29 protein-coding genes, 1 pseudogene and 1 riboswitch (1 of these 31 running past the window's edge) are annotated in these 41,524 nt (G+C 27.9%); of the genes and pseudogenes, 23 read left to right on the top strand and 7 right to left on the bottom strand.

Annotated elements, in window-relative coordinates; translation table 11 throughout:
- Nucleotides 1–395 precede the first annotated feature (395 nt).
- The 5 genes from N4A48_RS06885 to N4A48_RS06865 all read left to right on the top strand — a co-directional run bounded on the left by N4A48_RS06885 (nt 396) and on the right by N4A48_RS06865 (nt 5,140).
- Nucleotides 396–569 carry a hypothetical protein gene (locus N4A48_RS06885; RefSeq protein WP_293665118.1) on the top strand — a complete coding sequence of 58 codons (174 nt, stop codon included), beginning with the start codon at nt 396–398 and terminating at the stop codon, nt 567–569.
- Nucleotides 569–2,146, top strand: coding sequence for a recombinase family protein (locus tag N4A48_RS06880; RefSeq protein WP_293665117.1), 1,578 nt, complete (start codon nt 569–571; stop codon nt 2,144–2,146). Before N4A48_RS06885 ends, N4A48_RS06880 begins: the two co-directional genes overlap by 1 nt.
- Nucleotides 2,147–2,523: 377 nt before the next feature.
- A complete protein-coding gene (locus N4A48_RS06875; RefSeq protein WP_293665116.1) occupies nt 2,524–3,882 on the top strand; it encodes a hypothetical protein in 1,359 nt (452 codons plus the stop codon).
- A gap of 209 nt (nt 3,883–4,091) precedes the next feature.
- Nucleotides 4,092–4,451 (top strand): hypothetical protein, encoded by a 360-nt coding sequence (locus tag N4A48_RS06870; RefSeq protein ID WP_293665115.1) that lies wholly within the window; start codon nt 4,092–4,094, stop codon nt 4,449–4,451.
- A gap of 131 nt (nt 4,452–4,582) precedes the next feature.
- Complete coding sequence (locus N4A48_RS06865) at nt 4,583–5,140, top strand: nucleotidyltransferase domain-containing protein (protein WP_293665114.1); 558 nt, start codon at nt 4,583–4,585, stop codon at nt 5,138–5,140.
- 67 nt (nt 5,141–5,207) lie between these two features.
- On the opposite strand, the gene N4A48_RS06860 is transcribed toward N4A48_RS06865, so the two are convergent.
- On the bottom strand, nt 5,208–6,227 hold the full coding sequence (locus N4A48_RS06860; protein ID WP_293665112.1) for a 3-oxoacyl-[acyl-carrier-protein] synthase III C-terminal domain-containing protein: 1,020 nt from the start codon (nt 6,225–6,227) through the stop codon (nt 5,208–5,210).
- A gap of 411 nt (nt 6,228–6,638) precedes the next feature.
- On the opposite strand from N4A48_RS06860, the gene N4A48_RS06855 reads away from it, so the two are divergent.
- Nucleotides 6,639–8,852 (top strand): diguanylate cyclase, encoded by a 2,214-nt coding sequence (locus N4A48_RS06855; protein ID WP_293665111.1) that lies wholly within the window; start codon nt 6,639–6,641, stop codon nt 8,850–8,852.
- Nucleotides 8,853–8,867: 15 nt separating this feature from the next.
- Here the strand turns inward: N4A48_RS06855 and N4A48_RS06850 are convergent, their stop codons facing one another.
- Nucleotides 8,868–9,950, bottom strand: coding sequence for a GerAB/ArcD/ProY family transporter (locus tag N4A48_RS06850; protein ID WP_293665110.1), 1,083 nt, complete (start codon nt 9,948–9,950; stop codon nt 8,868–8,870).
- Nucleotides 9,951–10,267: 317 nt separating this feature from the next.
- On the opposite strand from N4A48_RS06850, the pseudogene N4A48_RS06845 reads away from it, so the two are divergent.
- From N4A48_RS06845 to N4A48_RS06800, 10 genes and pseudogenes are all read left to right on the top strand, one after another.
- Nucleotides 10,268–10,468, top strand: a pseudogene (locus N4A48_RS06845) (cyclic nucleotide-binding domain-containing protein); the annotation flags it as partial.
- A gap of 87 nt (nt 10,469–10,555) precedes the next feature.
- On the top strand, nt 10,556–10,849 hold the full coding sequence (locus tag N4A48_RS06840; protein WP_330665065.1) for a helix-turn-helix domain-containing protein: 294 nt from the start codon (nt 10,556–10,558) through the stop codon (nt 10,847–10,849).
- Between the two features lie 115 nt (nt 10,850–10,964).
- Nucleotides 10,965–12,308: a M20 family metallopeptidase gene (locus tag N4A48_RS06835; RefSeq protein WP_293665109.1), complete on the top strand. Its 1,344-nt coding sequence runs from the start codon at nt 10,965–10,967 to the stop codon at nt 12,306–12,308.
- An 18-nt stretch (nt 12,309–12,326) separates the two neighbouring features.
- Entirely contained in the window at nt 12,327–13,835 is a 1,509-nt protein-coding gene (locus N4A48_RS06830; protein WP_293665108.1) for a YfcC family protein, read from the top strand.
- A gap of 201 nt (nt 13,836–14,036) precedes the next feature.
- Nucleotides 14,037–15,314 (top strand): sugar ABC transporter substrate-binding protein, encoded by a 1,278-nt coding sequence (locus tag N4A48_RS06825; protein WP_293665107.1) that lies wholly within the window; start codon nt 14,037–14,039, stop codon nt 15,312–15,314.
- Between the two features lie 184 nt (nt 15,315–15,498).
- Nucleotides 15,499–16,440 carry a carbohydrate ABC transporter permease gene (locus N4A48_RS06820; RefSeq protein WP_293665106.1) on the top strand — a complete coding sequence of 314 codons (942 nt, stop codon included), beginning with the start codon at nt 15,499–15,501 and terminating at the stop codon, nt 16,438–16,440.
- 15 nt (nt 16,441–16,455) lie between these two features.
- Complete coding sequence (locus tag N4A48_RS06815) at nt 16,456–17,265, top strand: carbohydrate ABC transporter permease (protein WP_293665105.1); 810 nt, start codon at nt 16,456–16,458, stop codon at nt 17,263–17,265.
- 13 nt (nt 17,266–17,278) lie between these two features.
- Nucleotides 17,279–19,012 (top strand): DUF4091 domain-containing protein, encoded by a 1,734-nt coding sequence (locus tag N4A48_RS06810; protein ID WP_293665103.1) that lies wholly within the window; start codon nt 17,279–17,281, stop codon nt 19,010–19,012.
- 11 nt (nt 19,013–19,023) lie between these two features.
- The gene (locus tag N4A48_RS06805; RefSeq protein WP_293665122.1) at nt 19,024–20,151 is read left to right on the top strand and encodes a GNAT family N-acetyltransferase; all 1,128 of its coding nucleotides are present in this window, start codon (nt 19,024–19,026) and stop codon (nt 20,149–20,151) included.
- A 349-nt stretch (nt 20,152–20,500) separates the two neighbouring features.
- On the top strand, nt 20,501–22,492 hold the full coding sequence (locus N4A48_RS06800; protein WP_293665102.1) for a methyl-accepting chemotaxis protein: 1,992 nt from the start codon (nt 20,501–20,503) through the stop codon (nt 22,490–22,492).
- Nucleotides 22,493–22,612: 120 nt separating this feature from the next.
- Here N4A48_RS06800 and N4A48_RS06795 read toward each other — a convergent pair whose 3' ends face one another.
- Complete coding sequence (locus N4A48_RS06795) at nt 22,613–22,804, bottom strand: EscE/YscE/SsaE family type III secretion system needle protein co-chaperone (RefSeq protein WP_293665101.1); 192 nt, start codon at nt 22,802–22,804, stop codon at nt 22,613–22,615.
- Nucleotides 22,805–22,887: 83 nt separating this feature from the next.
- Nucleotides 22,888–23,478: a 3'-5' exonuclease gene (locus N4A48_RS06790; protein WP_293665100.1), complete on the bottom strand. Its 591-nt coding sequence runs from the start codon at nt 23,476–23,478 to the stop codon at nt 22,888–22,890.
- A gap of 204 nt (nt 23,479–23,682) precedes the next feature.
- On the opposite strand from N4A48_RS06790, the gene N4A48_RS06785 reads away from it, so the two are divergent.
- Nucleotides 23,683–24,717, top strand: coding sequence for an FAD:protein FMN transferase (locus N4A48_RS06785; protein WP_293665099.1), 1,035 nt, complete (start codon nt 23,683–23,685; stop codon nt 24,715–24,717).
- A gap of 257 nt (nt 24,718–24,974) precedes the next feature.
- On the opposite strand, the gene N4A48_RS06780 is transcribed toward N4A48_RS06785, so the two are convergent.
- From N4A48_RS06780 to N4A48_RS06770, 3 genes are read right to left on the bottom strand one after another with little or no spacing between them, the layout of a single operon-like run.
- A complete protein-coding gene (locus N4A48_RS06780) occupies nt 24,975–26,021 on the bottom strand; it encodes a flavodoxin family protein (RefSeq protein ID WP_293665098.1) in 1,047 nt (348 codons plus the stop codon).
- A gap of 24 nt (nt 26,022–26,045) precedes the next feature.
- Entirely contained in the window at nt 26,046–27,299 is a 1,254-nt protein-coding gene (locus N4A48_RS06775; protein ID WP_293665097.1) for a lactate/malate family dehydrogenase, read from the bottom strand.
- Nucleotides 27,300–27,315: 16 nt separating this feature from the next.
- Entirely contained in the window at nt 27,316–32,172 is a 4,857-nt protein-coding gene (locus tag N4A48_RS06770) for a nicotinate-nicotinamide nucleotide adenylyltransferase (protein ID WP_293665095.1), read from the bottom strand.
- Between the two features lie 182 nt (nt 32,173–32,354).
- Here N4A48_RS06770 and N4A48_RS06765 point away from each other — a divergent pair, with 182 nt between their 5' ends.
- The 6 genes from N4A48_RS06765 to N4A48_RS06740 all read left to right on the top strand — a co-directional run.
- Nucleotides 32,355–34,325 carry a DNA gyrase/topoisomerase IV subunit B gene (locus N4A48_RS06765; RefSeq protein ID WP_293665094.1) on the top strand — a complete coding sequence of 657 codons (1,971 nt, stop codon included), beginning with the start codon at nt 32,355–32,357 and terminating at the stop codon, nt 34,323–34,325.
- A gap of 15 nt (nt 34,326–34,340) precedes the next feature.
- Nucleotides 34,341–36,413 (top strand): DNA topoisomerase (ATP-hydrolyzing) subunit A, encoded by a 2,073-nt coding sequence (locus tag N4A48_RS06760; protein WP_330665062.1) that lies wholly within the window; start codon nt 34,341–34,343, stop codon nt 36,411–36,413.
- 166 nt (nt 36,414–36,579) lie between these two features.
- A riboswitch (glycine riboswitch) is annotated at nt 36,580–36,672 on the top strand.
- Between the two features lie 127 nt (nt 36,673–36,799).
- The gene (locus N4A48_RS06755; protein ID WP_293665093.1) at nt 36,800–38,245 is read left to right on the top strand and encodes an alanine/glycine:cation symporter family protein; all 1,446 of its coding nucleotides are present in this window, start codon (nt 36,800–36,802) and stop codon (nt 38,243–38,245) included.
- Between the two features lie 213 nt (nt 38,246–38,458).
- On the top strand, nt 38,459–39,706 hold the full coding sequence (locus N4A48_RS06750; protein WP_293665092.1) for an HlyC/CorC family transporter: 1,248 nt from the start codon (nt 38,459–38,461) through the stop codon (nt 39,704–39,706).
- 189 nt (nt 39,707–39,895) lie between these two features.
- On the top strand, nt 39,896–41,032 hold the full coding sequence (locus N4A48_RS06745) for a leucine-rich repeat protein (RefSeq protein ID WP_293665091.1): 1,137 nt from the start codon (nt 39,896–39,898) through the stop codon (nt 41,030–41,032).
- 216 nt (nt 41,033–41,248) lie between these two features.
- On the top strand, nt 41,249–41,524 hold the start of the coding sequence (locus N4A48_RS06740) for a leucine-rich repeat protein (protein ID WP_293665090.1). The gene runs 3,330 nt beyond the window's last position; 276 of the gene's 3,606 nt are visible here — the first part of the coding sequence; its start codon is at nt 41,249–41,251; its stop codon lies beyond the right edge, outside the window.

The raw sequence follows: 41,524 nt of genomic DNA, 5'->3' as shown, positions 1-41,524 counted from the left end.
GCTTATATATGCAAGTAAATTAGTTGAAGAAATTACAGAAGAGTTTGAATTAGATTTTAGTGATAGAACATCCATTACATTTCATGATGTTGAGTATATTGATGAAGAAAATATTTGTATAGCTATAATAAAGATAAAAAAATAAATAAAAAAACAAGGTATCCAAAGATGTGAAATCATCTTTGGATACTAAAAATTTAAAATTTGAAGATAGGGGTCATATTCGAGTATCCACAACAAAACAGTAAAAGTCAGAAAGAATATAAGTACATAGTTAAAATTTCATAGGTAATTAGGGTATCGTAATATCTATAGCTTAAATTTGAAGACTCAACACTGTATCTAAATATCCTTAAAACATATATTATAAATTTGAATCATTTGGAGGAATTAATATGCTAGAAAAAAGATTAATTTTAAAAAGAGAAAGTTTATATAAGAAGAATTATATTCCAGATAAAATGGAAGTTTTTAAAATAGATTTAGATTATAAAAAGGAAAAATTTTATGATGAATTAGCGTTATTATTAGGAAAAATTTATATAACTAAAGAAGGAGATGTTTTATAATGAGAGGAGTTATTTATGCTAGATTTTCATCAGACAATCAAAGAGAGGAGTCAATAGATGCTCAAATAAGAGCTATAGAAGAATATGCTAAAAGAAATGATATTAAAATAGTAAAACAATATATAGATAGAGCTAAATCAGCAACTACTGATAAAAGACCACAATTTCAACAAATGATAAAAGATAGTGCATTAGGAATATTTGATGTAGTAATAGTTCATAAGTTAGATAGGTTTTCTAGAGATAGGTATGATTCAGCTGTAAATAAAAGAAAGTTGAGAATGAATGGGGTAAGATTAATCAGTGTTATTGAAAATTTAGATGGGAGTCCTGAATCTATAATGCTTGAATCTCTTCTTGAAGGAATGGCAGAATATTATTCTAAAAACTTAGCAAGAGAAGTTATGAAAGGTATGAATGAAACAGCATTAAAATGTAAACATACAGGAGGGACACCTCCTTTAGGATATGATGTAGCTTTTGATAAAACATATATGATAAATGAAAAAGAAGCTATAGTTGTAAGAGAGATATTTGATATGTATGTAAATGGGTATAGCTATAAAGAAATTATTGAAAATTTAAATGAAAAAGGATATAAAACAAAGTTAGGAAGAACATTTGGTAAAAATAGTATATATAACATACTAGAAAATGAAAAGTATAGTGGAGTATATGTATTTAATAAAGCTTCAAAAAAAGATATTTTCGGTAGAAGAAATAGTCATTCACATAAAGAAAATAAAAATATTATAAGAATAGAAGGAGGAATGCCTGCTATAGTATCTAAAGAAATTTTTCAGAAATCAAAAGCAATGATGTTAAGTAGAAAAAAAGCTCCAGGAGCTAATAAAGCAAAAGAATTATACTTACTAAGTGGTTTGATATTTTGTGGGGAATGCGGCAGAAGAATGCATGGAAACAGAAGGACTCAAAAAAATAAACAAAAGTACAGCTCCTACAGATGTAGCTGTAGAATGAAAAGTGAAAAATGCAAAAATAAAGAAATAAGGAAAGAGTATATTGAAGAATTTGTACTATCTGAATTGGAAAAAAATATATTAAATGATGAAGCTATTCCTTACATTGTAAAAAAGATTAATGAGTATTTAAAAAAGCAATCAAGTACTAATGAAACTAATCTTAATAGCTTTAAAGAAGAATTAAGAAAAGTAAATAAACAGATAGAAAACATAATTAATGCTATATCAAATGGTTTTTTTCAAGAATCATTTAAGATTAAGATGGATGATTTAGAAGTTGAAAAAGCTAATTTAGAAATGCGAATAAAAGATATAGAGTTAGAATCAAATGATATGAAAGTAGATGAAGCAAAGGTTAAAGAATTGTTTACCATGTTTAAAACTTTTATTATGGAAAAGAATTTACCAGAATGCAAAAAATTCATCCATAATTATGTGAAAAAAGTAGAAGTATATAGAGACCACGTTGAAGTTATATTCAACGTGGTTTTTGAGTTTTTAAAGGATATAGAAGATTTAAATATAAGAGTTAAAATAAATAAAATAGAGTTAATAGAAAGATATAGTAATAGCTTTTATATAAATGTAGATTAAATATAAAATTATATATTCAATATTAAATAGGTTAGTTACTCCGAACGTGGATATATATAAATAAAATTGTAGCTGTAACTACAGCTACAGCCGTAGCCGTTAAGTATATCATATACAGTGGGGTAGTCTTTAAGGTGCTTTCTGATTTATAAAATATTGACTAGTGAAGATGGTGTTTCTATATATTTACAATTATATAGAGTAATGCTAAAATTAGTTTAAACGTTAATAGTATTTAATAAAATTTATTATTAGGACTAATATACGCATTATACAAAGTAGATAAATATAGAAAAGATAGACACGTATTTTGTATAAACTCTATAAATATATTAAGTATAATATTTTATAGAGTTAAGGAAGGTGAGGTATTTTTAATGAGACTAAAATTCCAAGAATGGTATAAAGAAAGAAAATTTTCAGATTTAACTGAAGATTTATTCGATGAAGCAGTTGTTTGTTATAAAGTATCAGCATATAGATCGGCATTTTTAATGTCGTACTTAGGATTTCAAAATATAATTAGAGAAAGAATATTAAATGACGATAGAAAAGAAGATGTTTTTACAGAGGATACTATAAATATTTTAAATAGTAACGAACGTTGGGAGTTTAAGATTACTACTATAATTCAAAGTAATAATAAAAAAGAAAAAGAAAAAAAAGCAATATTTGAAGATAATTATATAAATAAAAATATTAAGAACATAAACCCTTTTAAATTAAGCAAAGATGTGGAGCAGGAATATAATTATTGGCATTTAATTAGAAATAATAGTGCTCATGCAAAAGGCGGGGTTATTACTTATTCTACTATAGAATGTTTTTGGGATTTCATAGAAAATAATTTATCAAATTTTATAATTAATGGCGGAAAAGATGGTTTGATAACAAGAGTAAAAGAATGCTATAAATATAAAAATGAAAAAAATGCTAATGATATAGAAGATATAGAAGTTATAGTAGATGATTTAGTATCCATAGGTGAAGAAAAAGAAATTTATGAATTTTTAAAAGAAGTTTCTACGATATTAAAAATACAATATTATAATAAATATAATATTGTAAATAAATTTTGGGATAAAATAATTAAATTTGATAATAAAATAGTTAAGAGGTGTTTATTAAAATTATTAAAAGAGGATATAGATTTATTATTAAAATTTATACAAATATACAGAATTATATTTAAGGAATTAGAATGCGATTATAGATTTATGGTAGATTTAAGAGAAAAAGAGATAGGGAAATTTCTTAAATATGCAGATAGTTATGAAGAAAGAAAGTCTATTTGGACATTAATAAATCTAATATTAAAAGAGAATAATTTAGTAGAAGAGGAACAGGAATCATTTATACAAAAAATAGCTAGAAATAGTAAGATGCCTCCAATTTTAGATAATATAGATATTTTAAGGAATACATGTTATTTTGAAGAATTAAGGGAACATTTATTTTCTTATAAATGTGATCCTTATAAGAGCGGTGGAAAAAAACATGTTGACAACAATTCTGAAATTATAGAATTTTATTTATTAGAATCAGGATTGGATACAGACGTAGTTGAAAAAGTAAATAAAATGTATGAATGGTGTAAGGGATGGAATTATAATGAATATGACAATAGGTATTATTATGATAGAGAAGGAAGATTCTCCAAAATGATAGATAAGTTATTAGAAGATGAAGAATTTAAGTCTAAGTATGAAGAGATACTTAAAAAAATAAATACATAAGTAAAACGATAATATAATAAATATCTAACTAATTTAATTAATATTTTTAAAATACAGACTAATAAATTATTTTTCATTGGTGGATTTTAAAGGCTGTGATTCGCCTCCACCAATTGAGAATATGACCGTATAGAGAAATCTATACGGTTTTTTAGTGCAAAGATTTAGCTAATAACATATAAAAAGTAAATCAAAGAAAGGGAGGTTTTATGATTAAGAAAAGAGTTGTATTATTAATGTGTTCTGTATTTATATTAACAGGGTGCAATAATATAAGTGAATCTTCAGTTTATAATAAATTTTCTAAAGAATTAAATGATGTTTACTATTTTGATGTAGAAGAAGGTTTTAAAGAAGTTAAATTAGAAATTGATTTAAATGTAGAAAAAGGTAGCGTTAAGTTTGAATTAAAAAATCCAAATGAAGATGTTGGATGGAGTGAAGTAGTAAAAGGAGATTTTCATGAAATAAAAGATTTAGATAAAATTGAAGGAAAGTGGGAATTAAGATTTGAATCTTTAGATAGTGATACAAATGGAGAATTGAATATTAAATTTAGTGGGAAATAAAATGATTTTTATAATGAGTAGGGAATTATATTCCTATTTAAATTGTGGATAAGTATAATTTACATTACGAATTTCAAAAAAGTATACATTTAGAAATTTTTAAAAGAAAGATTTTTTTATAGGAGGGCAATATGAATCAAAAGGTACTGAAAAAAATAGCAAAGGGATTGAATGAGCTAAATTGTACTTGGGCAATAGGAGGATCGGTAGTATTAAATCACTATGGTTTAGTAGAAAAACCAAATGACATAGATATATTAATAGATGCAAATCATGCAGATAAAATAAAAAAATTTATGGATACGATAGGTACGTATATAGAGTTGCCTTCAAAAGAACCCTATAAAACAAAAGAATTTTTTGGTTATAGAGTAGAAGATACTATGGTTGAGTTTCTTGGAAATTTTAAAATAGATTTAGGAGAAGATAAAATTTATGAGTTTATTTTAGATGATGATTCTATTAAAGATTATATGATAATAGATAATATAAAAGTAAATTTGACCACTTTAGAAGATTGGTATGTAGCATATAGTGTTATGAAAGACCCAAAGAAAAGAATCCCTTTATTAAGAGAATACTTAAAAAAATCAGGAATAAAGTATAAAAGCTTATTAGAAAGAAATCTAAATCAGAATTTGCCAGATTGTGTTAAATTAGATATAGAAAATATATTATTGCTAAAATAGAAATACTTTTAATCGTAGGTAAAAACCGTATAAAGAAATCTATACGGTTTTTTAATATACTAAGGGATTATAAGTATTTAACTAAACTTGCACCAAGGAAAAATCCTGAACCAAACCCTAGAACTATACCTAAATCTCCTGAATTCTTAACATATTTATTCTCTTTTGATAATGTATATAATCTATTTAATCCTGCAGGTACGCTTGCACAGGATATATTTCCATATTCTTTATATATTTGAACTGAAGGTTGCATTTGATTATCAGTTAAGTCGAATAATTTTTTTACTCCTGCTAAAATTTTCTTTCCTCCAGAATGCATAACCCAATGCTTAATATCTTCTTTTTTTAAGTTATGCTTTTCAAGTAATGAAGAAACTAATTCGTATATATGTGGTGAAATGTTTTCAAGAAGCTTTTCATCAAGATGTACTATCTCATTTTTCATGGACATACTATTACTATAATGAGTTGAGACTTTAGTGTCTATAACTTGAAGGTTACTATTGTCAAATGAACTATCTTTAGTAATTAATGTAGCACAAGCTCCATCACCAAATAGTGTTAACATCATTAGCTGGCCATTATTATCAGAATCTAAGTTATTAAGATATTTAATAGTTTGAGCTTCACAACATACAACTAATATATTATTTATATTATCATCTTTTAATAATGTATTTGACAAGTTTATTGCTGAAATGAATGCACCACAACCTAAACCGAATATAGGATAGTTATGAATATCTTTATTGAAAGCTATTTCTGAGAATATTCTACTGCTTAATCCTGGAAGTTGTTGGTCAACTGAATTAGAACAAGTTATTATACAGTCTATATCCTTAGCTGTAATCTTATTTTTTATAAATAATTTTTCTATTGCTTTAAAGCACATTTTCGTCATATCTTCATTGGACTTATTTTCTTTGAAATTGTATGTAGAAAATTTTGAGTCTATACCACCTTTTCTAAATAAAATTTTTAATTTTCGAGAGTCTTGTAAGCCTAAAAACTTCATCATCTCCTCGTTATTTTGAATTTCTAATTCAGGAAATCCTAATTCTGGTTTGCTTATATAAGTTTTCATATGTTTTATCCCCCTATTTGTTTTAATTGTATGCTAAGTTATGATAATGTCATTTTGGTAATATTCTACTATTAAATTCATAAAATGACAATATATTACATGAAAATAATTTATTACATATAAGGGTATATATATATATAAATGTAAAGAATTACTTCGAATATATTTTGAATTAGCAGGCATTGAGAAGTAAATAGAGAATATGTAAAAATATTGTAAATGCTCTCCTAATATTCAAATTATAGATAATATTTGCTATAATATTTTTATAACGAGTAGGAAATTATAATCATCTTCAAATTGTGGATAAGTATAATTTTCGTTATGAGTTTCAAAAAAGTCTAAATTGAAAATCTTCAGAAGGAAGACTTTTTTATTATTTTCAGGTTGGAGGGGGGTAGATAAATCAAAATGTTCAAAACAGACATCAAGAGTGTATTAAACAACTTAGGGTTTAAAGTGGGCATTTATATGCTACTGGTTGCAATTGTACCATTAAGCATTTACTTAATATTGAATAATATAGTTGTTTCTAAATATTTTTTAAAAGTAGAGCAAGAAAGTGTAATATCTAAAGTAGAGAATGCTAATAAAATTTTCAGGTCAGAGGCATTAAACCTACAAGAATTAGCAGAGGATAATGGAATATGGGACGATTTTTACAAAAAAATAGAGGAAAAAGATATTGAGTGGTTTAAAGAGAATTATTCTGAATGGGTTCCAGATAATTTTTCTATAGACTTGATAGTTATAGCGAATAAAAATAGAGAAATTATTGATCAATATGGATTAAAATATACGAACGATACAGAATTATTTGATGATGATAAGATTAATGCTGTATTAAGTGGGAAATATGATAAAAAGAAAAATTATCCAAGTGGTATCAAGATTTATAATGGAAATTTGTATATTATAGGAATATCACCTATTCTTTTATCAGATTATGAAGGTCCTTCAAGAGGCATAATTATTTTTGGCAAGGAAGTTAATACGGAATTTCTTCAAAATATAAAAGATAAATTTGGATACGATATTCTCTTTTCATATAGAAATAAGCTTGTTATGAATATGGATATAAGCAAAGAGATTAAGGAACTTTCTGATATAATCAAGGAAGTTAAAAATCAAGAAACATTTGAATTAGGAAAATCAAAGATTGTTGGAAGCATATCAATTAAAGATCTTTCTGACGAAAATATAGGAAAACTCTATATTGCTGAATCTAGATATATATTTCTACATACACTTGGCTTAATACATAGGAATGCTTTTTTCATTTTTATTTTATCTTGTATTTTAAGTCTAATATTAAGTGCTAAATTAAAAAATATAATTCTTAACCCAATGAAAGGGCTTGAAAATGAAATTAGTAAAATAAGAGAAAATAACTCATCGATACGATTTAAAATTAATGGACCAAACGAATTTATTAAGTTTTCCAGTAGTATTGTTGAATCCTTGAATCAAATGAATCATATTATCTATCGATATAAAAAAGAAAACAAAAATTTAAGGTTGATTTCTAATACAGATGGATTAACTTCATTATATAATCATAGATATTTTTATGAGTGTTTTAATGAAAAAATAAACTCTGGACTGAAATCAATAACAGTGTTATTTTGTGATATTGATAAATTTAAATTGATAAATGATATTCACGGACATATCGTTGGTGATATGATTTTGAAAGAAATCGGAAATATTATAAAGGAATCAGTGGAAGAAAATGGGTTGATTTTTAGATATGGTGGAGAAGAGTTTGTTGTCATGATGGATAACTATACTGCGGAAAAATCTTTTGATATAGCAGAAAATATTAGAATTAATATCATAAAATCTAAACAAATTCAGAAGTATTCTGGAGATTTACCAGTTACCATTAGTATTGGATTATCATCTTATCCTAATGATTCGGTAGATGCAAAGGATTTAATAGAAAAAGCTGACAAAGCTATGTATTTTGCAAAACAAAATGGTCGCAATCAGTGCTGTATATATAAGGAAGAAATAGAAAAAATAATAATGCAAAATTGTACAGAATTTGCAAAGAAAGAAATATTGATAGACTCTGCGTTTGCTATAAGTGCAGCTATTGATGCTAAGGATGTATATACGGGTAAACATTCCGAATTGGTAACAAGATATTCACTTTTATTGGCTGAAGAACTCGAGTTGTCAGTGCAGGACAAGTATGCATTAAGGATAGGTGCTCTATTACATGACTGCGGGAAAATAGGAATTCCTGATAACATTATTAACAAACCAACTAGACTAACGGATGAAGAATTTAATATAATAAAAAACCACACTATGTTAGGGCATAATATTGCAAAACATATTGTAAAAAATCCAGTAATTATTGCTTGTGTTAGAAACCATCATGAAAGATGGGACGGAGAGGGGTATCCAGATGGACTATCAGACAAGTTTATTCCTATACATGCTAGAATCGTATGTATAGCAGATGCATATCATGCTATGATATCTGATAGACCATATAGGAAATCCTTGTCTCAATATGAAGCTTTTGAGCAGTTAAGAAAAAATAAAGGAACTCAATTTGACCCCTATTTAGTGGAATTATTTATTAAAACAGTTAAGGAAGATTCAGGGGTTTAACAAAAGATACTCTTATTAAGGGTATCTTTTGTTTTTTATTTTAGCAGCAATAATTACAATAATAGGTAAAATCACTTCAAATGTAAAAGCATAATAAGGCCAAACTGAGTAACTCCAATCAGCAAAATGCATCCTACTGTCAAATTGAATAAATGAAAAATTAAGAACGATTAAGCAAATTGGTATTACTATAAAACGATAGTCACTAAAATTAAATAGTTTGCAAACTCCAAGACAGGTAGCAAGTAAAAGCATATTTAATTTAACAAAACCTCCTATTACAAAAACAAGTGATGATATTATTTCAAGTCTTTGGATAAAATCGCCTATATTTATTCTCGAAATAGTACTGTATGCAGAGTAATATTTTTGTAAAGCTTCTGTTGGAATTACAACTAAAACAGTTGATAAAGAAAGAAGTAGAGCACATATTCCTCCTATTAATAAACCAAATATATATACATTGTAATATGATTTTTTTGTTTTAAACCGTGAAAAAATCATTGCAAGCATCACTGCTTCTCCAAAAGGAAATGTAAAGCATGAGAAAGCCCCTTTGAGAACGGGGCTTATTCCTTTATCTAATACAGGAAGAATATTATTTATATCCATTTTAGGTATTAATAACAATACTGCAATAAATACAAATAGTATAAATGGTATAATAAAAAAACTTGACCATCTACCTATGACTTCAAGTCCTTCCTTAACAGACCAAAGGCATAAAAACAGAAGAATTATTCTAGACATAATCATAGGAGTCTCAGGAAGAGCAGTATCTCTAATAAATTGGCTGGTGTTTATTAAAATTTGAGAACTTTCTTCGAAAGCAAACCAAGTGAATAGTAATATAAATATCTTACTTATAAATTTTCCGAAGCAGATTTCACAAATATCAAATAAGTTTTTATCAGGAAAAATAAGGTGGAGCTTAATAAATATAAGTGACACAATAATACCCATGAATACAGCTAATATAATAGATAACCATACATCTTTCTCACCTTCAAGTCCAAGGGAAAGTATAGAAGATGTTCCCGCTATAAAAATAGCAATCATAGATATACCTTGTTTATCAGAAATAATTTCTCTATTCAATATAAGAGCCTCCAAATTATATATTCTAAATTATATTTTTAGCAAAAATATGGTGATTTATTCTATAGGAACTATATAATTTTGAATATGTGGATAATATTTTTTTTAGTACGACAATGAGTCATAGGTTCAGCGAGTAGACGAATTTTATTGAAAATAAAATTATTAACATGTTAAAATATAAAAGATTGTATTATTATTTGGAGAGGTATTATTATGTATGAGAAAATTTTTAATCAAGAAATACAGAAGGAAATGGACAACTTTTTTATAAATAATCTATCTTGTTATGGTAAAATTGAAACCTTAAAAAAGGTCAGGTTATAAATCAAAAAGATCAAGATAGTATTTATATTATTCTTGAAGGTGAATTCAATCAAATTATGTATTCAAAAAATGGAGATGAGATAATTTTTTTTAGAATGAGTGCTGGAGATATATTTGGAGAAACAGATTTTTTTGATAATAGTAGAACCTTTGTAATGTATAAGGTATTAAAAAATGCCAAAGTATCAATTGTTAATAGAAGAATTTTAGAATCTAAGTTAATAGAGTTCCCTAGCATATATAAGTATTTCTTAAAGAGTATAATAAGAAAACAAAGAATGATTATGATAGAACTTAGTAATTTTAAATTCAATGATTCTATTGGAAAACTAGCAGACTTTTTAGTAAGGCTTTACTATACAGAAGACATAAATATAAATTTTAAGAATTATATAAGTATAGTATTAACTCATGAAGAAATAGCCAATAGAATAGGGCTTAACAGAACCACTGTTACTAATGTTCTTAAAAGTTTTAAAGATCGAGACCTTATAGAAGTAAAGGATAGAAAATTAATAATAAAAGATATACAAGGGCTCAAGAAATTAACAAATATACCGTTAGAAGAATAATCATGGATACTACATGATTATTTTTTTGACAAATTGTGACCTAGACAACAGAAATTTCTAGAACTTTGATATAAAATTTTTACTATATATAAAAAAATAATAAGGAGTTGATAATTTGAATAATATAAAAGAAAAAATTGAATTAAATTTTAATGATTTTGTTGCTAATCTTCAGAACTTAATTAGAATACCAAGTGTATATGAAGAGGATAATAGCAAATATCCCTTTGGAAAAAATATAGATGATGCTTTAAAGGAAATGCTATCAATTGCTGAAAAATTAGGGTTTAAAACATATTATGATCCTAATGGTTATTATGGATATGCTGAATATGGTAGTGGGGAAGAAATGGTTGGAGTATTGGGACATTTAGATGTTGTTCCAGCAGGAGATTTGAAAAAATGGAATACAAATCCTTTTGATCCTGTAATCGTAGATGGAAAATTGTTTGGTAGAGGAACTCAGGATGATAAAGGACCAACTCTTGCTGCTATGTATGCTTTTAAGGCATTACTAGATTCTGATGCTACAATTAATAAAAAAATAAGATTTATATATGGTACAGATGAGGAAAACCTTTGGAAGGGAATAGCTGAATACAACAAAAAAGAGACAATACCTGATTATGGATTTACTCCAGATGCTAGCTTCCCATTAATATATGCGGAAAAGGGTCTTTTACAAGTTGATTTAGTTGCTAAAAATGAAACAGATATAAGATTAAATGGTGGAGATGCATATAATTCTGTTCCTTCAAATGTGTCTTATGATTGTGAAGATCCAGAAAAACTAGAAGAAGTTCTTAAAGAGTTAGGATTTGAATATAAAAGAGAAGAAAATAATATAACAGTTATTGGGAAGAGTATGCATGCTAAAGATTCAGAAAAAGGTGTAAATTCTATAGCTAGATTATTAATAGCTATGAATAAAATTGGTCTTAAATCAAAATCTATAGATTTTGTAGTAGACAATATTATGGAGGATGCACTTGCAACTAATATATTTGGTGAATGCACAGATGAAGCTTCAGGTAATTTAAAGTTTAATATTGGAAAGATAAGCATTGATGAAGAAAAAGAAGTTTTAAATATAGATATTAGAATTCCTGTAACTGTAAAAAAGGAATTTGTTATGAATAACTTGAATGAAGTAGCTAAAAAATATGGTTTTGATATTGAGGAAAATGATTACCTAAGATCTATATATACCCCTCTTGATTCGGAATTAGTAAAAACTTTGATGGAGTCTTATGTAGAGATTACTGGAGATACAAAAAGTCAGCCTATCTCATCTGGTGGAGCAACTTATGCAAGAGCTATGGACAATTGTGTAGCTTTTGGACCAGCTTTTCCATATTCAAAAGAGACAGAGCATCAGCCAAATGAGTACATTGAGCTAGATGAAATAAAAACAGCAATAGAGGTTTATTCATCAGCTTTAGTTAAATTATTAAAATAATAAAGGAGGATATTTAAAATGACAAAAGCTAAGAAAAAAATGAGTTTCCCAACTGCGTATACGGTATTATTTATTGTATTAATTTTAGCGGCAGTATTAACTCACATAGTTCCAGCTGGTTCTTATGGTAAACTTGTATATGATGATTCTGTACAAAAGTTTGTTGTTACGTCACCAAATGGATCTACTAAAGAATATGAGGGTACGCAGGCAACTCTTGATGAATTAGGAATAAAAATAGATGTTGCTAAATTTACAGATGGAAGTATTTATAAGGCAGTAGCAATTCCTAATACATATGAACAACTTGAAAGCAATCCTCAAGGGATTAAAGAAGTTATTCAAGCTCCTATTGAAGGTGTGTATGAAACAAAAGACATTATGCTATTTGTATTTATAATTGGTGGTATAATAGGAGTATTAAATAATAGTGGAGCATTTGATGCAGGTTTTGCAAGTCTTTCACGTGCTACAAAGGGAAGAGAGTATTTACTAATAGTTATAGTTACTTTCTTAATTGCTCTAGGAGGTACGAGTTTTGGACTAGCAGAAGAGACTATAGCGCTTTATCCAATACTAGTTCCAGTGTTTATGGTAGCAGGCTATGATGCAATTGTTTGTATAGCTGCCCTATATATGGGTTCTTCAATTGGTACAATGTTCTCAACTGTAAATCCTTTTTCTTCAGTTATAGCATCTAATGCAGCTGGAATAACATTTACAAATGGTCTTACATTTAGAGCTACGGGTCTTGTAATAGCTACTATAATAACTATTGTATATATTATCAAGTATGCTGAAAAGATTAAGAAGGATCCATCAAAGTCACTTATATTTGATCAAAAAGAAGATTTAGAGAAAAAATTCTTAAATCAAGATAAAGAAGTTCCGGAGTTTACTGGTAGACGTAAGCTTATGTTAACTTTATTTGCATTAGCTTTTGGTGTTATGATTTGGGGCGTTTCAACTCAGGACTGGTGGTTCCTAGAGATGACAACGTTATTCTTAGTAGTAGGTATTATTATATGTGCTATTTCTGGAATGGGCGAGAAGGAAGCTGTTCATAATTTTGTTGCAGGAGCTGCTGATCTTGTAGGTGTTGGACTTACAATAGGTGTTGCAAGAGCTGTTAACTTAATACTAGACAATGGACTTATTTCTGACTCGATACTTAATAGTGCTACTCATGTAGTTGAAGGAATGAATGGAGGAGTATTCGCTATATTAATGCTGTTTATATTCAGTATGTTAGGATTCTTTATTCCATCGTCTTCAGGTCTTGCTGTTTTATCTATGCCTATAATGGCACCTCTTGCAGATACTGTTGGACTTCCAAGAGACGTTATTGTTAGTGCTTACCAATATGGACAAGGACTAATGGCTTTTATAACTCCTACAGGACTTATATTAGTAACACTTTCTATGGTAGATGTAACGTATGATAAATGGCTTAAGTTTATAATGCCTCTAATGGGTATAATAGCAGCATTCTCAGGAATAATGTTATTAGTACAAGCTTTAGTTTAATCTGAAATTAAAAGGACTATAATGATGTTTCAAATCATTATAGTCTTTTTTTGATTGAATAGTAACTGAAAAATCATAGAAAAATTTAATGAAACTAAACTATAATATAGAAAATTTTTATTCGACAAGTTAATGCAAATATTGTATTATTTCTAATGTAAAGAATTTTAAGAAATTATATTTAAGAGGAGGATTTATTAGATGAGAAGATTATTTGCCATGGCTTTAGTTTTAGTTATGACAGTATCTGTTTTGGCAGGATGTGGTTCAACTTCTACTGAAAAACCAAAAGAAGAGACAAAAGAGTTAACTGTATGGCTACCTCCAATTGGAGAAAACGACAAACCTGTTTGGGAGCCTATACTTAAAGAATTTGAAGAAAAAAACAATGTAAAAGTTAATTTAGAAATAGTATCTTGGGAAGGATATCCTGAAAAATATGCGACTGCAATTGCAGCAGGAGAAGGACCTGATGTTGGGTATATGTATGCAGAAATGTTCCCTCAATTCATAGAAATGGGAGCAGTTGAAGACTTAACAAATTATTTAACAGAAAAAGATATGGAAAATTATCTATACATAGACGATTGTAAAATGTTAGGCGGAACATATGGACTTGCTATAGAAGCTGCAAATCCAGCAGTTCTTTACTATAACAAAGATATATTAAAAGAACTTGGAGAAAAAGCTCCAAAGACTTGGGAAGACTTTAGAAGAATAGCTAAAAAAGCAACAAAAGATACTGATGGAGATGGAAAGATAGACCAATGGGGATTCTCTCAAGGATGGGGAAGAAACTTCTTTGGAGATCTTAACTGGAACTGGTATGGATTTTTATGGCAAGCAGGTGGAGAACTTTATAACGATGATTTAAAAACAGTAAGATTTAATGATGAAGCAGGATTAGAAGCTGCTCAATTCTTATATGATCTTAAGTTTAAAGATAAAGTAATTCCAGATAATGCAATGGGACAAACTGGTAAGGAAGTATTACAAACTACATTTGGACCAGGAAAATCTGCATTTACGATTTGGCTATCATCAGCAGCACATGAAATATTAGACAAATCATTCCCAGACCTTAACTATGGATTTATAACTTCTTTAGAAAATAAAGCTATGGGAACATTTGCTTCAGTTGACCAATTAACTTTAATGTCAGCAGCTGAAGATAAAGAATTATCATTTGAATTAATGCAACATATGTTAAGTGCTGATTCTATGACAAAATTCCATAAATATCATCCAAGAGCTCCAATCTCTAAAGATGAACCATATCAAGGAGATCCACAACTTAAAGAAATGATAGAAAATGATAATGGAATATACAGACCATTAGTTGTAGCTCCTCACGGTGTTGAAGTTTATGATTACCTATGGAAGCAATTACAAAGAATGATGGCTGGAGAAGTAGAACCTAAAGAAGCTTTAGACGAAGCAGCTAAATATGCAAATGACTTATTAGCAGAAGATCAATAATCTAAATAAAGAATAATACAAAGCACCAAAAATGATAAATATTTTTGGTGCTTTATCTTCATTTAAATGAAAATTTAATCCGTATCAAGTTTTATAATAAATGAATTATTAGTTCAAAACCTACAGGATATACTGTGAATTTTGAAGTGGTAATTCAAAATTTAGATTTAAAGAGGAGATTTTTATGGAAGAAATAGTTTTAAATAAAAATGAAGAATTAAAAAAAACTACAACATTTAGCTTTAATAAAAGAAAAATGTTAGAGAGGGCTACGGCCTATGGATATATACTTCCAATAGGAATATTACTAGTGAGCTTTTATGTAATTCCTATATTAATGTCTGTTTACTTTAGCTTTACAAAATACAATATAATGGCTCCAGCAAAATTCGTTGGGCTTAAGAATTATATGAATCTATCTAAAGATAAGATGTTTATAGCTTCACTTAAAAACACAATTATATATACAATTGGTGTTGTACCACTTCAAACTTCAATAGCTTTATTAATGGCTGTATGGATAACTAAGAGAGAAAAAAGTAGAATAAATGAACTAGTCAAAGGAGCTATGTTTGTACCTGTAATATCTTCTATGATACTTATTGGAATTGTATGGAGAATATTTCTTAATGGAGGATCATCACCACTTAATATAATATTTACTTATTTAGGATTGGATATTCCTAATTGGATAGGAAATACAAAACTTGCTTTACCTACACTAATGGGTATATCTGTATGGAAAAATGCAGGATATTTTATGGTTATATATATATCAGCAATTATGGATATTCCAAAGAGTTATTATGAATCAGCTAGAGTTGATGGAGCTAATAAATTCCATGAATTTTTTTATATAACTGTACCGCTTTTAAAGCCTACAACTATAATGGTGGTTTTTCTAGGCTGTATATGGTCGCTTCAAACCTTTGACCTTGTATATACACTAACAGGTGGAGGACCTGGTGTATCTACTATGACTATGGTACTTCATATATATAATTTAGTTTTTAAACAATTTAGAGCTGGATATGCAATGGCTGTTGCAAATGTATTATTTCTTTTAATAGCCATTATATCAATCCTTCAAAGAAAATTACTTCAAAGAGATAAATCTATTTACTAGAAAAGGAGGAACTGTATGAAAAGCATAAAACAAATAATTGGAAATATATTATTACTTATGATAGCAAGTTGTATGATAGTTCCCTTTGTATATATGTTGTTAACATCTTTTAAGGTTACTTATACAGCGTATAATTTTGATTTTTCTTTATCTGATATGACGCTGCAAAATTATATAACTATAATTAGAGATACTAATTTTTCACATTATTTCTTTAACAGCTTATTTATATCTATGTCAGGTGTAGTGTTAAATGTATTATTCAGTAGTCTAGCTGGATTTGCCTTTGCAAAAAAAGAGTTTTCAGGAAATGAAAAAATATTTTTCTTTATGATTATGACATTAATAATACCTTCACAAGTAACTATGATTCCGCTTTATATAATAATGAGAGAACTAGGATGGATTAATAGTTATCTTGCACTTATACTTCCTATACCAACTGCTTTTGGAGTGTTTTTAATGAGACAAGCAATACTTAAGATACCCAATGATCTAATAGATTCAGCTAGAATAGATGGTTGTTCTGATATTAGGATATTTTTTGAAATAGTAGTTCCTTTAATAAAACCTGCAATAATAACACTAACTATATTTACATTCATAGGTGCGTGGAATGAGTTTTTATGGCCGCTGATTGTTACGACTAATGATTCTATTAGAACATTGACGGTTGGACTCTCAAGCTTAAATTCTCAATATACTGTTAATTATGGGCTAATTATGGCTGGAACTACATTAACTTTTTTACCATCTTTTATAATTTATTTGATTTTACAAAAACGATTCGTAGAAGGAGTTACTCTTTCTGGGATAAAAGGATAAGGGAGTGATTAGCTTGAATTTTAATATGAATTTATATGACTCATCGGTAAAGCATATAAGGGGAAAAGAAGAAAACCTAATAGAAATGAATCCAAAGATTGATGTTTTAAAGCAAGAAGAGTTTGGATTTCAAATTCTTATAAATTCAGATATACATTATTTTTGTCAATTAGGAAAAACTAATGATATTCATTGGAAAGGATTAGGAGATAAAATTCGCTTAGAACTCGATATAGATCAAAATTTAAGAGAACATTTTAAAATGAATTTTCTAGGATATGTAAAAGATGATATGAAAAATTTAGTAGCAGATCCTATACTAGATAAAAAGTCTTTATACATACAAAAAGATTACCAGATGATTTGGGTAGAAGGGAAAATTCCTGAAAGTTATGATAAAGAAACTATAAAATTAAAAATCAAGGCATTTTACTCTAAGGAATATGAAAGAGAAGAATTAATATTAGAAAAAAAAATAGAAATTGAAGTAATAGATTATATATTAAAGCCTGCTAAAGAAGGAGATTTTTTCTTAGATTTATGGCAACATCCTTGCAATTGGGCAAGAGAGTATGACGTAGAGTATTTTTCAGAGAGTCACTTTGAAATAATAGATAATTATATTGAGGACTTAGGTAATTTGGGCCAAAGAGTTATAGACCTTATAGTTACAGACTATTCGTGGGCTGGTCAAAGATGTTTTGAAGTGTATGAAAATTTTGCTAATTTGTTTGAGATGAATATTATAAAGGTATTTAAGAATAAGGAAGGTAAAATACAGTGTGATTTTTCTTCATTAGATAGATATATAGACATATGTTTTAAGCATGGAATAAAACAAGAGATTAACTTATTTGGATTAATAGGAAATTGGGATGCTTTTTTATTTGGGAACCCTGTAAAAGAACATAAAGATGCCTTAAGAGTTATATATTATGATGAAAAAGATGGATGCTTTAATTATATAAAAAGTAAAGAAGAATTAAGAGATTATTTATCATTAATTTTTAATCATCTTGTAGATAAGGGATTATGGGATAAGGTCAAAATTATGAGTGATGAGCCTGATAATGCTCAAATATTTAAAGAGTGTTCTGATTTTATACAATCTGCTATACCAGAATATGAGATAAAGTATAAATGTGCAATTCATCATCAAGGGTTCTTTGACAAGCATGGAGATAATATAGAATCGCTATCTCTTAGTACTTGTGAGATATTGAATAATATGGATTCTATAAAAAAGCTAAAAAAAGAGGTTAAAAGAAGAGATGGAATTTTAACTTGGTATTCATGCTGTTTCCCAGAAAAACTTAATATATTTCTAAAATCACATTTAATAGAAAGTAGACTTAAGGGATGGTTTACTTATTATTTTGATGTGGATGGATTTTTAAGATGGGCATATGGTATATGGCCTGGTAATGTTTTTGAAGATGCAAGCTATAAATACCCTAGATGGCCTGCTGGAGATATGTTTTTTGTATATCCTGGAAAAAATTTAAAGCCTATTCATAGTATAAGATATAAGAGCTTCTTGTTTGGAATTCAGGACTTTAATATATTTAAGGAGATAGAGAAAAAAGGAATATCAAAAGATGAACTTTTAAGTCAAATAGAAACTCTTTTAGGAAGTAAAGAAGAGATGAAATCTTTACCTGAGCGAAAAGTGAAGATGGATTATTCACTAGATTATAATAAATATAATGATTTGAGAAATCAGATGATAAAAAAATATTTAATTTAAAGGTGATAAAAATGATAAAGCCTGAAAGTGCAAAAATAGAAGAATTTGAAGAGGTTATAAAGCTTATAAATAAAGTATTTAGAATATCTAGAGGGTATAATCCTACTATGCAGCAGGAATTTCCTCTACTTCTTAACAAAGATAATATAGAGAATATGATTGTTATAAAAGAAAATAAAAAGATAGTATCTGATGTAAATTACTTAATTCAAGATATACTTATACAAGGAATTAAGATAAAGACAGCTTCAATAGGAGCAGTTTGTACTGATAAAGAACACGAGGGCAAGAGGTATTCATCAAAAATCTTAGATAGAGTAGAAGAGAAGATGTATGATGATGGTGTAGATATAGTATTGATATCAGGAGATAGAAGCTTGTATACAAGAAGAATGTGTAGTAAGGTTAAAAACTTCTACAAATATACTATAACTCCTAAAGATATTCAATTGAATCTAGATATACAAGAATATAATGAAAAATATATAAATCAAATGATACAAATGTACAATCAAAACTCTACAAGATACTTTAGAACAAAGAATCAATTTGAAACACTATTAAAATCTGCTACAATACCATTTGGAAACTATAAATATAAAAAGCTAGTAATAAAGAAGGATGATAATTTAATTGGATATATAGTTATAAGATTAATAGATAAGGAAGAAAAAAAGATAGGTCAAATTATAGAGTTGAATTTAGCACCTAATTATGTAAATGATACTATTTCTTATCTTGCATATAAATATGATTTAGATTATGTTGATTACTGGGTACATGTGAAAGATTGTAAAAATCATATAGAAAATTCAGATGAAGTGAGTATAGATTATCTTCATGGAACTATAAAAATTATAAATTATGAAAAACTATGCAAAAACTTACATAACTATTTTTCTCAATATTTAGATAATGAGATTTTGGATAATATGGAGTTTGAAGATTTAGATAATAGATATCTAATAAAGTATAAGGATGAAGAACTTGTAATAGAAAATGTAGATAGCTTAAACAAACTGTTTTTTGAAGGGAAAATTAAAGAAGAAGTTTTAAATGAAAAGCCCCATATTGAAAAGTTTATAAAAGATATATTTCCACTAGATTTTGTATGGACAGCTAATCTTAATTATCAATAATAAGGGGAAAAATTTTATTGAAAAATGTACTAGATATAATCTAGTACGTTTTTTTTATTTCTGCAATAATCCATAATGTCCTTTCTGCTTTAGCTCCAACACCTAATATCAAAGTACTTCCTGTTATGAACAATGTTATAAGGTAGCCTAAATGCTTCGGTTTAATTCTATTTTAATAAAGTGAAACTTAATTCAGATGAAATAAAAATATCTATTGGTAAAGCCAATATACATATTACTACCTCTTTTTAAAGACATAATATATAGAATTAATAAAATAAAAATTATAACCGATAAATATATAAGTAATTATAATATATTTTTTAAAAATCTAAGGAGGCGTTATAATATGAAACTAGGTAAAAAATTACTTCTATTCCAGTTTACATCAATCGTGATTCTTATAACATTAATCTTGGGAACGGTATATTTTTATAATATTAATTTATTTAACGAAAATTTAAAAAAAGAAGTAGTTTTACTAGTAAAAAACTCTGCTGAGTTTATTGACTATAATATTGAGCAAAATATAAAAAAAATAAAAATGGTGTCTCAGGCAGATGTATTAGAAAGATTTAACTCTCGAGATATAAATGCTTATTTTGAAGAGCTTGTAAAAGAAGATGATTCATTTAGAGCTTTACATTTTTATGGAAATGATGGATTCTTAATCGCGTCTACTATTGATGGAATTGAATATAGAGAATCATTTGTAGAAGATGCAATAAATGCAAATCAAGGTGATGTTTTTGTTGGTGAAGCATATACAACAGAAGGTAGTATAATTATGAATATATATACTCCTATTACAGATGATAGTAATACAAAAGTAATGGGTATCCTAGTAGGAGAATTTGATTTAAGTTCAATCATTAAAGAAATAGATAAAGTAAACAATTATTTAATAGGAGATAAATCAGCATATTTAGTAAATGCTACAAATAAGGTTATTTATACACAGGAAGAAGGGGTAAATAACTTAGATATTTTACCTGACGCCCAAGTTAATGATGATATTAATAAAGCACTCGGAGGTGATGATACAGGGTTTATTGAGTATGAGGATTATAAGGGTGAAGAAGTAATTGCTGGATATGCTGACATTTCAGAATTTGGAGTAAATGAAGGTGGTGATTGGTCTATTATTGCAGTTGCTGAAGTATCTGCTGCATTTAGTGGAATTAACAAAATGATTACAACAATAGTAATTATAGCGTTGATTGTTCTATTGATTATAATGGCACTTGTGTTTATTTTTTCAAAAAGTATTGTAAATCCAATTAAAGCTGTTGTAAATTTTGCTAATGAAATTGCTGATGGGAATTTAAAGATTCAACCTATGCAAGTTAAATCAAAAGATGAAGTGGGAATACTAACAAATTCATTAAATGAAATGCACCAAAGCTTAAAACAAATTGTAATAAATATCTTTGATATATCTAATAATGTTAATGTGTCAGCAAATGTATTAGATCAAAATTTAAATGAAGTTTCAAAAGCTACAGAAAATGTGACAAGCGTTATTACTCAGATTTCTGAAGGTGCTATGAATCAAGCTGAAGATACTCAAAATGTAAACAGTAATATGATAGACCTTGGGGATATAATTGAGAATAATGCTCAAAATATTAAAGAATTATCGATTGCATCAAGTAAAATAGGGCAATTAACTACTGAAGGCCTTGAGACTATTCATATGCTATCTGATAATACAGATGAAAATAAGAAAATAATTAATAAGATTATAGATGTTATTAATAATACTAGCGATAGTGTTCAAATGATTGGACAAGCAAGTAGATTAATAGCTGGTGTTTCAGAACAAACTAATCTACTTGCCTTAAATGCAGCTATTGAGGCAGCTAGAGCTGGAGAAGCTGGAAAAGGCTTTTCGGTTGTAGCGGAAGAAATAAGAAAATTGGCTGAGCAATCTGCACAATCAACAAATGAAATAGATAAAATATTAGAAGAGTTAACTAGTAATGTTGAGATAGCAACACAAACAGGACAGGAAGTTAATATAACTACAAATAATCAAATAAATAGTGTTTTAGAAACAAAAAATAAATATAATAATATATCAAATGAAATTGAAATTACTATTGATAAAATCAATAATATTACTAATTTAAGTGATAAAATAGAAAATGGAAGAATTAACGTTTTAGAATCAGTTCAAAGCTTGGCAGCTATTGCCGAAGAAAGCACTGCAAGTACTGAGGAAACTGCAGCTTCAACAGAGGAAATATATGCTACAGTAGAGGGAATGACAGAAAAAAGTAAAATGTTATTTAATTTGTCTAAAGAGCTAAATAAATCAGTTGCTAAGTTTAAAATTTAAAAATTCTATTATTTTTAATTTAAAATTATACGTACAGATAGGTCTTAATTAAAATTAAGATTCATTTGTATATAATCTGAAAAACAGGTGAATTAATTCACCTGTTTTTATATTAATCTATTATTCTTGATAATTATTTAAAGTATTGTTAACAGCTTGCATAGCACCATTAACAGCATTTAAAGTCTCTTGTATTTTTTGTCTGTTTTGTGGTTTTTCTACTGTACCAAGAGCATTATTTAAGCAGTCAGTAGCACTTTGAAGTTGTTGTTGTACCATTTGAACGTGATGTTTAGCATTGTTATTTTGCATTTAAGAATCCCTCCATAATATATTAATTTGTGTTACAAATATATTATGTCTTTTTTTAAAAAGATAATTCACAGATTAACGAATTACAAATTATAACCAAGTTTTTTTGCTTTATAATAACAAGATACAAGTGCTGCAACATCATATCTTGCGTCATGAAAGTTCACATCATCACATTTAAAAAGTCTTTTAGCTCCATCTAAAACTTTCTCTGGTTTTACTTGAAGAAATTCCATAGATTCTTCAAGTCTAGGTTTTTTTATTCTTCCACTCTTATTCTTTAAATTCATTATAGGTTTAAAGTATTCCATAGTGCAAAAAAATTCATGTGGATACCATACTACTGCACCTAGTCTGCCAAATTCGGCATCTACGAACTTTTTATCAAAGTTTACATTATGAGCTATAAAAATGCCTCCCTGTAAGTCATTTGCCACTTCTTTATAAACATCTTTAAACTTTTGTCCGTTTGATAATGATTTTAATATTTCTACACTGAATCCGTGAACCTGTTGAGCTGAAGGTTCTACATAATCAACATCAAAAAAGAAATTCTTAGCATATGCAACCTTTTCTTCACCTTTATCATTAATATCACATACACAGTATGTAAGCTGAAGTATTTGTCCAGGATTTAAGCCTGTTGTTTCTGTATCTATAAAAATTTTTTTCATGAAAATCTCTCCTTATTAAAACTATTAGTGCGATTATTACAATTATACACCATATAAGAAATTAAATCTAAACTTACAATTATTTTTAAGCATGAGTAGACGAATTTTGACTTATTAAAAAAAATTAATTATAATAAATAATTAGGTAGTGATAATTAATATCATACTTAAAACATACAAATATAATTTGAAAGGAACATACATATGAAAAAAATAATATTACTGGTTTTATCAATAAGCTTAATACTTGGAATTACAGGTTGTTCTAATAAAGAAATAACTCCTGTATCAAGAGAGACGTTTGCCCTTGGAACAATAATAGATTTTAAAGTTTATGATAAAGATCAGGATAGAGCAAATAAAGTTATAGATGAATGCATAAAAAGAATAAAAGATATAGAACAAAAATTGTCTGTAAATATAGAGGATAGTGAAGTAACTACTGTAAATAAAAATGCAGGTAAGCAAAGCATTAAAGTAAGCGATGAAACAATGTATGTAGCTAAAAAATCACTTGAATACAGCAACATTACAAAGGGGAAATTTAATCTTACCGTATATCCTTTAGTTAATCTTTGGGGAATAGGAACTGAAAATGCTAGAGTTCCATCTCAAAGTGAGATAGAGGGTGTTATAAGGAATATAGACTATAAGGATGCTGTATTAGACGAAGCTAAAAAGACTATATACTTAAAAAGAGAAAATCAGGGTATAGATCTTGGGGCTATAGCAAAAGGTTATGTTGGAGATGAAATAAAGAAAGTTTTTATACAAAATGATATAAAATCTGCATTCGTCAATTTAGGTGGAAATGTAATGGCATACAAGGCTAAATTAGATGCTTCAAAATGGAGAATAGGAATACAAAATCCGCTACAACCTAGAGGTCAATATATTGGAATTGTAAGTGTAGAAGATAAATCAATAGTTACATCTGGAAATTATGAGAGATATTTCGAGCAAGATGGGAAAAGATATCATCATATATTAGATGCTACAAGTGGATATCCTGCTAATAAAGGACTTATAAGTACAAGTATAATAACAGAGAGTGGAATAGATGCAGATGCTTTATCTACTAGTGTTTATTTAATAGGACTTGAGGAGGGTATAGAGCTTATAGAATCACTAGATAAAGTAGAAGCAATATTTGTAACTAAGGATAAAGAAGTTTATACAACATCTGGACTAAAAGATAGTTTTGAACTTACAAATGAGGAATTTACTTATAAAAATTAACCAAAAGTATCTGATATTTCAGTAAGCTTCATTATATTAAAACTGCATATAAAAATGTTAGCGAATATTTTTAGATATTTTGACTAATATAACTTAGGCTGTATCGTTTGATAATCCGTTAAGAAATTTGCGTGTTTGACCGTAGGGAGTTCGTAAATTTTAGGATTATTAATAAGATAGAGCCTTAGTTATATTCAAAATATCGTTATATTCGTGGTATTTTTATAGGGAGTTTTTTGATACCTCCTATTCAGGAATTATTTTTTTATATTATTCATAATATGATCTGCAAATTCTTTTGCCTTTAAATCTATATCATCTACATTTAATATACTCTTTGGATCATTAGCAGTTGCCATTAAACAAAAATTAGGTGGTATATGAAAACCTTTATTTATATTCAAAGCTCCTATTAACTGCTTTGCCACCGAGTCACTTCCTGAATTGCCAGAAACTATTATAGAAAATATGCTTTTATCGTAAAATTTTATTTTTCTATAAAGAACTGTAAGCCTATTTATAACAGCCATAATTTTAGCAGATATAGCATCGTTATAGTTTGGACATATCCATATTATACAATCAGCTTTTTTTATACTAGGCAGTAGCTCCTTAGTTATAGCTCCTCCATAAAAGCAACTATCGTTTTCGCTATAGTGCTTACACGCTATATAAGAACATCCTTTGCAATCGGTTATTGTTCCATTTTCAACGTGAAACTCGTTTATAGTACAGTTGTTTAGATTTTTTTTTACCATATTCCAAAGCATCAATGTATTAGAAGTTTTATAAGAGCTTGAGTGAAGTGCTAGTATATTAGGCTTTTCTATAGCTTCATAGTGCTTTTTCATAAAATTTTTAATTAATTTTTTAGATAAGTGAAAATATATATTATCAAGTTCAAGGTCTAATTTTTTCTTCCATGTAGTAAAATTATTCAAATCTTTAGTAGCTTCAACCAACGGGTGTCCAATGAACGAACACCCTATTTGATTTAGTAAAAATATTATATTCTGAGATAAACTCTTTGTATATAATTCATTTGGACTTTGAACTATTAATATTGCACTTGAATTACTTAAAGAGTCTTTTCCTCTTTTATACAGTTTAGATATTATAGAAAATAAAGTGTTGTTAAATCCACAATCATCAAGCTCTAATGCAAATAATATTTTCTTATTTTTAAAATCTGGTAGGTTCGAATCTTCTTCAATAAATATAGTATTCAAATCTTCAGTTAATCTATTTATAAATGATTTAAATTCTTGTGATGCACTTGGCATTACAATATAAAGAGTATCCATAGTAACACTTCCCTTGATTAAATATTAGAATGTAAAGCAGTCTATATTATTTAAATCTCTATAGGTATCGTTTATTCTATTTAATAATTGTTCTGGAAGATGCAACATTTCTATTTCCATTCCAGACTGTGTTAATCTATTTTTAGCACCCATAAATATATTCCCCGTATAAGTTGAACTATAGTTCCAATTTCCCTTCATAGTATTTATAAGTGATAGAGCACCTGAAGATAAGGCTGGGGCAATGTATGGTTTGAAACCAGTATTTCTGACATCTATATTAGCATTGATAGCCTTATTAGTTAGATTTAGAGATAAGTATTCATCATAATTATTTATACTATTAGCTATTATAAGATCTTTTCCATGAGGGCCAAATGCTCTTCCTTCATTTATATAATTCTTAGTATTAGAATCTTTTTTAGAGTAATATATGGCTCTAGCATTCATAACCCCAAGACCATATCCTCTGATTTGGTCTGAGCTTAGGCCAAGAAAATCTAAATTTCCATTTTCATCTTTATTACTAGATATAAATGAAACCTTGCAAAGTAGATCTACAGGATCTGATACTACTGAAAATATTCCTTTAAAATTAGAATTACGAGCTTTTCTTGCGTAATGACTAACTATTTTTGCATTTTCTTCAAATTGAATCATTCTAACATCTGATACATTCGATCCTATAGGAGGTATTCCTTTTGATGCACAAAATACGAACATATCACAGTCGAATAATTTATCTTCTTCTACTATACTTACTTGTGGCATAGGATCACTAGAAAATGGATCTGCTATTTGATTCATCTCATATTCTAGTCTTTGAAGATTAGGTTTATTTAATCCATATAGACCTATTGAATCTATAATACTTCCACCTAAAAGTTTAAGACCTATTAAAAGAGTAGAGCCTACATCTCCAAGACCTACTATATTGACTCTCCATGATTTAGGCAAAGTAAAATTTATTGATTCTTTCCAGTTGGGGTAATTTGTATTTATACCCATAACTTTTCTATCGTTTATTTTATCCATTATCCATAAAGGTGTATTACATTCAAAGTCATCACATATATTTATTAAATTTATATTCTCTTCTTCTAAATAAAGTAGAGTTGGGTGTGAAATACAAAACATTTTTCTTGAATTTAATGGATTTAATTTAGTTAAAAAATATATAGTATCTTCGTTATTCATTGCTTCAGTTTCGGATATTTCATCTAAGTCGTAATTAAAGTTTGAAAATAGTACTTTATCATCAAATTTGTAAAAAAACATTTAATCATCTCCAGTTCTAAACTATTATATTTTTCATACGTTTCAAAAGTTCTAAGTCGTTTTCTAAATAATGAGATGGATTTAAATTTAAATCATAATTCATATTTTTACCATGATCCACATACCTAGGAGACTTTAAGACTTCTCCTAGATGATCTAGAGTGAGTTTACGCTTGTGTATCTTTTCGTATTCTTTTTCTATAGCTTTTAATATATCTATAGAGTTTTGTATACAAGTTCTTGATAGATTGTATAAAGACTCTTTAGATGCATTTTTTACAAAAGGTAAAGAGGTGTAAGGTAAGAGCATATTAATAGAAGGAATTAAATTTCTTTCAGGAGCTGCTCCTCTCCATAAAGTATCTCCTCCGATGAATGGATACATTGCATATTCATTGAACCACAATCTTAAATTTGGAATAAAATAAGCACAATCTACAGCTCTATTTTGAATATCCATAAGTTCTTTACCTCTACCTGATAAAATACCTACTATAATTTTATTAACGTTTACATTTTGCTCCTTAAATATAGGATCTATAGCTTTTATTCTATAGCCTTTATTCAAAATATCATCTATAAGAATTACATTTCTATTAAATGATGATATTGTTTTAATCTGACTTTGAAGATCTAGGTAGTAAGGGTATGAAGCAATAGAAAAATCGGTTAAGCTAGGATTAAATAATTTTTCTGTATGAAGAGATTTGGTAACTGTATTTGGAACAACAATTCCTTTTAAAAGGTTACCAAATGGAACACACATAGAATCTCCTAATTTTCTAGGTTCTAAGCTTATAGGAGGTACTTTATTTTCCTTACATACTTTTCTTATTAAATTCTCATATAAAACTGTTTTATCAAAAGACAATACAAGATTTCCAGGATAGATTGAGCTGAGTGCCTCTTGAAGTTTTTTTCTAGATTTTAATATAGTTTTTCTTACATTGTGACTATCTACAAAGGGAGCCTTTATAAAAGATTCAACATCTAAAGTCAATACACAAGGGTTTGTCATATTAACTATATAAATAGGATCTAAATCTGGCTCCAATATTTCTAAAAATCCTTGAAGTTTCAATGTATCTTTGATAGATTTAGTAAAATTATAGTTATCTGTAGTTTTATATATGGCATAAGTATAATCTCTTTTAATACAAAAAGATAGAACTTCTGTTATTAATATTTGTTCTAGGTTTTTTATTTTATGGTCTTTTAAACACGATATATAGTCAATTACAAAGGCTTTTCCGATGGCATTTTGGCGAACATATTCAGATGTAGCGTGGTTTTTAAACTCCTTATAAAGCATAGTCCAGTTCAATTGGTGGAATAAGCAAAATCCTAATAGTTTATTATTTTTACTAGAATCTTGTATATATAATATTCTTGAGTTATATGCTTTTAAATTATTATAAAGTTTTTTTATATTGTAATTATTGCCATTAAAAAATTCAGAATCTATTCTATCTATTAAATCATTGGATATATCTTTAGTTATATGTATATCTATAGACATAGTTTTTATAAGTGATTTATATTGAGGTTCTCTTTGGTACAATCCTTTTTCATATATATATTTCTGAGCAAGTGGATCTAAAAGTTCTGAAATGTTTCTATCTTCATCTATATAATCTCTTATTTGGCTAGAGCTTACATCTTCATACTGAGCAGGTAAATTAAGTAAGATAGCATCTTTTTCTAGGTTGTCAATTTCAGATTTAAGTTTATTATCAAGAGTAGTAGAATCTTTGATATTTCTTTTGAAAATTATATGAGAAAAATTATGTATAGAATAATCAGAAACAGGTTTTTTATATGCTGATGCATTTAGTATGACATCACTTCCTATTACTATAGAAATATCAGAATTAGGAAAACTTTCACTAAGTATTTTTAAATCTTTAGGGTTTGAAATATTAATAGGCATATCTTCTGGATATAAGTAAATATTAGGCTCATTAGCTATAGACATATTTATTATATTTCGCCTAAATAAATTAGGCTGAGCTTTTTTTGACCAAGAGAATTCATCTACAGAAAGATAAACTTCAAATCCTAAATTTTGTATATTTTTAGCAATTTCTTTGTGACCAATAGAGAACGGGTCGAAGGTTCCTGGAAAAAAAGCTATTTTAGAAGGAACCTGTATTGATATATCTTTCTTTGCAAATGTATATTCATTTATAAATCTATATACTTGAGTTAAGGCAGCGGCATTAGTAAAAAATACTATATCCTTTGCTTCAACTGAATCTACTAAAACTAAGAGCTTTTTAGCTATAATTTTAAATATATTTTTCTTATTCTCCATATCAAGTTTTTTAGATGCAAATATATGCCTTCCTATAACTCTAAACGAAGTTTGCTTAATATTGTAATCATAATGAGCAAGTCCATTTAATAAAATACCTAAAATCTTTATAAGTCTTTTATTTGAAATATCTTCATCTTCTGAGAATCTATTCTTGTATTTAGGGTAATTCTTCAAAGTTATTCCAATAGTTTCAAGGATTAGAGATGATATTTGATTGTTTGATTGTTTTATCTTTTGAGCAAAATCATCTATAATTTCATCTAACTCAATTGGTTGAAGATAAAGTATAATTTCACCTAAATAATCAGGTATATACTTACTAAACTGATATTTTTCTATTTCAAGAGATCTAAGTAGTTCTATTGCAATATCATTTCTTTCTTCAAGAGAGAGGTAAGGCATTATTTTTATGATGTTTTTCCCAGCGGAATTTCTAACCCCTTCTATACTACTAACCTTTAAAAGATTACAAAAGTGCATAGCTGTATAAGCCATATTGTTCAGATTTTTCACATTGTATTCAAATAATAAATCTATATTAATCTTTTTTATAATCCAAGGAGTTAAGGTCTTTAAGTTGCTTAAAAATATGTTTCCTATTTTAGATTCATCACTCAAATAAATTGATTTATACTTGTTTAAAGCAATATCTTTCAAGTTTAGTTTAGTTGAAATCTTAAATTTTAAGAAATTTTCTGCTGGTATCTGTGATTTAAATGTATTTGTTTTGAAAAATTCGTATATATCTTTATTTGAATTCAAATTATTATTTTCTTTATTCAAAAGTATATAAACTATATTTAAAGCAGATATTCTTATGTTATCGTTATTACTGTTTAAAGAAGGTAATATATAATCTACAATTATAGAATCATCACTTGTTGTAGGTATATATTTTATTGCATTTATTAAATAAAGCTGAATACTGTTATTTTTATTAAAGTATTTTTTATAATAGCTAAATATTATGCTTTTATAGTTTTTGACTTGAGACTTATTGCAGTTACTAAATAATGAAGAAATCATAACAGATATATTATATCCTATCCATTTTTTATGAATATCTATTATCTTATGATCTGGATTTATAAATAAATTTAAATAATCATATAAAAGAGAATAGCTAGTGGTAAGAGGGTTATTTAATTTAACATCACTAGGTATTTCTTTTCTGTAATTTTCATCAAATACTGCTATTAAATTACCTATTAAATATGCACATTGCTTTCTTATATCTTCGTCAGTATGGACTAAATTCTCATATAAAAATTTTAGCATTATTATTTTTTGGTTCTGAGTCAAATAAGTGGAATACTCTTCAAAAACTTGAAGATATTTTCTTATATTATCTTCATCGCTTGCACTTCTTGCAATCTCTAATATATAATTAAGTGAATGCTCGTTTCTAAGCTTATGCATCAAGTTTATATTGTGATGAACTGACAAATATTTTATGTTACTTATTATACTATCTCCACTTATTAAAGAGTAGTATGGCTTGTTAGCTTTATCAGATTTTATATATTCATATCCTAAATCTACACCTATATGTATTAAATAATCCTCAAAATCCTTAAGTTTTGCATAAACCTTTGAGTATCTTTTTTTCTTCAAATCATCCACATTGTCTAGTTTTTGAAGTATAATATCAAAAGACTCTTTTAAACTAAATATATTCATTTGGAACTTATTATTATTTTTAACACGAAAATCACAGTATATTAGTATAAGGGATTCTATAGATAGATTTTCAAGCTCAAGGTCCCAAACAGAGTGATTAAGAGCGATATGACCAATATAGGTTATATGATGTTTTTTAAACCATTTATCGGTATAATAATAATGAAGATAAGCTACTCTTTTTGACTCGCTTTTTTTGCAACCGAATTTCCCGAGATCATGACCAGCAGCACTTCCTGAAACTCTTCCTAAGTCTATAGGAACACCTAAATTTTTTATTTGTCGTGCTATACTAAGAACTAGATGGTGAACACCACATATGTGGTCTAGTGTATTATGGCCTAGTATTTCTTGGTTTAGTTTCATCATTTCATATATGTACTCATTATTAAAATATCTTATAAAACGTTTATATTCTGATTTTGAATCAAGTAAATCAATTTCATTTTTATCTAAGAAATTTAGAGGATATTGTATATAAAAGCTTGAAATATTAGATAACTTTTCGTATTTACAAAATACTCTGATAATCTCTATATATATTTTACAACCAAGTTTTATATTTTCACAAATATCATTGGAGCTTATTTCTACAGAGTCTGGAAATGATTTGTATAAAAGCATGTTGTAGGTATAGTTTAGCCAATTAGATTTACTTAAATTTGGATAAATATTGTCTAATATATTTTGGCAAAGATTTAAGATAGATTTGCATGTATAATCTTGATTTTTTATCATATTATTTATATTTACTACGAATAAATAATTATCTACATTATTTGTTAAAGATAAATGCGATATATTGTCTGAAAAATCTAGATTAGATATAGAATTTAGTATTTCTTTATGTATATCTACTGCAATATCTTTTTTCATCAAGGAAACACCTCCTGTAAGTAAAATTTTAGTATTTTAAATAATTATACTATGTATTATTAACTCTAAAAATAGTTAAATTCATATAATTTAAATTATATATAATATAATATTAATCTTGACACGAACATAGGTTTTGTGTAGTGTAAAATAGGAAATCAAAATAGAAGGTGGTAGTATATATGAACAAAAATAATGACTATGGGAATAATAGTATATCATCTCTTAAGGGTGCAGACAGAGTTAGATTAAGACCTAGTGTGATATTTGGCTCAGATGGTATTGAAGGATGTAAGCACTCTGTGTTTGAAATATTATCAAATTCTATAGATGAGGCAAGAGAAGGCTTTGGAAATATAATTGAGATAACAAGATGTATTGATAATTCTATAATAATAAAGGATAGAGGTAGAGGGATACCTCTTGATTATAATGAAAAAGAAGAAAGATACAATTGGGAGCTAGTATTTTGTGAATTATATGCAGGTGGTAAGTATAAAAATAATTCAGGTGAAAATTATGAATTTAGCTTAGGACTTAATGGACTTGGAAGCTGTGCTACTCAATATAGCTCAGAATATATGGATGTTACTGTTTATAGAGACGGATATAAGTACGATCTTCATTTTGAAAAAGGTGAGAATATAGGCGGTCTTAAAAAAGAAAAGTGCGATTATAAGCATACTGGAACTATAATAAAGTGGAAGCCTGATATAGAGGTGTTTACAGATATAAAAATAGATATAGACTATTATAAAGATGTAATTAAAAAACAGGCTATAGTAAATTCAAATCTTAAATTCAAGCTTTATGATGAAGAGGATGATGAAAATTACGAATATTGCTATGAAAATGGGATCTTGGATTATATAAATGAGATAAATGACTCAAAAGGATTTACTGAGGTTCAGTTATATGAAGATGAAAGACGTGGTAGAGATAGAGAGGACAAGCCTGAGTATAAGCTTAAGGTTCAGGTAGGGTTTTGTTTTAATAATGAAGTTAATTTGATTGAATATTACCATAACTCAAGTTTCTTAGAATATGGAGGATCTCCTGATAAGGCGGTTAAGAACGCATTTATATATATGATAGACAAGTATCTAAAGGATAATAACAAGTATAATAAAGGTGAGAAGAAGATAAGCTTTGTAGATATATCAGATAGTTTAATAATAGTTACAAATTCATTTTCTACAATCACAAGTTATGAAAATCAAACTAAAAAATCTATAACGAATAAATTTATACAAGAAGCTATAACGAGCCTATTAAAAGAAAAGTTAGAAATATATTTTATAGAGAATAAATTAGAAGCAAATAAAATATGTGAACAAGTTCTAGTTAATAAGAGAAGTAGAGAAAAAGCTGAAAAAACGAGAATAAATATTAAAAAGCAGTTAGGTGGAAATATAGATATAAAAAACAGGGTAAAGAAGTTTGTTGATTGTAGAACCAAGGATATTAGTAAAAGAGAATTATTTATAGTTGAGGGAGATTCTGCACTTGGTTCTTGTAAAATGGGAAGAGATTCAGAATTTCAAGCAATAATACCTGTTAGAGGAAAAATACTTAATTGTCTTAAAGCTGATTATGATAAGATATTCAAGAATGATATAATAACGGATCTATTAAAGGTTCTTGGATGTGGTGTTCAAATAGAGTCTAAGCATAATAAGGATCTAAATACTTTTGATATGAATAATTTGAATTGGGATAAGGTTATAATATGTACCGATGCAGATGTAGATGGATTCCAAATTAGAACGCTTATACTTACAATGCTTTATAGATTAGTACCTATGTTAATAGAAGAGGGAAAGGTATACATAGCTGAATCTCCATTATTTGAAATAAATACTTCAAGAAAAACTTATTTTGCTTATAATGAAAAGGAAAAGAATAGTATATTGTCTAAGATAAAGGGTAAATACACTATACAAAGGTCCAAGGGACTTGGTGAAAATGAGCCTGAAATGATGTGGCAAACTACTATGAATCCTGAAAGTAGAAGGCTTATTCAAGTTCTTCCTGAAGATGTTAAGAAAACACAAGAGGTATTTGATATGCTATTAGGGGACGATATTAAAGGAAGAAAAAGATTCATAGCTGAGTATGGACATAAGTACATGGATATGACAGATGTTAGTTAAGGGGAGTGAAGAATTATGGTTGAAAATATAGATAAACAAAGGATTACAGAAACACTACAAGAAAATTATATGCCATATGCTATGAGTGTAATAGTTTCAAGAGCTATTCCAGAGATAGATGGTTTTAAGCCAAGTCATAGAAAGCTTTTGTATACTATGTATAAAATGGGGCTTTTAAATTCCAATAAAACAAAGTCTGCAAATGTTGTTGGACAGACTATGAAGTTAAATCCTCATGGTGATATGGCTATATATGAGACACTAGTTAGATTGACAAGAGGAAATGATTCTTTACTTCACCCATTTATAGATTCTAAAGGAAACTTTGGTAAAAAATATTCCAAAGATATGAGCTTTGCAGCACCTAGATATACAGAGGTAAAATTGGATGATTTGTGTAAGGAAATTTTTAAGGATATAGATAAGAATACTGTTAAGTTTGTAGACAATTATGATGGAACCTTAAAAGAACCAGTGCTTTTACCTACAACATATCCTAATGTACTTGTAAATGCAAATCAAGGTATAGCTGTTGGTATGTCGAGCAGTATATGTAGTTTTAATTTAGAAGAGGTATGTACTGCTACTATAAATTATATTAAGAATGAAGATATAGATATAACTGATTATATAAAGGCTCCTGATTTTTCAACAGGTGGATATATAATATATTCAAAAGATCAAATGAAAAAGATATATGAAACAGGAAGAGGAAGCTTTAAATTACGAGCTAAGCATAGATATGATAAGAAGAACAACTGCATAGAAATATATGAGATTCCTTATACTACGAATATAGAGACTATAATAGATAAGGTAATAGACCTTGTTAAAGATAATAAAATTAAAGAAATATCAGATGTTAGAGATGAAACAGATTTAAAAGGTCTTAAGATTACTTTAGATTTAAAAAGAAATACAGATGTAGACTTACTTATGCATAAGCTTTATAAGATGACTACTCTTGAAGACAGTTTTTCTTGCAATTTTAATATGTTAATAAATGGACAACCAAAGGTATTAGGGATAAAAGAGGTTTTAAGAGAATGGGTTGATTTTAGAATTGATTGCATAAAGGGATATCTACAATATGATATAGGGAAAAAGACAGATAGATTGCACCTTTTATTAGGGCTTGAAAAGATACTTCTTGATATAGACAAAGCTATTGATATAATTAGAAATACTAAAGAGGATAAAGAGGTTATACCTAATTTAATTAAAGGATTTAATATAGATGAAATTCAAGCGGAATACATAGCTGAAATAAAGCTTAGAAATTTAAATAAAGAATATATATTAAAGCAGTTAAATAATATAAAGACGTTACAGTCTGATTTGAAAAATCTTCACGAGACTATTAAAAGCGATAAAAAAATAAAGAATATAATAATAAAAGAATTAAAAGAGGTTTCTAAAAAATATAAAAAACCTAGAAAAACTGAAATAATAAGTAATGAAGATATAAAAGAAATAAAAGATGAGCATTTAATAAATGATTATAATGTTAAGCTATTTTTAACTAATGAAAATTACTTTAAGAAGATATCTCTTGCTTCTCTTAGATCTTTTTCAGAGCAAAAACTGAAAGATGATGATTTTATAATACAAGAGATAGATGCTAATAATAAGGATGAAATTTTGCTTTTTTCAAATAAGCAAAATTTATATAAATTAAAAGTTTATGATATTGTTGATTGTAAGGCTAGTTCTTTAGGAGAGTATTTGACTAATATATTAAAGCTAAAGCAAGATGAAAGTATTATATATATGTGCCTTTCTAATAATTATGAGGGTTATATGCTTTATTGCTTTAAGGATGCTAAGATAGCTAAAACTCATATAGAAAATTACAAGACTAAAACTAATAGAAGAAAGCTTGTAAAGGCTTATTCTGATAAGTCAGAATTAGTTCGTATGCTTTATATAAAAAATGATGTTAAATTAGAGATTTATAAAAATAATAAAAAAGCATCGGTTATAAATACCAAGGATATAGAGGTTCAAACTACTAAAACTTCTAAAGGTATAGAAGTTTTAAAGCTTGGGAAGAGAAGTTATATGACTGATGTAAAAATAATAGATTAAAAAAATACGCCATATTTATAGGCGTATTTTTTTGAGAAAATTGATTAAATGGTAAAAAATTCAAATTGTTAGAAAATTAAGAAAAATGCATTGACATTTGTTTAAGTTGTAAAGTATAATATTATTAATTAAATAGTTCGGATGAAGATAATGAAAAAGCGTTATCAGACGAACCTCTGGAGAGACTCAGTAACGAGCACCGAAGGGGAAAGCTAACATGTTTAGTCAAACTCTCAGGTAAAAGGACAGAGATTATTCTTATTAGAATACATTCCAGAGGTCAAACTATATATGGTTTGACTTTTTGATTACATTTCTTTATTGCTTTTCGATTTTGAATTTCAAGCTTTAATTTTGTATTAAAAAATTAAATAAGGAGGAATTATATGGAACAAATAGTCGGCTTATTAAATGGATTGATTTGGAGTAAAGCACTTATTATTTTATGTTTAGGAGCAGGTATATACTTTTCTGTCAGAACTCGTTTTTTACAAGTTAGACATCTAAAGGATATGGTAAAACTATTATTTAGTGGATCATCATCAGAGCAAGGGGTTTCTTCGTTCCAAGCATTCGCACTATCGGTATCAGGTCGTGTAGGAACTGGAAATATAGCTGGGGTTGCAACTGCCATAGCTATGGGAGGACCTGGAGCATTGTTTTGGATGTGGGCAATAGCCTTTTTAGGAGCAGGCTCAGCTTATGTTGAGGCTACTTTAGCTCAAATATACAAGGTTGAACAAGATGGAGAATATCGTGGAGGACCAGCATACTACATAGAAAAGGGAATGAACAACAAGTGGTATGCAACTACATTTGCAATTGCTACTATAGTTGCAATGGGAATCTTTTTACCAGGAGTTCAATCGAACAGTATAGCAGCAGGACTTGAAAATGCATTTGGAATAACTCCGCAAATATCAGGAGGAATAATAATTGTATTTTTAGGACTTATAATATTTGGTGGAGTTAAGCGTATAAGTAAAGCAGCTGAAATAATAGTACCTGTTATGGCTACTGGTTATATAATAGTTGCACTTATTATAATAGTTGTAAATATTGCTGAATTACCTGCAGTTATAGCATTAGTATTCAAGAGTGCATTTGGTGCACAGCCTGCATTTGCTGGTATACTAGGTATGGCTATTTCTTGGGGAGTTAAGCGTGGTATTTATTCAAATGAGGCAGGACAAGGAACTAGCCCGCACGCAGCAGCAGCAGCTGAGGTTTCACACCCTGCAAAACAAGGATTGGTTCAAGCGTTTTCAGTATATATAGATACTTTATTCGTTTGTTCAGCTACTGGATTCATGATTTTAATAACTGGAATGTATAATATCCATGATTCAGCTGGAGGATTTATAGTTAATAACTTAGGAGACGTTGCGGTAGGTCCTATATATACTCAAAGAGCAGTTGAAACATTATTACCATCTTTTGGTAGTGCATTCGTTGCTATAGCTTTATTCTTCTTCGCATTCACTACTTTAATGGCATATTACTATATTGCAGAGACTAATGTTGCTTACTTAATAAGAAAGAGCAATAATAAGTCGTTAATAAATGTATTAAGAGCTGTAATGCTTATAACAACTTTCTATGGTGCCGTAAAGACTGCAAGCTTAGCTTGGGCTTTAGGTGATATAGGTGTTGGAGCGATGGCATGGTTAAATGTTATAGCTATACTTATAATGGCAAAACCTGCTCTTATAGCACTTAAAGATTATGAAGAACAAAGAGCAGCAGGTAAGGACCCTGTATTCAACTCTAAAAAATGTGGAATAGAAAATGCAGAGTTCTGGGAAAATACTAGTGAGAGTACGTTTAAATAATTAAATAGTATAGTTAAATAAAAAAAGACTCCGTAAGGAGTCTTTTTTTATGACTTGTTAGAAATATGAGATACCATATAAAATAAGTATGAAAATAGGGTTAAAGTTATATGGTTAAAAAACTATTTATAAATCATACTATAAATATATAGTAAAATTGTACGACTATGATATAATGATATTTATATATATTTTTTAGGAGAGTGATGATTTTTGGATCCGAGTAGTTTGTGGCAATTTTTCGTATTATTTATATTATTAGGAGTATCTTCGTTTTTTTCAGCTTCAGAAACTGCCTTAATGTCTTTGAGTAAAATCAAAATAAGACATATGAAGGATGAAAATGTTAAAGGAGCAGATGTTGTAACTAAATTAATTGAAGACCCAAATAAGTTATTAGGAGCAATACTTGTAGGCAACAATGTTGTTAACATTGGAGCCTCTGCAATAGCAACATCCTTGTTTATAAGTTTATTTAAGGAAAATGGAGCAGTTATCGCAACTGCCTTTATGACAATATTAGTTCTTATATTTGGAGAAATAACGCCAAAGTCCTTGGCGGCTCAAAATTCAGAAACTGTATCATTGAAGGTTTCAAAGATTATATCTATAGTAGTTATAGTGTTGAGTCCTATAGTTTTTATATTCAACTATGTATCAAAATTTATAATAATGCTGTTTGGAGGCAATCCAGATGCTCATCAACCATTTATAACAGAGGAAGAACTTAGAACTATGGTTGATGTAAGCCATGAAGAGGGAGTTCTTGAGGTTGAAGAAAAAGAGATGATACAAAATGTTTTTGAATTTGGAGACTTACAGGCAAAGGATGCTATGATTCAAAGAACTGATGTTGTAGGTATTGATGTAGAAGATACTTATGATGATATAGTAGAAAAATTTCAAGAAGACCATTTTTCTAGAATGCCAATATATGAAGAGAGTATAGATGATATAATAGGAATTTTAAATGTAAAGGATTTAGCATTTGTAGATAAGGATAGAGATAACTTTGATATTAAAAAATACATGAGAGATCCGTATTATACATTTGAATTTAAGAAGATAACTGAATTATTTCAAGAAATGAGAGAAGAAAAAATTCATATGGCTATAGTTTTAGATGAATACGGTGGAACAGCTGGTATTATAACTATAGAGGATTTGATAGAAGAAATAGTGGGTGATATAGAAGATGAATACGATGAAGAAGATGATGAAATAAAGATAGTAAATGAAAATGAATATATTATAGATGGAAGTACAAGAATAAATATAGTTAATGAAGCTATAGGAACGAATATAGAATCAGAAGAATTTGAATCAATAGGAGGAGTTTTAATAGGTGAGCTAGGAAGGCTTCCGGAAGAAGGTGAAGAAGTAAGCTTTGATAATATAAAGCTTATTGTTGAGAGCTTAGAGAAGAATAGAATAAAAAATATACGATTATTTACACAATAGAGTAAAAGATGCCAAAGCTATTAGCTTTGGTATTTTTTTGAGGATTTAATTGTCGAAATTGTTGAGAAATTGTTGAGAATGATATAGTGATTTAGTAATAAATAATATACATAAAATGAATTTAATGTAAGTTAAGATAGACTACATTAATATTACAAAGTTAAAATTATTAGAAAAGGAGAGGGTTTTATGGTTAAACAAAGATTATCGTTTTTTTTAGTAGTCACAATGTTATTTACTTTAATAGGAAATCCAGTGAAAACTGTATATGCAGAAAGTGACTACACATATAACGATATACAAGGTGGAGTCCAAATTACAAGATATACAGGAACAAGCAAAGACATTAACATTCCAAGAACAATAGATGGGAAAACAGTAAAGCGTATAGGAAGGGAGGCATTTGCTCATAAACAACTAAAAAGTGTAACGATACCAGATAGTGTAACTAGTATAGGAAATTCTGCATTTAATGACAATCAACTAACAAGCATAACGATACCAGATAATATAACTAGTATAAGTGATTATGCATTTAATGGTAACCAACTAACAAGCATAATAATACCAGATAGTGTAATTAATATAGGGGATAGTGCGTTTTCTAATAATCAATTAGAAAGTGTAACGATACCAAATGGATTTGTCTATATAGGAAAGAATGTCTTTAGCAACAACCGACTAAAAAGTATAATTCTACCAGATAGTGTAACTTCCATAGACAATGGAGCGTTTTCTAATAATCAATTAGAAAGTGTAATGATACCAGGTGTAGTTGTTATAGGAGATATTGCATTTTCTAATAATAAACTTGAAAGTATAACAATACCAGATAGTGTAGAGTTTATAGGATTGTATGCCTTTGGGAAGAATCAACTGACAAGCATAACAATACCAGATAGTGTAACTACGATAGGGATTAGAGCATTTTTTGATAATCAACTTACAAGTGTAACGATATCAGATAATGTAAATGTAGGTTCTGTTGCTATAGGAAATGGATTTAAAGCTTTTTATGATCAAGAAAAAAAAGCTGGAGAATATATATTCAGTGAAAATAAATGGTCATTAAAAGTAGCAGATAATACAGCACCAACAGTAAGCACATATGCCCCATTAGATGATGCTAAAGATGTAGCAATAAATGCAAACTTAGTATTAACATTTAGTGAAAATGTTAGTGCAGTAAGTGGAAAGAATATAGAAATATATGATGCATCAGATGATAGTGTAGTAGAAACAATAGCATCAGATAGCGGGGGAGTAACAGTATCAAATAATAAAGTAACAATAAACCCAACAAATAACTTAGCAAACAGTAAATAATATTATGTAAAGATAGATGCAGGAGCATTTAAAGATGCATCTAAAAACGAATATACAGGAATAACAGATAAGACAACATGGAACTTTACAACAGAGGCAGAGTATACATATACTTCATATTATAAAGGTGGAATAAAAATTACAGGGTATACAGGAACAAGCAAAGATATTAATATTCCAAAAACAATAGATGGAAAAACCGTACAGAGTATAGGGATGAATGCATTCAAAGGCAACCAACTAACAAGTGTAGATATACCAAATAGTGTAGAGGTTATAGGATATAATGCATTTGAAAATAATAAATTAACAAGTGTAACTATACCGAATGGTTTAACTATGATAGGAAATTCTGTATTTAAAAACAATCAAATAGCAAGTTTGGAAATACCAAATAATGTGACTAAAATAGGGGAAAGTGCGTTTGAAAAAAATCAATTAAAAAGTATAGAGATATCAAATAGTGTAACATTCATAGGATATACTGCATTT

It is taken from the genome of Tepidibacter sp. (assembly GCF_025210165.1).
Taxonomy (GTDB): Bacteria; Bacillota; Clostridia; order Peptostreptococcales; family Peptostreptococcaceae; genus Tepidibacter_A.
This window is presented reverse-complemented; position numbering and strand designations above follow the sequence as displayed.

Bases quoted from the DNA above. Each gene is read 5' to 3' on its own strand.
- N4A48_RS06885 (WP_293665118.1), top strand. From the start codon at position 396: ATGCTAGAAAAAAGATTAATTTTAAAAAGAGAAAGTTTATATAAGAAG.
- N4A48_RS06880 (WP_293665117.1), top strand. From the start codon at position 569: ATGAGAGGAGTTATTTATGCTAGATTTTCATCAGACAATCAAAGAGAG.
- N4A48_RS06875 (WP_293665116.1), top strand. From the start codon at position 2,524: ATGAGACTAAAATTCCAAGAATGGTATAAAGAAAGAAAATTTTCAGAT.
- N4A48_RS06870 (WP_293665115.1), top strand. From the start codon at position 4,092: ATGATTAAGAAAAGAGTTGTATTATTAATGTGTTCTGTATTTATATTA.
- N4A48_RS06865 (WP_293665114.1), top strand. From the start codon at position 4,583: ATGAATCAAAAGGTACTGAAAAAAATAGCAAAGGGATTGAATGAGCTA.
- N4A48_RS06860 (WP_293665112.1), bottom strand. From the start codon at position 6,227: ATGAAAACTTATATAAGCAAACCAGAATTAGGATTTCCTGAATTAGAA.
- N4A48_RS06855 (WP_293665111.1), top strand. From the start codon at position 6,639: ATGTTCAAAACAGACATCAAGAGTGTATTAAACAACTTAGGGTTTAAA.
- N4A48_RS06840 (WP_330665065.1), top strand. From the start codon at position 10,556: ATGATTATGATAGAACTTAGTAATTTTAAATTCAATGATTCTATTGGA.
- N4A48_RS06830 (WP_293665108.1), top strand. From the start codon at position 12,327: ATGACAAAAGCTAAGAAAAAAATGAGTTTCCCAACTGCGTATACGGTA.
- N4A48_RS06825 (WP_293665107.1), top strand. From the start codon at position 14,037: ATGAGAAGATTATTTGCCATGGCTTTAGTTTTAGTTATGACAGTATCT.
- N4A48_RS06820 (WP_293665106.1), top strand. From the start codon at position 15,499: ATGGAAGAAATAGTTTTAAATAAAAATGAAGAATTAAAAAAAACTACA.
- N4A48_RS06815 (WP_293665105.1), top strand. From the start codon at position 16,456: ATGAAAAGCATAAAACAAATAATTGGAAATATATTATTACTTATGATA.
- N4A48_RS06805 (WP_293665122.1), top strand. From the start codon at position 19,024: ATGATAAAGCCTGAAAGTGCAAAAATAGAAGAATTTGAAGAGGTTATA.
- N4A48_RS06800 (WP_293665102.1), top strand. From the start codon at position 20,501: ATGAAACTAGGTAAAAAATTACTTCTATTCCAGTTTACATCAATCGTG.
- N4A48_RS06795 (WP_293665101.1), bottom strand. From the start codon at position 22,804: ATGCAAAATAACAATGCTAAACATCACGTTCAAATGGTACAACAACAA.
- N4A48_RS06790 (WP_293665100.1), bottom strand. From the start codon at position 23,478: ATGAAAAAAATTTTTATAGATACAGAAACAACAGGCTTAAATCCTGGA.
- N4A48_RS06785 (WP_293665099.1), top strand. From the start codon at position 23,683: ATGAAAAAAATAATATTACTGGTTTTATCAATAAGCTTAATACTTGGA.
- N4A48_RS06780 (WP_293665098.1), bottom strand. From the start codon at position 26,021: ATGGATACTCTTTATATTGTAATGCCAAGTGCATCACAAGAATTTAAA.
- N4A48_RS06775 (WP_293665097.1), bottom strand. From the start codon at position 27,299: ATGTTTTTTTACAAATTTGATGATAAAGTACTATTTTCAAACTTTAAT.
- N4A48_RS06770 (WP_293665095.1), bottom strand. From the start codon at position 32,172: ATGAAAAAAGATATTGCAGTAGATATACATAAAGAAATACTAAATTCT.
- N4A48_RS06765 (WP_293665094.1), top strand. From the start codon at position 32,355: ATGAACAAAAATAATGACTATGGGAATAATAGTATATCATCTCTTAAG.
- N4A48_RS06760 (WP_330665062.1), top strand. From the start codon at position 34,341: ATGGTTGAAAATATAGATAAACAAAGGATTACAGAAACACTACAAGAA.
- N4A48_RS06755 (WP_293665093.1), top strand. From the start codon at position 36,800: ATGGAACAAATAGTCGGCTTATTAAATGGATTGATTTGGAGTAAAGCA.
- N4A48_RS06745 (WP_293665091.1), top strand. From the start codon at position 39,896: ATGGTTAAACAAAGATTATCGTTTTTTTTAGTAGTCACAATGTTATTT.